This window comes from Gilvimarinus xylanilyticus (assembly GCF_024195295.1).
In the GTDB taxonomy this organism is placed as follows: Bacteria; Pseudomonadota; Gammaproteobacteria; order Pseudomonadales; family Cellvibrionaceae; genus Gilvimarinus; species Gilvimarinus xylanilyticus.
In genome coordinates, this window is the sequence record NZ_JAMFTH010000006.1 from 172,827 (window position 1) to 216,521 (window position 43,695).

The 43,695-nt window shown below is 54.6% G+C and carries 35 protein-coding genes (1 of these 35 cut by a window edge); 25 read left to right on the forward strand and 10 right to left on the reverse strand.

Features of this window, described 5'->3' with window-relative positions:
* Together M6D89_RS15580 and M6D89_RS15585 are read right to left on the reverse strand one after the other, a co-directional pair.
* Positions 1-515, reverse strand: partial view of an SPOR domain-containing protein gene (locus M6D89_RS15580; RefSeq protein WP_253969021.1) — the 5' portion only. The gene continues 76 nt to the left of window position 1, outside the view; only the first 515 of its 591 coding nucleotides appear in the window; it begins with the start codon at positions 513-515; the stop codon falls past the left edge of the window.
* A 64-nt stretch (positions 516-579) separates the two neighbouring features.
* Positions 580-2,784: a primosomal protein N' gene (locus M6D89_RS15585; protein WP_253969022.1), complete on the reverse strand. Its 2,205-nt coding sequence runs from the start codon at positions 2,782-2,784 to the stop codon at positions 580-582.
* 212 nt (positions 2,785-2,996) lie between these two features.
* Between M6D89_RS15585 and rpmE the strand changes: the two genes are divergently transcribed.
* Positions 2,997-3,215: a 50S ribosomal protein L31 gene (rpmE, locus tag M6D89_RS15590; protein WP_253969023.1), complete on the forward strand. Its 219-nt coding sequence runs from the start codon at positions 2,997-2,999 to the stop codon at positions 3,213-3,215.
* Between the two features lie 95 nt (positions 3,216-3,310).
* On the opposite strand, the gene M6D89_RS15595 is transcribed toward rpmE, so the two are convergent.
* Positions 3,311-5,755: a penicillin-binding protein 1A gene (locus tag M6D89_RS15595; RefSeq protein WP_253969024.1), complete on the reverse strand. Its 2,445-nt coding sequence runs from the start codon at positions 5,753-5,755 to the stop codon at positions 3,311-3,313.
* A 155-nt stretch (positions 5,756-5,910) separates the two neighbouring features.
* Here M6D89_RS15595 and M6D89_RS15600 point away from each other — a divergent pair, with 155 nt between their 5' ends.
* The 8 genes from M6D89_RS15600 to M6D89_RS15635 all read left to right on the forward strand — a co-directional run bounded on the left by M6D89_RS15600 (position 5,911) and on the right by M6D89_RS15635 (position 14,158).
* Positions 5,911-6,981 (forward strand): pilus assembly protein PilM, encoded by a 1,071-nt coding sequence (locus tag M6D89_RS15600; RefSeq protein ID WP_253969025.1) that lies wholly within the window; start codon positions 5,911-5,913, stop codon positions 6,979-6,981.
* Positions 6,981-7,562: a PilN domain-containing protein gene (locus tag M6D89_RS15605; protein ID WP_253969026.1), complete on the forward strand. Its 582-nt coding sequence runs from the start codon at positions 6,981-6,983 to the stop codon at positions 7,560-7,562. The genes M6D89_RS15600 and M6D89_RS15605 overlap by 1 nt, the downstream gene beginning before the upstream one ends.
* A 2-nt stretch (positions 7,563-7,564) precedes the next feature.
* Positions 7,565-8,179 carry a type IV pilus inner membrane component PilO gene (locus M6D89_RS15610; protein WP_253969027.1) on the forward strand — a complete coding sequence of 205 codons (615 nt, stop codon included), beginning with the start codon at positions 7,565-7,567 and terminating at the stop codon, positions 8,177-8,179.
* Entirely contained in the window at positions 8,169-8,696 is a 528-nt protein-coding gene (locus M6D89_RS15615; RefSeq protein WP_253969028.1) for a pilus assembly protein PilP, read from the forward strand. Before M6D89_RS15610 ends, M6D89_RS15615 begins: the two co-directional genes overlap by 11 nt.
* Before the next feature lie 36 nt (positions 8,697-8,732).
* Positions 8,733-10,835 carry a type IV pilus secretin PilQ gene (gene pilQ / locus M6D89_RS15620; protein WP_253969029.1) on the forward strand — a complete coding sequence of 701 codons (2,103 nt, stop codon included), beginning with the start codon at positions 8,733-8,735 and terminating at the stop codon, positions 10,833-10,835.
* A gap of 3 nt (positions 10,836-10,838) precedes the next feature.
* Complete coding sequence (locus tag M6D89_RS15625; RefSeq protein WP_253969030.1) at positions 10,839-11,351, forward strand: shikimate kinase; 513 nt, start codon at positions 10,839-10,841, stop codon at positions 11,349-11,351.
* A 65-nt stretch (positions 11,352-11,416) separates the two neighbouring features.
* Positions 11,417-12,505 (forward strand): 3-dehydroquinate synthase, encoded by a 1,089-nt coding sequence (gene aroB / locus M6D89_RS15630; RefSeq protein ID WP_253969031.1) that lies wholly within the window; start codon positions 11,417-11,419, stop codon positions 12,503-12,505.
* A 30-nt stretch (positions 12,506-12,535) separates the two neighbouring features.
* On the forward strand, positions 12,536-14,158 hold the full coding sequence (locus M6D89_RS15635) for an AAA family ATPase (protein ID WP_253969032.1): 1,623 nt from the start codon (positions 12,536-12,538) through the stop codon (positions 14,156-14,158).
* A 95-nt stretch (positions 14,159-14,253) separates the two neighbouring features.
* On the opposite strand, the gene M6D89_RS15640 is transcribed toward M6D89_RS15635, so the two are convergent.
* Positions 14,254-16,290 carry an Ig-like domain-containing protein gene (locus M6D89_RS15640; protein ID WP_253969033.1) on the reverse strand — a complete coding sequence of 679 codons (2,037 nt, stop codon included), beginning with the start codon at positions 16,288-16,290 and terminating at the stop codon, positions 14,254-14,256.
* A 536-nt stretch (positions 16,291-16,826) separates the two neighbouring features.
* Between M6D89_RS15640 and gltB the strand changes: the two genes are divergently transcribed.
* The 4 genes from gltB to M6D89_RS15660 all read left to right on the forward strand — a co-directional run bounded on the left by gltB (position 16,827) and on the right by M6D89_RS15660 (position 25,340).
* Positions 16,827-21,281 carry a glutamate synthase large subunit gene (gene gltB, locus M6D89_RS15645; protein ID WP_253969034.1) on the forward strand — a complete coding sequence of 1,485 codons (4,455 nt, stop codon included), beginning with the start codon at positions 16,827-16,829 and terminating at the stop codon, positions 21,279-21,281.
* A 33-nt stretch (positions 21,282-21,314) separates the two neighbouring features.
* Positions 21,315-22,733 (forward strand): FAD-dependent oxidoreductase, encoded by a 1,419-nt coding sequence (locus M6D89_RS15650; protein ID WP_253969035.1) that lies wholly within the window; start codon positions 21,315-21,317, stop codon positions 22,731-22,733.
* A gap of 64 nt (positions 22,734-22,797) precedes the next feature.
* The gene (gene hemE, locus M6D89_RS15655) at positions 22,798-23,862 is read left to right on the forward strand and encodes a uroporphyrinogen decarboxylase (protein ID WP_253969036.1); all 1,065 of its coding nucleotides are present in this window, start codon (positions 22,798-22,800) and stop codon (positions 23,860-23,862) included.
* Between the two features lie 101 nt (positions 23,863-23,963).
* Positions 23,964-25,340: a cyclic di-GMP phosphodiesterase gene (locus M6D89_RS15660; protein WP_253969037.1), complete on the forward strand. Its 1,377-nt coding sequence runs from the start codon at positions 23,964-23,966 to the stop codon at positions 25,338-25,340.
* 34 nt (positions 25,341-25,374) lie between these two features.
* Here the strand turns inward: M6D89_RS15660 and asd are convergent, their stop codons facing one another.
* Entirely contained in the window at positions 25,375-26,229 is an 855-nt protein-coding gene (gene asd / locus M6D89_RS15665; protein WP_253969038.1) for an archaetidylserine decarboxylase, read from the reverse strand.
* Positions 26,230-26,340: 111 nt separating this feature from the next.
* Here asd and M6D89_RS15670 point away from each other — a divergent pair, with 111 nt between their 5' ends.
* Genes M6D89_RS15670 through M6D89_RS15680 form a run of 3 tightly spaced genes read left to right on the forward strand, consistent with a single transcriptional unit; the run spans position 26,341 to position 28,061 of the window.
* On the forward strand, positions 26,341-26,988 hold the full coding sequence (locus M6D89_RS15670) for an MBL fold metallo-hydrolase (RefSeq protein ID WP_336297562.1): 648 nt from the start codon (positions 26,341-26,343) through the stop codon (positions 26,986-26,988).
* Complete coding sequence (locus M6D89_RS15675) at positions 26,981-27,694, forward strand: M48 family metallopeptidase (RefSeq protein ID WP_253969039.1); 714 nt, start codon at positions 26,981-26,983, stop codon at positions 27,692-27,694. The genes M6D89_RS15670 and M6D89_RS15675 overlap by 8 nt, the downstream gene beginning before the upstream one ends.
* Before the next feature lie 4 nt (positions 27,695-27,698).
* The gene (locus M6D89_RS15680; RefSeq protein WP_253969040.1) at positions 27,699-28,061 is read left to right on the forward strand and encodes a DUF2750 domain-containing protein; all 363 of its coding nucleotides are present in this window, start codon (positions 27,699-27,701) and stop codon (positions 28,059-28,061) included.
* Between the two features lie 19 nt (positions 28,062-28,080).
* Here M6D89_RS15680 and M6D89_RS15685 read toward each other — a convergent pair whose 3' ends face one another.
* Entirely contained in the window at positions 28,081-28,413 is a 333-nt protein-coding gene (locus M6D89_RS15685; protein WP_253969041.1) for a hypothetical protein, read from the reverse strand.
* Between the two features lie 199 nt (positions 28,414-28,612).
* On the opposite strand from M6D89_RS15685, the gene M6D89_RS15690 reads away from it, so the two are divergent.
* The 6 genes from M6D89_RS15690 to M6D89_RS15715 are packed head-to-tail and all read left to right on the forward strand — an operon-like array spanning position 28,613 to position 34,456.
* Positions 28,613-29,104, forward strand: a complete 492-nt coding sequence (locus M6D89_RS15690) for an LEA/WHy family protein (protein ID WP_253969042.1) — start codon at positions 28,613-28,615, stop codon at positions 29,102-29,104.
* Positions 29,105-29,127: 23 nt separating this feature from the next.
* Positions 29,128-31,386 carry a DNA topoisomerase IV subunit A gene (parC, locus tag M6D89_RS15695; RefSeq protein WP_253969043.1) on the forward strand — a complete coding sequence of 753 codons (2,259 nt, stop codon included), beginning with the start codon at positions 29,128-29,130 and terminating at the stop codon, positions 31,384-31,386.
* Positions 31,387-31,396: 10 nt separating this feature from the next.
* The gene (locus M6D89_RS15700) at positions 31,397-31,663 is read left to right on the forward strand and encodes a PilZ domain-containing protein (RefSeq protein ID WP_253969044.1); all 267 of its coding nucleotides are present in this window, start codon (positions 31,397-31,399) and stop codon (positions 31,661-31,663) included.
* An 8-nt stretch (positions 31,664-31,671) separates the two neighbouring features.
* Complete coding sequence (locus M6D89_RS15705) at positions 31,672-32,841, forward strand: DUF4124 domain-containing protein (RefSeq protein ID WP_253969045.1); 1,170 nt, start codon at positions 31,672-31,674, stop codon at positions 32,839-32,841.
* Positions 32,838-33,893: a polysaccharide deacetylase family protein gene (locus M6D89_RS15710; protein WP_253969046.1), complete on the forward strand. Its 1,056-nt coding sequence runs from the start codon at positions 32,838-32,840 to the stop codon at positions 33,891-33,893. Before M6D89_RS15705 ends, M6D89_RS15710 begins: the two co-directional genes overlap by 4 nt.
* Before the next feature lie 11 nt (positions 33,894-33,904).
* Positions 33,905-34,456: a DUF924 family protein gene (locus M6D89_RS15715; protein WP_253969047.1), complete on the forward strand. Its 552-nt coding sequence runs from the start codon at positions 33,905-33,907 to the stop codon at positions 34,454-34,456.
* Between the two features lie 42 nt (positions 34,457-34,498).
* Here the strand turns inward: M6D89_RS15715 and M6D89_RS15720 are convergent, their stop codons facing one another.
* The 4 genes from M6D89_RS15720 to M6D89_RS15735 form a co-directional block, all read right to left on the reverse strand.
* Positions 34,499-35,302 carry a glucosaminidase domain-containing protein gene (locus tag M6D89_RS15720; RefSeq protein WP_253969048.1) on the reverse strand — a complete coding sequence of 268 codons (804 nt, stop codon included), beginning with the start codon at positions 35,300-35,302 and terminating at the stop codon, positions 34,499-34,501.
* A gap of 39 nt (positions 35,303-35,341) precedes the next feature.
* Positions 35,342-35,965: a replication protein P gene (locus M6D89_RS15725; RefSeq protein ID WP_253969049.1), complete on the reverse strand. Its 624-nt coding sequence runs from the start codon at positions 35,963-35,965 to the stop codon at positions 35,342-35,344.
* Positions 35,928-37,028, reverse strand: coding sequence for a DnaT-like ssDNA-binding domain-containing protein (locus M6D89_RS15730; RefSeq protein ID WP_253969050.1), 1,101 nt, complete (start codon positions 37,026-37,028; stop codon positions 35,928-35,930). Before M6D89_RS15730 ends, M6D89_RS15725 begins: the two co-directional genes overlap by 38 nt.
* Before the next feature lie 88 nt (positions 37,029-37,116).
* Positions 37,117-39,441: a fatty acid cis/trans isomerase gene (locus M6D89_RS15735; protein WP_253969051.1), complete on the reverse strand. Its 2,325-nt coding sequence runs from the start codon at positions 39,439-39,441 to the stop codon at positions 37,117-37,119.
* Between the two features lie 90 nt (positions 39,442-39,531).
* Between M6D89_RS15735 and M6D89_RS15740 the strand changes: the two genes are divergently transcribed.
* From M6D89_RS15740 to M6D89_RS15750, 3 genes are all read left to right on the forward strand, one after another.
* Positions 39,532-41,130 carry a carbon-nitrogen hydrolase family protein gene (locus M6D89_RS15740; RefSeq protein ID WP_253969052.1) on the forward strand — a complete coding sequence of 533 codons (1,599 nt, stop codon included), beginning with the start codon at positions 39,532-39,534 and terminating at the stop codon, positions 41,128-41,130.
* Positions 41,131-41,193: 63 nt separating this feature from the next.
* Positions 41,194-42,357 (forward strand): glycoside hydrolase family 18 protein, encoded by a 1,164-nt coding sequence (locus M6D89_RS15745; RefSeq protein WP_253969053.1) that lies wholly within the window; start codon positions 41,194-41,196, stop codon positions 42,355-42,357.
* 87 nt (positions 42,358-42,444) lie between these two features.
* The gene (locus tag M6D89_RS15750; RefSeq protein ID WP_253969054.1) at positions 42,445-43,437 is read left to right on the forward strand and encodes an LLM class flavin-dependent oxidoreductase; all 993 of its coding nucleotides are present in this window, start codon (positions 42,445-42,447) and stop codon (positions 43,435-43,437) included.
* The last annotated feature ends 258 nt before the right edge of the window (positions 43,438-43,695 follow it).

Here is a 43,695-nt window from a genome sequence, read left to right on the forward strand (position 1 = left end):
CGCGATTGGTTATCGAAGGGGCCGATGACCACTCTGTGCCAGCGTTCGTTACCGCGAATGGTTACCTCTTCGGTGCGGGCATCCAGGTTGAGCAGAATCAGCTGCGCGCGCAAGCTTTCGGCGTCTTGGGCGCGGCGAAAAGAGCCCACTTGCAGCAGATATTCCATGGCGGGCTCGCGGGTTTTTTGCTCGGTGGTTTCTTTCGGCTCGGTGGCGGGAACAATCTCCTCGCTTTCTTCCAGCAGGGTGTAAAAGTCAAAGCGCGGCTTGGGCAGCTCCTGCTTTTTTTCGGGCTCGGGTTCCGGTTGCGGTTTCGCAGTGGTAGGTGCGTGCGACGCTTGTTGGGAGGACGTCTTAGATTGATTTGTAGGGGCAACCCCTGCCAAATAAATTAGAAACATGACAAATGCGCCGCCCACCGAACCAATAAACAGCCATACCCACCAGGGGACCTGGCTTTTGGGTGCCGCTTTTTTCGCGGCTGGGCGTTTTTTCTTGGCGTAGTCTCGGGTCATGCGGGGCGCTCAGGTTAAAAGCCGATATTCTAAGGGGTTGTCTTAGGGCCTGTCGACCGGTGTATCAATTCATTTCTTGTGGGTCGACATCAATAGACCAGCGGAGGGCGCGGTGGGTTTTCAATGTGCCGATATACTCAACTAAAAGCTGACACAGTTGGTTAATGGCCGCGCGTGAGTCGGATTTTACTTGCATTAAAAAGCGATACCGGTTGCCGCGTTTTTCCATTAACGCCGGCATCGGTCCCAGTAGCTCGGCGCCCAAGTTGGCCGTGTAAGCGTCGGCAAAGTGGCGCACCACCTGTAAAAATTGGGCGGCGGTATCGGCTACCGGGGCGTCGGCGCGAATCAGGGCGAGGTGCGAAAAAGGTGGCATCCGGGTGACTTCCCGCTCGGTAAGCAGAGCGCGGGAAAATGCCTGGTAGTCCCCGCTTACCAGCAGTTGCAGTAGCGGGTGATTTTGATTGCGGCTTTGCAGGATGACCTCGCCCGGCTTTTGCTCTCGCCCGGCGCGCCCGGCTACCTGCGTAATGAGTTGGCCCATGCGCTCGGGGCCGCGAAAGTCGGCACTCAACAAACCGCTGTCCACATCGAGTATGACCGCCAGGGTGAGGTTGCGAAAGTGGTGGCCCTTGGCAATCATTTGGGTGCCTACCAAAATACAGGGGGCACCCTGGTGAACCCGTTCCAGTTTATCGGATAGTGCGTTTTTGGTCCGAGTGGAGTCCCGGTCGATGCGAATAATATCGGTGTCGGGAAAGTACTGGGTTAGGAACTCCTCGCTGCGCTCGGTCCCCTGGCCGAGTGCCACCAGTCTGTGACTGTTGCAGATGGGGCAGTGAGACAGCACCGGTTGCTGCCAGTCGCAGTGGTGGCAGTGCAAGTGCCGCGGTTGGTGATGCAGGGTCAGGCGGGCGTCGCAGTGGCGACAGAGAATTTGGTTGCCGCAATCGTGGCACTGCAGGGTCGGGGCGTAACCGCGCCGATTGAGAAACACCAGCACCTGATTACCCGCTTTTAGGTGGTGATTGATGGCAGATAGGCTCTGCTCGCTTAGCCCCTGCTGGGCGCTGATGTCGCTGCTATCGACCAGCTGAATGCGAGGCGGTGGGTGGTTGCTGGCTCGGCGAGTTAGCTGTAAATGGGTAAATCGGTCGCGCAGGGCATTGTGCAGCGTCTCCAAGGCAGGCGTGGCGCTGCCCAGTATGACCGGAATATTCAGCGTTTTGCCCCGTAGGCAAGCTAGGTCGCGGGCGCAATAGCGAAAGCCCTCTTGCTGTTTAAAAGAGGCGTCGTGCTCTTCATCGACAATAATCAACCCGGCATGGGGCAGGGGGGTAAAAATCGCCGAGCGGGTGCCAATAATAATCTGTGCGCTGGCGTCGCACGCCCTCACCCAGGCGTTGAGTCGCTCGCGATCGCTCAGCCCAGAATGCAATGCCACCACCTTGGCGCTGCCAAAACGGCGTTGAAAGCGCTGGATAGTTTGGGGGGCAAGGCCGATCTCCGGCACCAATATAAGCGCCTGGGCGCGGCTATCACGGGTAAACAAGCGTGAGATCGCTTGCAGGTAAATCTCGGTTTTGCCGCTGCCGGTAGTGCCCTCCAGCAGATAAGTTTGAAACTGGTCCAGCGTTATTGCATCCAGAGCGACTTGTTGTTCTGGATTAAGAGCGAGAGCTTGCTCGCGAGAGGGCGCCTGCTTTGGACTTTGGCTCTGTTCGATAAGGCCGCGCTGGTGCAGCTTTTTAAGCGCGTCGCGGTTGAACCCCACCTCTTTGAGGTGGGGCCAGGTCTGTGGGCCGTAATCTCGTAGATACTTCAAGAGCTCGGCTTGGCGCGGCGCGCGGGGCAGAGCTGTATCGGGTAGGCCCTGTCCTTCGGGGGTTAGCTGCCAGGGCAAGATAGAGGAGTCGGCTTTGTAAGTTGGCATGTCTCCCTGGCGCAATAGGGTGGGCAGGGCTGCCTGCAGGGCTTCACCCAGCGGACATTGATAGTAATTGGCGCTCCAGCGAATGAGGCTAATGAGCTCGGATGGGATTACCGGGCTGCGGTCGAGAACGGCCTGCAGTGACTTAAGCTTGCCGGGCTCAAGGTTGCCATCGTCACTGTGCCCCAGAACCACGCCGATAAGTTCGCGCCCGGCAAAGGGCACACGGACTCGCGCACCTGTGGGCGGTGGCTGAGATATCTCGTCGCCCAGCAGATAATCAAAGGTTTCGCGCAGGGGGACGGGTAGGGCGACTTGTATTCGCGTGTGTTTGCTCATTGGGGGCAAATACTACTGTATTTACGGCCAAATCACATGCCTGGAAAGCCTGCCTACACAGGTGCTTAAAAAATGCTCGTTTTGCTTGCTTTAGGGTGGATTTATGGTAGTATCGCCGCCCCAAATATTGCGATAACCCCGTTATGCCGTGCCCGGCAAAGAGGCGTGGACCTTGTGTTCAGGTGGCGGTATACACAACATAGGTAATACTCATGCAAGCTGATATCCATCCTAAGTACACCAATGTTACGGCAACCTGTAGCTGCGGTAACAAAATCGAAACTCGCTCTACCCTGGGTGAAGATTTTCACATCGACGTATGTTCAGAGTGCCATCCTTTCTTCACCGGTAAGCAGAAAGTGGTAGACACTGGTGGTCGTATCGATCGTTTCAACAAGCGCTTCGCCAGCCGTATTGGTGGCAAAAAGTAAGTGCTTGTGTCGGGTGGTTATCCACCAACATAAAAAAACCCGCTGCGGCGGGTTTTTTTATGTCTGGCGTTTACAGGCTTTGTCAGTTGAGGGGGCTAGAACAACTCTTCGGGGAGCATCTGCCCGCTCTTGCCTTCGCCTGATTGGCTTCCCTCTTCCAGAGGCGGGATTTCGCTTTGGCGGAAGATTTCAAATATTGCATCTGGATCATTGGGCCCTGCGCGCTTGCCTGTTTCGGGGTCGATACGCACGGTTACGATGCCGTCGGGTCTTTTGCTGGGTTGTTCTGGTTTATCCGCAAGGGCTGCGCGCATATAGTTGATCCAGATGGGCAGTGCGGCCGAGCCGCCGTACTCGTTGTTGCCCAGGGGCGTATTTTTATCAAAGCCCAGCCAGGTCACCGTGACGACATCGGGGTTGTAGCCCGCGAACCAGGCATCGCGGGGACCGTTGGTGGTACCGGTTTTACCGGCAATATCGTCGCGCTCTAATACGCGGGCCCGGCGCCCGGTGCCTCGGGCGATAACATCCCTCAGCATGGAGTCCGCGATATAAGCGGTATCGGCATCTAGAATGCGCTCGGCTCGGTTTATCGCTTCGGGCGCATCCTTTGTTGTGTCTTGAGTGTCGTCTGCCAATAGTTCCTCCAAGGTGGCGGCTTCCTTTTTTTGTGATGCGCTTTGCTCCGGGCAGGAGCCGGTGCAGGCCGTTGCCGGGTTGGCTTGAAATGAAATCTCACCGTCGACCGTTTCAATGCGATCAATCAAATAGGCGTTGACCTTAAAGCCACCATTGGCAAAGGTGGCGTAGGCCTCGGCGAGCCTTAGAGGGGTTACCTCGTAGCTGCCCAAGGCCAGAGAGAGGTCGCGGGGGAGCTCGGCGGCGTTAAAGCCAAAGCGGGCCAGGCTTTGATGGGCGGTGTCCATGCCCAGGCTGCGCAGAATGCGAATGGATACCAAGTTGCGCGAGCGGTAGAGAGCGGTGCGCATACGCATGGGGCCCAAAAAGGTGCCACCGTCGTTTTCGGGGCGCCAGGTGCCTTCCAGGCTGGCGTCTTCAATCACAATGGGTGCGTCGTTAATGATGGTGGCAGGGGTGTAGCCGTTCTCTAAAGCCGTGGTGTAAATAAAGGGCTTAAACGAGGAGCCCGGCTGGCGGGCGGCCTGGAGCACCCGGTTGAAGTGGCTTTGGTTAAAATCAAACCCGCCCACCATAGAAATGATAGCCCCATTTTGGGGGTTGAGCGAAATCAAAGAGGCTTCTGCTTCAGGGAGTTGGCTCAGCTCCCATTGGCCTTCGGGGCCTCTTTTTATCCGAATTACGTCTCCCTCGGCTACCAAGTCAGCGGCACTGGTGGGCTTTTTGCCGCGGTAGTTTTCGTTGAGGTAGGGGCGCGCGTCTCCCAGGCCCTGCTCCCAGCCAAGGGTCTGGGTGCTGCCGTCGGCTAGCATAATCTCGATGGATTGCTCGTCCAATGCACCCACCACAGCGGGAACCAGCTCGCCGTATGTGGGGATGTCTTGCAAAAGCTCGGGCCATTGTTCGCGAGCGTCTGTGTTTAGGCGACTCTCGGGGCCGCGAAAACCGTGCCGCTGGTCGTAAGTGAGAATGCCGTTGCGGACTTCCGCTTGAGCGGTTTCCTGCAATTCGGCATTGACCGTGGTGTAAATATTGTAGCCGTCGGTATAGGCGGCTGTGCCAAAGCGGTCTATGGCCTCTTGGCGCGCCATTTCGGCGACATACGGGGCATACAGCTCGGGGGTTAAACCGTGGTAGCTGGCGCTGATGGGTTCATTGCTGGCATGGCGCCAGGTCGCTTCATCGATGTGGCCCAGTTCGAGCATGCGACTGAGAATCCAGTTGCGACGGATCAGAGCTCGCTCCGGATTGGCGAGCGGGTTGTACGCCGAGGGCGCCTTGGGGAGGCCGGCAATCATTGCCCACTGGGCTAGGCTCAGGTCACCAATGTCTTTGCCATAATAGACATGGGCGGCAGCCTGGATGCCATAGGCGCGATTGCCAAAGTAAATTTTATTGTTGTACAGCTCGAGAATCTCTGCTTTGCTTAATTCTTTCTCTATCTGAAGCGCGAGCAGGATTTCGTTGAATTTACGGGCGAAGGTCTGCTTAAAAGTTAAAAAGAAGTTTCGGGCGACCTGCATGGTGATGGTGCTGCCGCCGGATTGAATTTGACCTGTTTGCAATAATTGTGAAGCCGCTCGCAAAAGTCCTTTAATAGAGACGCCGTTATGGTCGTAGAATTGAGCATCTTCTGCCGATAATAGAGCTTTAGTGTATAAAGGTGGAATCTGGTTATAGCTAATCGGTGATCGACGTTGCTCGCCAAATTCGCCAATCAGCTTCTGGTCGCTGGAGTAAATGCGCAGAGGGGTCTGCAGCTTTACCTCGCGCAAAGTCTGTACGTCGGGTAACTTGGGGTCCAGGTACAGGTAAAGACCGGCAAATGTGATGGCTGTCACGCCGCAGCCCGCAACGAATAACCATAAAAGCGCTTTTAGAGCAGAGTAGAATTTAAGCATTTTTTGTATTGGAATTAGAGAGTTAGCAACATTTACCGTGTGAGCTCGGCATTATACGGGGTTTTTATCGGTTTACATACGTACGTATTTGTTGCAGGCTTAACTTAAAGTGCTATAACATAAACGACGGCTAAGTTACGGATATAGATAGAAAAATGGGCATTTTCGGATTCTTGGATAAAAAGACCAAGCCGGTGCTGGGGGTCGACATAAGCTCTACTTCGGTCAAGCTGCTGGAGTTGAGTCGTCACGGGGACCGCTTTCGGGTGGAAACCTACGCGGTGCGCGCACTGCCTCCCAACGCTGTGGTGGAAAAAAACATAAACGACCCAGCGGCCGTGGCCGAGGTCCTGCGCACCTTGGTTAAACAGTCCAAGTCGAAATTGCGCCAGGCGGCCGTCGCGGTGGCGGGCTCGGCGGTTATCACCAAGGCGATTGAACAGCCAGCGGGTCTCAGCGATGACGATATGGAAAATCGCATCTATCTTGAGGCCGATCAATATATTCCTTTCGATACTGACGAAGTTTCCATCGATTTCGAGGTGTTGGGTGAATCGCCCAATGATCCCGAGATGGTTGAAGTTCTGCTTGCCGCCTGTCGCACCGAAAATGTCGATTCGCGAGTAGAGACTTTGCAATTGGCCGGTCTTGAAGAAAAGATCGTCGATGTTGAGGCCTACGCAATGGAGCGCTCCTTTGAGTTGGTACTGGAGCAGCTTGAAGATCAGGACAATCAAGTCGTGGCGGTGCTCGATATCGGCGCTACCATGACCACTTTGAGTGTGCTGGTCGACGGTCGCACAATCTATACCCGCGAGCAGCTTTTTGGTGGTCGTCAGCTTACCGAAGAAATCCAGCGTCGCTATGGCCTATCAATGGAAGAGGCGGGATTGGCGAAAAAGCAGGGCGGCCTGCCCGATGATTACCAGTCCGAAGTTCTGGAGCCATTCAAAGAAGCTGTCATTCAGCAGGTGACGCGCTCATTGCAGTTTTTCTTTTCCGCCAGTGAATACAATGATGTTGATTACATTGTGTTGGCAGGTGGGGTTGCCTCCATGGAGGGGTTGGTTGAACTGATTGAGGAGAAGTTGGGCACTCAGACGCTGATCGCAAACCCGTTTGCCAATATGTCCGTTGCTTCGCGAGTGAACGCCGCAGCCCTGGCAAATGATGCCCCCTCTTTAATGGTGGCGACAGGCCTGGCAATGAGGAGGAGCTTTGACTGATGGCGAATATTAACCTTCTACCCTGGCGGGTCACCTACCGTGAGAACAAGAAAAAGCAATTTATTGCCATCATGCTTATCGTGCTGGCGCTGGCCGGCGCTGTTGCCTTTATGTGGATTTCGCAGGCTAATGGCCGGGTCGATCACCAGCGTGAGCGCAATCAGATGCTCGAGCGGGAAATTGCCGAACTGGACAAGAAAGTCGCCGAAATTAAGCAGTTGCAGCAAAAGCGCGAAGAGCTTTTAGAATTGATGGAGTTGATCCGCAATCTTGAGGGCACTCGCTCGGTTATTGTGCATCACTTTGATGATTTAGTGCGTGCGATTCCCGATGGTGTTTATCTGACGTCGCTCGAGCGCGAGGGCGAGCTGATGAGCATGCAGGGAATGGCCGAGTCTAATAACCGGGTTTCAAGCTTTATGCGGAACCTGGATGCGTCCCCCTGGTACAGCGAGCCTAACCTGTCATCGGTAGAGGTGGCCCCGGAAGCGGGCGGACAGGCCAATGCTTTTGCTATGACGGTTAAAACCGTGGTGGCCAAGGGTGCGGGCCCGGATGCTGACGAGCAGGAGGCGCAATAATAATGGCTTTTAAAGATACCATCGCCCAGATCAAAGATTTTGATTACGAAGACCCCAACAAGCTCGGGGTATGGCCTTTACCTACCAAGATTCTGGTGTGCTTGTTTATTGTCGCAGCCGTACTGGCCGGGACCTACTACTTCAAGATCAAAGCTATCAATGAGAGTTTGGTGCGTGAGCAGGCCGAGGAGCGCAGCTTGCGCAAAACCTTCGAAACGCGCAGTGCTCAGGCGGCTAACTTGGCGGCTTATCGGGCGCAAATGGAAGAAATGCAGCAGTCGTTTGAGTCGTTGCTGGCACGTTTGCCTTCAGATACCGAAGTGCCAGGACTGCTTGAGGATATCGACGCGCGCTCAGTGGAAAGTGGCTTGGGCGATTTGAGTCTAGAGCTGCAGCCTCAGCGCGACGCTGAATACTATGTCGAGTTACCTATTAATATTAGTGTCAGAGGTGGCTACCACGACTTTGGTGGCTTTGTGAGTGGCGTTGCCGGAATGCCGCGCATTGTAACCTTACACAACTTTTCCATTAATCAGGCGAAAGAAGGTGGCGACTTGTTAATGGAAATTCAAGCGAAAACCTATCACTATCAGGGAGGTGGGGAAAATGAAGAATAAACCCCTGCTTCTGTTGGCCGCAGTAGTGTTGAGTGGCTGTGGGGCTCAAGGTGATTTAACTGATCTGCGCGACTATATTGAAGAGACTAAGCGCCGACCCGCCAAGCAAATTGAGCCTTTACCGGTATTCAGTCCTCTGCCTCCGTTTAGTTACGCGGCATCGACGTTGCGCAGTCCGTTCGAGCGTCCCATTGAGGAGTTGGCCAGTGTAAAAGGTGGTAAGTCAGTAGAGCCGGATTTAACTCGGCCCAAAGAGTACTTGGAAAACTTCAGTATCACCAACATGATCATGGTGGGTACGGTGAACCAGGCTAATACTCAATGGGCTCTGATTGATACCGGGCCCGGCAGCCAGCGAAGTGTTGAGCCGGTTACCATCGGTAACTACATGGGACGCAATCACGGTAGAGTGATATCAGTGTCACCGACCCAGATTGAGGTGATGGAAATTGTTTCCGATGGCGATGACGGCTGGGTAGAACGTCCTCGTATTATCAAATTACAAGAAAAGGAATAGGCGGTCATGCGTGCTTTGTTCTTTATGGGGTGGAAAATGAAAAAGACACTCGTAGTGTTGTTGGTTTCCCTGTGGTCCTCTGCAGTGGCGGCGTCAAACATTGAGGACATCAGGTTTGCCGAGTTGCCAAATCAAAGCTTCGAGGTGCGCCTATCGTTTGACGATGCGCCTCCTGAGCCTCAGGGTTACACTATTGAGTCGCCCGCGCGTATTGTGCTCGATTTCCCTGATGTGGTTAGCGAGTTAGATGAAAAGCGCTATCCTCTCGCTTTTGATAATGGCAAAAGCGCCATGGTGTTGACCTCGGGCGATCGAACCCGTCTTATCTTAAACTTAGAACATTTAGCGACTTATAAAGCGTCGGTGGATGGTAACGCTTATGTGATAGAGGTTGGTTCAACTGATCCCGGTGCCGCGGGCAGTAAACAAGTTAGTGCCACCGCCAAAGCGGTGAGTACTCAGTCGAGCTCCGACGGGCGCGCTGTGACGGCGGTGGATTTTCGTCGTGGCGAGAGTGGCGAAGGTCGCATTATTGTGGATTTGTCCAACACCAGCATTGGCGCCAACATGCGCGACACGGCCGAAGGCTTGCAAGTGCGTTTCAGAAACACACACCTGCCCTCCGAGCTGCGCCGTCGTCTGGATGTCATTGATTTTGCGACTCCGGTTAGCATTATTTCCGCCGAAAACGACAATGGCGATGCCGTATTGGATGTGACGGCCAAGGGTAACTACGATTACTTAGCCTATCAAACCGACAATACCTATGTTATTAGCGTTAAGCCGTTAACCGAGGCGGAAAAAGCGCAGAAAGAGCGCGAATTTGAATACACGGGTTCGCGTCTGTCGTTTAACTTTCAGGACATTGAAGTTCGTGCGGTATTGCAAATTATCGCCGATTTTACCGAGCTCAACCTAGTGGCGTCTGACACTGTTCAAGGCCGTATTACCCTGCGCCTGGACAATGTGCCCTGGGATCAGGCTCTGGATATGGTCTTGAAAACCAAAGGTCTGGATAAGCGTCAGGTGGGCAATGTTTTAATGGTGGCGCCTGCCGCTGAAATTGCCGAGCGCGAGCGCCAGGAACTATCGACCAAGCGTCAGCTTGAAGAGCTTGCGCCGCTGCGTACCGAATATATCCGTATCAGCTACGCCAGCGCTGAAGAGGTCTTCAATATTGCTATGGGTGGTGAAAGTGCCAGCCGTGGCGACTCGCAGGGTGGAAGCTATTCGCTGTTGTCCGATCGCGGTCATGCGGTTGTCGATACTCGCACCAATTCGATTATTGTTACCGATACGGCCGACCGAGTGACCGAATTCAAACGCTTGCTGCAAGAAATCGATGTGCCGATCAAGCAGGTGATGATCGAAGCTCGTCTGGTAATTGCCAACAAAGACTTCCGTGAAGAGCTGGGTGTACGCTGGGGCGGTGTCGGTGCCAGCCTGGGCGATGATGCCATGTTTGAGGTGGGCGGTTCTACCGCGGCCCTTGATTCCAGTCCGGGTAGCCCGTTTGACTTTATCTATGGCGGCGGCAGCATGGATCTCAATGAGAACATGATGGTTGATATGGGCATTCAAAACCCTGTGGGCAGTATTGCTTTTGGTCTGTTGACCGACAACACCTATCTAGATTTAGAGTTGTCGGCGATGGAGTACAATGGCTACGCTGAAATTGTTTCTCAGCCCAAGGTTATTACCGGGGACAAGCAGCAAGCTACCATCTCTACCGGTAGTGAAATTCCCTACCAAGAGGCCTCCGCCAGTGGTGCTACCGCAGCATCGTTTAAAGAGGTGGTGCTGGAGCTGGACGTGACGCCGCAGATCACTCCAGATAACAATATTATTATGGACTTGGCTATTAAGAAGGACTTATTGGCCGAGTTTAACCAAGAGTTTGCGGTGCCCATTATCGATATCACCCGTGTTAATACGAAAGTTTTGGTCAGCGATGGTCAGACCATTGTTTTGGGCGGGATCTTCGAAATGCAGCAGTTGACCGGGGTGGATAAGGTGCCTTTCCTGGGGGATATTCCCTACTTGGGTCGCCTGTTCCGTCGCGATACCGTCAGCAGTGAGAAAAGTGAATTGCTGGTGTTTATTACACCGCGCATTATGGCTGACGAGTTGACAGAATAACGAATGAGTAACCAGCATGTCTTTCTTGTCGGCCCCATGGGGGTCGGCAAGTCCACTATAGGCCGTCTGCTGGCGGCCGAATTGAACCTCCCTTTCGTTGACACAGATCGATTAATTGAGGCCCGAACCGGAGCCGATATCCCCTGGATTTTTGATATGGAAGGCGAGCACGGCTTTCGTGATCGTGAATCCGCCGTGTTGCAGGAGCTTTGTGAAGGCGAGGTTGCCGTTATCGCCACCGGTGGCGGAATGGTCACTCGCGAGAAGAACTGCAAGCTTATGCGAGACTCGGGGTTTGTTTGTTTCCTTAGTGCGTCAGTCGATCAGTTGGTTGAGCGCACCTCGCGTGATCGCAAGCGGCCGCTTTTGCAAGTGGATGATCCACGTCAAAAAATCATTGATATTCTGACCGAGCGCGCCCCCCTGTACCGATCGGTCGCGAATGTCGAGGTTAATACCGATCGGTTTAATCCCAAGGCTGTGGTACAGGAGATTGTTGCTGCATTAGGGCCCTAGGGCACCTCAAGCGCCCAAATGACTGTGATAAACTGCGCGAGTGTTTTTATTACGGTGCAATTGATATGAAGACCCTTCAAGTTGATTTGGGTGAGCGCAGTTACCCGATTTACATTGGCGAGCAGTTGCTTACTGACGCCCAATGTTTTATTCCCCACATCAAAGGCAAACAGGTTTGCATCGTAACCAATGAGACGATTGCGCCCTTATATTTGCAACCTTTAAGCGACTTGCTCATTGATGCCGGCTTCACCTTAGAGACTGTGGTTCTACCCGATGGCGAAGCCCATAAAAACTTAGACACACTCAATCTGATTTTCGACAAGCTCTTGGGTTCCCGATTTAATCGCCAGGCGACACTCGTTGCCCTCGGTGGTGGCGTTGTGGGGGATATGACAGGGTTTGCAGCCGCCTCGTACCAGCGCGGTGTTAACTTTATTCAAGTCCCCACCACCTTATTGTCCATGGTTGATTCCTCCGTTGGCGGTAAGACCGGCGTAAACCATGCCTTGGGCAAAAATATGATAGGCGCCTTCTATCAGCCCCAAGCTGTGATTGCCGATGTCTCCGTACTTAGAAGTCTGCCGGTTCGCGAGCTTGCTGCGGGGGTCGCCGAAGTAATCAAATATGGTTTGATCTGCGACGCAGAGTTTTTTGAGTGGCTGGAGGATAATATCGCCGCCGTTATGAGTGGGGATGCCCGGGCGCAAATATACAGTGTAGTGCGCTCATGTGAAGATAAAGCTCGAGTTGTGGCCGCCGATGAGCGCGAAGGTGGTATTCGGGCGATCCTGAATTTGGGGCATACTTTTGGCCATGCCATTGAAACGGCCCAAGGGTATGGTAACTGGTTGCACGGTGAGGCGGTGGCGACCGGGATGTTGATGGCGATCGACTTATCCTGCCGTATGGGGAAGGTCGAACGCACGGTTTACGAGCGGGCCGAGCGTTTGCTAAAGGCTGCAGAGCTGCCCACACGCAGCCCTAAAGATATGAGTAATGACCAGTTCCTAGCATTGATGGCGGTGGATAAAAAGGCATTGGATGGTGGCCTGCGGCTGGTTTTAATGGAAGCGTTGGGGCAGGCTTATGTGACCGCGGACTTTGCTCATTCATTATTAGAGCAAACCCTAGATCACGCCCGCAATGGCTAATGCTTAAGCAACCAACAGGTGGATGCAGCAATGAATGATCCCAATTACTTTGATGCGCTAGGTTTGCATAAAGACCCTTTTGGTTCGGGCCCTGCGCCGGACTTATGGTCCGGTCTAGAGGCTCTGTCGCTCGAGGTGTTGCATACTGTTGAGTTTGTTGCTCCTGTCGCTGTGGTCGTTGGGCCGAGCGGAACGGGGAAAACCTCGCTCGCGACTGAATTGGCGGCTCGCCTGGAAAACTCCGGCGATACTCTGAGTTTAAGAGCTGCCAAGCTTAATAGCGAAAACCAGCTTTTGGGTGTGATTGCCGATTTCCTTGATTTGCCCGTGGATGCAGGGGCGCGCGCTGGAGAACTGTTGGTGCAAATTCGCTCGGCGATGACCGAAGGGCAGTTATACCTACTGATAGACGATGCCGATCTTTTGGGGGATGAGAGTCTTGCGCCTTTGATGAGTTTATTGCAGTCGTCGCGCGAGCTCCCGCCAATCCGGATTGTCTTGCTCTCCGCCAGGGACATTTCCTCCAGGTTGGATGGCTACGGGATGCCTGATATTGCCGTTCAGGATTTTTATATCCCGTTTATTGAGCTACCCGAGGCCGCCGGTTTACTCCAGTTACGCGTTGAGCAAGCGGGCTACACCGGCGCCGATCCGCTATTTGATGAGTCTTTAGTCGAGCCGTGGTGGGAAGAGGCTGAGGGTAACTTTAACCGCCTTTTTGGCCAGGCAAAAATGTGGCTGCTGGAAGAAGCATTGAGTGCTCAGGAGCCGGCTTCGCCGAGTGAAAAGTCAGCTCCACGCTTACCGGTGGTCCATGTGGTCGCTGTGGCAGCGCTGATTGCCGGTTTGGGAATGGTGTACCTTTACAGTGGTGATACTGAGGAAGAAGGTGCAAATACCGGTGTTGATAAGCCGGTAGAAGGCGGGGTGAGTTTGCAGATCCCGCCGCAGCGTAAGGAAGTTGTTGGACCTGGTGTGAAGCAATCGGAGCCTGCAGGTTCAGTTGGGCCGAAGACTTCAGGTGCCCGGAACACTCTTCCTCAAAGTGCAGAAGGGGGAGGTGAAGATTTTGTATCAACGCAGACTGGTGAGCCTTTGTCGCGAGAGGTGGAAACCGGGGACTCTTTCTCGGCTGACGCTGTTCGACACATCGATCAGAATGCGGAAAAAAGTTTAACGCGTACGGCAAAAGATGCCACTACAGAAGAAGGTAGTAACAGTTCGACTCAGTTGTCTTCGGTTCGCGCTGCTGACGAGCTTCAAAGCCTGTCACAACCGGTAGCCACCGTTGAAGACAGTGGATTGGGGGCGGGGGGCGAAGCTGAAGCAGGTGGCCAGGTTAGACCCGCGAGCGCAAGTTATGAGTTTGATGAGTTGGAAATATTGTCTTGGCCCGAGAGCGATTACACTCTTCAGGTGCTGGGGGTTAGTAGTGAGGCTTCGGCGCGTAATTATATCGATGTTCAGGCGAATAAATCGCAGTTAGTGCTCTACACTACGGAGCGCGATGGAAAACCCTGGTTTGTGGTTTTGGCGGGACGTTACGCCAGTCGTGCCGATGCGAAGTCGGCGATTTCGGGATTGCCGGATCGGCAGCAGAAGGCAAGCCCGTGGATTCGGTCGGTGGAGGCCATTCACGCCGCCATACGCTAGTAGATGGCTCTTTCGATAGGCTATTAAAGTATGAATATAAAAATCCCCGCTCCGGCGGGGATTTTTATATCTGAAGTGAAATTATTTAATGTGGATCAAGAATCGTCATCTTCGGGTTCGGGTATTTCCGAATGGACATCCACAGTGCGCGAGTATTTAGTTCCGTCTGGCATGGTGACTTCTACAATTACAATACCATCGGCTGCCTCTGAAGCATCAGCGCTAATCAATAGAAAGCCGCCGCCCGGCTCAGTGGACTTGGCCAGCTCGCCCTCGGGATTGACTACGGCTTCTACGCCTATGCTGGCGTCTGTATTGACGCTTACCTCAGTGCCGCCTGGGAGACCATTGCCGTTGCAGTCTGCCAGTAGAAAACGAATGCTTGTGCTGCTGCCAGGGTCTAGCTCAAGAGCGTTGGGGATGCCCCAGATAATTGGGTTGCGGTCGCAACTCATAATAAGCGTCAGCTCAGCCCGGGTCAGAACGGTATCGCGGCTGCATAGCCCCGCTGCGGCATCAGCTTCGCGGCACAGTGCGCCGTTATAGATGCCATCTCCGGGGATGTATTCATTGTCATCTCCAGCTGTAGTGGTGGCGATCTCTTCTCTGGCGCTATTGTATTTGCCGTCAAAGTTGCGATCGATATAAGGTGAGCCTAAATCGTCACAGCCATAGGCTGTAGAGCCTGTCTCGGAAGTTACGTGTGAGGCAGATCCGGAAACCGGTTCGGCGGCCAGGCAATTGATAGCCCTTCTGTTCGAGTCGCCACCGGGGCTGCTCGCGGTATAAAAGACGTCTTTATTAGGGTCATATAGCCCGTTGTTATTTACATCAATAAATGATTCGTTACCAATGGTGGTCGCAAGTATGCGTACGCGCCCGTCGCGGCAGTGGAACGCTGTGACAGGGCTTCCATTATCGCATATAAGTTTTGGCATCTCGCTGTGATCGCTAGGGTCTTCTCTGTAAGGAGTAAACCCCATATCGGCTTCCGGTTTAGGCTCTTGTGATTGCCAAGTAACGCTACAGGACCCGTTAATGCCACCTTCGTTTTCTTCATCGCTAGAAGAGGATTGGGTTAAGCACGCAGACTCTATCGCACCGCCATGGGCAGTAAAATAGATAGGGGTGCCGTCTGGCACAGGGTTGTTGAAAGCATCGGCGGCGTTTACCGTGATCTGCGAGGTCACATTGACATAGTGCCAAGCGTTAGGGGTTAGATCACTCGCGGCAATAGTCATGCTGTTCTGGTCTGGCAGGCCGGTCGATACAACCAGCTCGCTCGACTGCGACGCAATACCTCCGTCAGTGATGGCGGTTATGCGAACGCTTGTGGGGGTGGTGCCAGACTGAACGGTTGTGGTTACGTAGCCATTGGCGCCAGAGGTGGCTGTATCGTTTACTAGCTCCAAGCCGCCTGCGGTAGTGCTTAGGGTAAAGTTCACCTCAACCCCTTTTACGGGGGCGCCAGTACTGCCGCGAACCTGAAAGCGAACTTCTGAGGCTTCTGCCGAGCCAGTGCCTTTCAGGGTAATATAATTAGGGTTGGCGTCAACGTAAGAGATGCTGGTGACGGTGTCGGACTCAACTGTAATTGTGGTATTGGCGCTGATGACGCTGCCACCATAGGTGGTAGAAGCTTTGACCTGGTCTTCGCCAATACAGCCATTGGCGGTGTAACGAACGCTTGCTTGCCCATTGCTGGTCGAGATTACATTTGACGCACTGTCTTCGTTCTCATTACCTCCAGTAGCGCTTCCAATCGGAGCCAGCAAGGCTTCACCTGCTGCGATACATGGAGAGTTGAATGTAATTTGAGTGCTGTCCGTTATGAGTTGCCCGCCGTCGACCACATTGACAGTTAAGACCGTGTTGCCGCCTGCGGATAGTGCGTTGTCACCTATTTCGGTGCCAATTACTCCAGGCTCAAAGCTGTCGCCGCTACCTGAACCGATTTGGGCGATCTCATTGCCGGTGTCGCCACCGCCATTATCGCCGCCGCCATTTCCGTTTCCGTTGATGTCGTCCAGTGCGGTGCCGCTGCTGCCGCCGCCACAGGCCGCCAGGCCAGCGCACAGGGCAATAACCCCCGCAAGTTTTGAAGCTTGAGACCCGAGTGTAGTTATCCGCATATCTATGGTCCTGATTTATCGGAATTGTTGTTGTTTACCGAACGGCCGCGAGCGAGTGCTCCCCCATTCTGGCCTTGTTGGTCGGTAAGTGTCGTGTAACAGGCGCGCTCAGGCGCCTGTTACACTGCTCCTGTGCCTAAATTAGCGCACTTTTCAAGCAGGATAAAGGCCTTGCGGGCGGAAAAAGCGGAATAGTGGCACATTTTTACAAATTCTTTTAATTTCAGGCCTTTGTTGTGGGTTTTGATTGTAGTTTCTTAGCTTTGTGGGGCTCTATGGGTCGTGTTTGTTGCATTTTTGGGCGAACAGCCATAGTCTAGATGCTTCTATTTATACATGTCATACAACATCCATAACCCGCTGCGTTTAAGGCCCCTGGGCTCGCTTTTGCTTGCCTAAATGGGCGTCAGCGGGTAATATTCTGCGCCCATTTGCATAGCCCCTCTCGTCTAGGGGCTTTTTTGTCTGGCGTATTGCGTCGCTGAATACAGCGCGCTGTGCGAGAGTAAATCAGGTAATAAATTGAGAGACAGCCTATGACCACTGGTCTGTACAGTTTGGACGAGTTTAAAGACAATTGCGGCTTCGGTCTGATTGCCCATTTAAAGGGTAAGACCAGCCACCGTCTGCTCGAGACAGCCATTGAATCCCTGACGTGTATGACGCACCGGGGCGGTATTGCCGCCGATGGCAAAACCGGCGACGGCTGTGGTCTGCTGTTGCAAAAGCCAGATAGCTTCCTGCGTACCGTAGCGGCAGAAGCCGGCTGTAAGCCTTTGGGTGAGTCCTACGGTGTCGGCGCTGTGATGCTGAGCCGCAATGTGGAAAAAGCCGACCACGCGCGTCAGGTGCTAGAAGATTGCCTGCGCGGTGAGGGTTTGAAACCCGCCGGCTGGCGCGAGCTGCCCGTGGACTCCAGCTGCTTGGGGCCCATTGCGTTGGAATCGCTGCCACTGTTTAGCCATGTATTTGTCAACGCCGACGACGATATTAGCAATGAAGTATTCAGTGCCAAGCTGCTGATGGCCCGTCGCCGCGCCGAGCTGGTGTTAAAAGATGATCCTTCCTTTTACATCGCCAGCTTAAGCACCAGCATCCTCTCTTATAAAGGGTTGATGATGCCGGTGGACCTTCCCAAGTTTTTTGCCGATCTGGCCGATGAGCGTCTGGAAACCGCTATTTGCGTATTCCATCAGCGCTTCTCTACCAACACCACGCCCCAGTGGCCGCTGGCTCAGCCTTTCCGGATGTTGGCCCACAATGGCGAAATTAACACTGTTATGGGTAACCGCAACTGGTCTGTGGCCCGTACCGATAAGTTCTCTACTCCGCTGCTGCCGGATATCGCCGAAGTGGCGCCTTTAGTCAATCGTACGGGGTCGGACTCATCCAGCCTAGATAATATGCTGGAAGTGCTTTTGATTGGTGGCATGGAACTGCACCGCGCTGTGCGTATGTTGGTTCCGCCGGCATGGCAAAACGTCGAGCATATGGACTCCGATCTGCGCGCTTTTTACGAATACAACTCCATGCACGTTGAGCCCTGGGATGGCCCGGCGGGCTTGGTGATTACCGACGGCCGCTACGCGGTATGTACTCTGGATCGCAACGGTCTGCGCCCCTCGCGCTGGGTTATCACCAAAGACGATCTGATTACCGTGGCTTCAGAGGTGGGCGTATACGGCTACAAGCCCGAGGACGTTGTCGCCAAGGGCCGCTTGGGCCCCGGTCAGATCTTGTCCGTAGACACCGAAACCGGCGAGCTATTCCACACTGAAGATATCGATGCCCAGTTAAAGCAGGGCAAGCCTTATAAGCAGTGGCTGAAAGACAACGCCGTACGCATTGAGTCTACCCTCGAGACAGATGTGGCCGAGAACGGTTTGTCCGAGTCGGACATGAAAGCCTACATGAAGCAGTATCAGGTGACCTTTGAGGAGCGTGACCAGGTATTGCGTCCGCTGGCTGAAGGCGGTCAGGAGGCGGTGGGCTCCATGGGTGATGATACCCCCATGGCCGTTTTGTCGAGCAAGCAGCGCTCGCTCTACGATTATTTCCGTCAGCAATTTGCCCAGGTTACCAACCCGCCCATCGATCCTCTGCGCGAAGCGATTGTGATGTCACTGGAGACTTGCGTGGGCCGCGAGCTTTCGGTGTACGAAGAAACCGAAGCCCACGCTAACCGCGTGATCCTCAGCTCACCCGTACTGTCGCCTGCCAAGTTTCGCGCTCTGACCAATCTGGGGCGTGCCGACTACAAGGCCGAGACCTTCTCGCTGGCCTATGACCCGCAGAAAACCGACTTAAAGCAAGCGGTGCTGGATTTGCGTGAGCGTGTCGCCGAGGCGGTACGCGGCGGTACCGTGCAGGTGGTGCTGAGCGATATGGGGCTGCAAAAAGGTCAGCTGCCTATCCACGCATTGCTCGCTACCGGTTCTGTGCACCATTATCTGACCCAGAAAGGCCTGCGCTGCGACGCCAATATTGTGGTCGAGACAGGCACCGCGCGCGACTCGCATCAGGTGGCCACCTTGATCGGTTACGGTGCGACGGCGGTTTATCCGTACCTTAGTTACTATGTGATGAACGACCTGATCAACAAAGGCGAGCTGCTGATTGATGTGGATCAGGCGTACAAAAATTACCGCAAGGGCTTGGATAAAGGGCTGTTGAAAATCCTCTCGAAAATGGGGATTTCTACCATCACCTCCTACCGAGGTGCGCAACTGTTTGAAGCGGTCGGTTTGGCCGATGACGTGGTGGATATCTGCTTTACCGGTACCACTTCGCGCATCAAAGGCGCGCGTTTTGAAGATCTGGAAGCGGATCAAAAATCGCTGGCCAAAACCGCCTGGTTGGATCGCAAGCCCATTATTCAGGGCGGCTTGTTGAAATATGTCCACGGCCAGGAATACCACGCCTTTAACCCGGATGTGGTGCAAACTCTGCAGCAGGCGGTGCAAAGTGGCGACTGGAAAATCTGGCAGAAGTACTCGGATTTGGTGAATACTCGTCCGGTGGCGACACTGCGCGACTTGATTAAAGTGCGCGGCGGTGTCGGCGAGCCTATCTCGGTTGATGAGGTAGAGCCAGTCGAGGAAATTATTAAGCGCTTTGACTCGGCGGGTATGTCCCTGGGGGCGCTGTCGCCCGAGGCTCACGAAGCCCTGGCCGAGGCGATGAACACTCTGGGTGGTCGCTCTAACAGTGGTGAGGGCGGCGAAGACCCTGTGCGTTTTAACTCGCCCAAGGTCTCTAAAATTAAGCAGATCGCATCCGGTCGCTTTGGTGTGACTCCGCACTATTTGGTCAATGCCGAAGTACTGCAAATTAAAGTGGCCCAGGGCGCCAAGCCCGGTGAGGGTGGCCAGCTGCCCGGCGGTAAAGTGAATGAACTGATCGCCCGGTTGCGCTATTCGGTTCCCGGCGTGACCTTGATTTCGCCGCCGCCGCACCACGATATTTACTCCATCGAAGATTTGGCTCAGCTGATCTACGATTTAAAACAGGTTAACCCCAGTGCGCTGGTTTCGGTGAAGCTGGTATCGCGCCCAGGCGTTGGTACGATCGCCGCCGGTGTGGCAAAAGCCTATGCGGATCTGATTACTATCTCCGGGTACGATGGCGGCACCGCGGCCAGCCCGCTTACCTCGATTCGCTACGCGGGTTCGCCCTGGGAACTCGGCCTTTCCGAGACCCATCAAACCCTGCGCGCCAACGACCTGCGCGATAAAGTGCGGGTACAAACCGACGGCGGTTTAAAGACCGGCCTGGACGTGATCAAAGCGGCCATGCTGGGCGCCGAAAGCTTTGGCTTTGGTACCGCACCGATGGTGGCCCTGGGTTGCAAATACCTGCGTATTTGCCACTTGAATAACTGCGCCACCGGTGTTGCGACTCAGAATGATAAGCTGCGCCGCGATCACTACATCGGCACCGTGGAAATGGCGAAAAACTTTTTCCGCTTTGTCGCCGAAGAGGCCCGCCTGTTGATGGCCGACCTGGGTGTGCGCAGCCTGGCCGAGCTGGTAGGGCGCGTGGATTTGCTGGAGCTGACCGAAGGCAAGACCGACAAGCAGAAACAATTGGATCTGGCGCCCGTGGTGCATACCGATTCGTTCCTGGCAACCAAGCCGCAGTTGTGTGCAGTAGAGCGCAATGTGCCTTTCGATAAGGGTGAGCTGGCCGAGGCCATGGTGCGCGAAGTATTGCCCACCATTGAAGCCAAATCCGGCGGCGAATTCAGCTTCCACCTGACTAACTGCGATCGCTCTATTGGGGCGCGCATTAGCGGTGAAATTGCCAAGCGCTACGGCAACCAGGGTATGGCCGACAAACCCCTTAAACTGAACCTGACCGGTATTGCCGGACAGAGCTTTGGGGTTTGGAATGCGGGCGGTTTGGAGATGTACCTGGAAGGCGACGCCAACGACTATGTGGGCAAAGGCATGGCCGGCGGTAAGATTGTTATTCGTCCGCCCCAGGGTTCTGAGTTCGACTCCAACAAAACCAGCATTATGGGTAACACCTGCCTGTACGGCGCTACCGGCGGTAAATTATTTGCCGCTGGTACCGCGGGCGAGCGCTGCGGGGTGCGTAACTCCGGTGCTCATGTCGTGGTAGAAGGCGCAGGCGATCACTGTTGTGAATACATGACGGGCGGTGTGGTAACTGTGCTGGGTGATACCGGGGTAAACTTCGGTGCGGGCATGACCGGTGGTTTTGCCTATGTGCTGGACGAAAACAACGGTTTTGTGGATCGCTACAACCACGAGCTAGTGGAAATTCACCGCGTGGATACCGAAAGCCTGGAGGCGCATCGCAATCATCTGCGCAGCGTGATCGAAGAGTTTACCCGCGAGACTGAAAGCGCCTGGGGTAAACACTTATTGGCTAACTTCGATGATTACGTCGGTAAATTTTGGTTAGTCAAACCCAAGGCGGCGAGCATGAAAAGCTTGCTTGAAAGTATGAAAAACCGCGGCGAATAACCCCTTGGGTTGAACAGTTTAGAGGCATTGATTATGGCCGAGCGTTTACACAACAACTTCCAGTTTATCGATGTGGGTCGTCAAGATCCGCAGAAAAAGGATATTGAAACCCGCAAACACCAGTTTGTGGAAATTTACGAGCCCTACAGTAAAGATGAAGTGGCCGGCCAGGCGCACCGCTGTCTGGAGTGTGGTAACCCCTACTGTGAGTGGAAGTGCCCGGTACACAACTTTATTCCCAACTGGTTAAAGTTGATCTCTGAGGGCAATATTTTTGAAGCCGCCGAGCTCAGTCACCAAACCAACACCCTGCCTGAAGTCTGCGGTCGCGTGTGCCCACAGGATCGTCTGTGCGAAGGCGCTTGTACTTTGAACGACGGTTTTGGTGCGGTCACCATTGGTAACGCTGAGAAGTACATTACCGATACCGCCTTTGCCATGGGCTGGCGCCCGGATATGTCCAAAGTACAGTGGACTGACAAAAAAGTCGCGGTTATTGGTGCGGGCCCTGCAGGGCTGGGGTGTGCCGATGTGCTGGTGCGCAACGGGGTTAAACCTGTGGTGTTTGACCGCTACCCCGAAATTGGCGGCCTGCTGACCTTTGGTATTCCAGAGTTTAAACTGGAAAAAACCGTACTGACTCGGCGCCGTGAAATTTTTACCGAAATGGGTATGGAATTCCGCCTGAACACGGAAGTCGGCAAAGACATCAGCATTGACGAGCTTATGTCCGAATACGATGCCGTGTTTATGGGCATGGGTACCTACAACTACATGAAAGGCGGCTTCCCGGGCGAAGATTTACCGGGCGTTCACGATGCGCTGCCCTTCTTGGTGTCTAACGTTAATCGCAACCTGGGCTTTGAAAAAGACCCGGCCGATTTTATCAGCGTTGAGGGTAAACGCGTGGTGGTACTCGGTGGTGGCGACACGGCTATGGACTGTAACCGCACCTCTATCCGTCAGGGCGCCGAGTCGGTGGCCTGTGCTTATCGCCGCGACGAAGCCAATATGCCCGGCTCTAAACGCGAAGTGGCGAACGCTCGCGAAGAGGGTGTCGAGTTTCTGTTTAACCGTCAGCCGGTTGCGATTGTGGGTGAAGACAAGGTTGAAGGCGTCAAAGTGGTTACCACCCAGTTGGGTGAGCCCGACGAAAATGGCCGCCGTCGTCCCGAGCCGATTCCCGGCAGTGAAGAAATCTTGCCCGCCGATGTGGTTTTGATCGCCTTTGGTTTCCGTCCCAGCCCGCCCGAATGGCTGGCCGATCACAAAGTTGATATCAACAATTGGGGCGGTGTAGTCGCGCCGGAAGAGCAAGAGTACAAATTCCAGACCACCAACCCCAAGGTCTTTGCCGGTGGGGATATGGTGCGCGGCTCTGACTTGGTGGTGACCGCCATCTGGGAAGGCCGGGAAGCCGCCGAAGGCATACTGGACTACCTGGAAGTGTGATGACAAAGCCGGTCAATTGACCGGCTTTTTTATGCCGCCCCCGACGTTTAAATAAGACAGAGCTATGACTGAATTGAAAAACGACCGTTTCTTGCGCGCGCTGATGCGCCAGAGCGTGGATGTAACCCCCGTGTGGATGATGCGTCAGGCCGGACGCTATTTACCTGAATACCGTGCCAGCCGCGAAAAAGCGGGCAACTTTATGGGGTTGTGTGGCAACCCCGAGGCGGCGTGCGAAGTGACACTGCAGCCGCTGGAACGCTACCCTTTGGATGCGGCCATTTTATTCTCGGATATTCTGACTATTCCCGATGCTATGGGCTTAGGCTTGTATTTCGAGCCAGGAGAAGGACCCAAATTTAAGAAAACGGTGCGCACCGAAGCGGATGTAGACGCCTTGAAAGTTATTAACCCGCGTCAGGATTTACCCTATGTGCTGGATGCCGTGTCACTGATACGCCGCGAGCTGAATGGTCGCGTGCCGCTAATCGGTTTTTCTGGCAGTCCCTGGACTCTGGCGACTTATATGATTGAAGGTGGCTCCAGCCGGGATTTTCGCCGCGCCAAGCAAATGCTTTATAACACCCCCGAGGTGATGCACCGTTTACTGGATACCTTGGCCGACTCGGTGATTGCCTATCTCAACGGCCAGATAGAAGCCGGTGCTCAGGCGGTGCAAATTTTTGATACTTGGGGCGGTGCGCTGGCCCACGACGCCTATGCTGAGTTCTCACTGCGCTATATGAAAAAAATCGTCGCCGGGCTGATTCGTGAGCGCGAAGGTCGTCGGGTGCCGGTCATTTTGTTTACTAAAGGTGGCGGCCAATGGCTGGAAGCTTTGGCCGATACCGGCGCGGATGCTTTGGGGCTGGATTGGACCACGGACATGGCCGAAGCACGTCGCCGGGTGGGTGATAGGGTCGCGTTGCAGGGCAATATGGACCCGACCATTTTGTACGCCAGCCCCGAGCGCATCCGCGAAGAGGTAGCGCGTATACTCGACTCATACGGTTCGGGCCCCGGGCATGTGTTTAACCTGGGCCATGGTATTACCCCCGAGGTAGACCCCGAGCATGCCGGTGCGTTTATCCGCGCGGTGCACCAGTTATCGGGTGCTTATCATACCTAAGTTGGCACCCATATGGTTATTGTTTAAACTGCTTGCCTCACTCTAAGTAAGCGTACCTAACGAGGATTGGTGGGTGACACGCTCATTCACGGAGATAATACGTGGGCATTAAACAAGTCAAACTGAATGTAAATGAGTTGACCATCGGGATGTTCGTCTCGGGTCTGGACAGGCCCTGGACGCAAACGCCGTTTCCTCTTCAAGGTTTCTACATTCGCGAAATTGACGAAATCAGACAGCTGAAAAGCCTCTGTAATCATGTCTATATCGACGTGGTGAAAGGTCGTGCCCCCGTCTCTAGTAATTTAAAATCGGCAAGCTTCACGGGCGGCGGTGGTGGCAAGTCGTCCTCACCGAGGCGCGCCGAAGATATCCCCGTTTCGGTTCCGGTTAAACCCATTACTGTTCGTCGCGACCAATACACCGAAGTAAAACCCCTGGGCAAAGAAGTCAAAAAGGCCCGTCAGCTCCACCAAAAAGTCTATGCCGCCGTAGGGCAGGTGCTGCAGCAGTTGGATACGGAGCACTTTCACGATTTACCGGTAGCTGAAACTCGTAAGCTGGCCAGCGATATGGTCGATAGCGTGGTGCGCAACCCCGACGCCTTTACCTGGCTTTCGCGGGTACAAGAGGCCGATGAATATACCTACAGTCACGCCTTGCGGGCGGCGGTTTGGGCTATTTTGTTTGGCCGCCATCTGGGATTGGCCAAGCGCGACTTGGATATTCTGGCAATGGGGGTGTTGCTCAAAGATGTCGGTAAAACCAAGTTGCCCGCCGAGCTGATCAGTAAATCCGAGTTTAGTGAGCAAGAGCACGAGGAGTACGAGAGCTTTGTCGATTTAGGCGTGCAAATTCTGCGCGAGGGCGGGGGAGTCGAGCCCCGGGTTATCAGCGTGGTCCGCACCCACTGTGAACGGCTAAACGGCAGCGGCTTCCCCCAGCACCTTGTGGGGGACAAAATCCCTCTGCTGGGTAAGATTGCCGGTATTGTTACCTTTTACGATACTGTGGTTACCCCCCGCACTGCCAAGGTGCCTATTGCCCCTTCCCGCGCAGTGGCGCGCTTGTACGAGCTTCGCAACACCCTCTTTCAGGAAGATCTGGTGGTGGAGTTTATTCGCGCCATTGGCTTATACCCCACGGGCACGCTGGTAGAGTTAAGCACCGGTGAGGTAGGCGTGGTGGTGGAGCAAAATTTTGCCCGCCGCCTTAAGCCCCGGGTAATGGTGGTGATGGACACCCTCAAAGAAAAGCTGGATAAACCCTATTTGCTGGATTTGGCTGAGGACGACAAGCGCAAACAAGCTTTGATCGACGCCGGTAAGCAGAGCCTGGAAGAGGCGCAAAAAGTTGAGATCGTGCGGGACTTGGAACCGGGTCGCTACGATGTGGATATCAATCAGGTACGCGATGATTATCTTTTTAACAGCGAGCGCAAAGGCTTGTTAAGCATCCTTGACCGGTTGCGCACCTAATCGAGCGCAACTTTAGTCGATAATTCCCCGTCGGTTAAAGCATTCGCCCCATCGCTTCGCCCATTCGCGTCGGGGTTGTCGCTCCAAAGCTGGGCGACCATTCCACCCGATCTTTGCCAAACAACACGATGGCAGTGGAGCCCAGTTTAAAGCGACCCATCTCCGCGCCTTTATCCAGGTTAACTTCGGCGAGTGCCGAGCCGTAGTGGCTGGTGGTCACATGACGCCCGATAGGCGCTTGTTGGCCGCCCCAGACGGTCTCAATACCGGCGACAATCACGGCGCCTACCAACACGACCGCCATGGGCCCGGCCTGAGTGTCAAACACGCAGACTACCCGCTCATTGCGCGCAAATAAGCGCGGTACATGGCGCGCCGTCACTTCGTTTACGGAAAACAACTCGCCGGGCACCACCGTCATCTGCCGCAGCTGGCCGCCCAGGGGCATGTGCACCCGGTGGTAGTCCTTGGGCGACAAATACACAGTGGCGAAACTGCCGTCGTCGAACTGCCGAGCCAGGGCTTCGTCGCCGCCCAGCAATTCCAGGGCCGAGTACATTTGCCCTTTAGCCTGAAAAATCCGCCCTTCGTTAATGCGGCCCAGTTGGCTGATGGCGCCGTCAGCAGGGCACACAATGGAGTCTGCAGCGCTGTCGATAGGGCGAGCGCCGGGCTTAAGAGCGCGGGTAAAAAAGTCGTTAAAATTCGCGTAATCACTTAACTCAGGGCGTTCCGCTTCACTCATATCCACTCCGTAGCGCTTGGCAAACCAGCTGATAAACCGATTCTTAACCGCAGGCTTGGTGCAGCTGGCAAGCTTGCCCGCCAGGCGCGAGATGCCGTGCTGAGGAATAAGGTGTTGTGAGGCAATAAACAACTTGTCTTTCATGGTCTGGTGAGTACTCCGCGAATTGATAGGCGCTATGCTACCAGAGTTTGCAGACTCGCCGCCCTGCGCGCTGATAAAATACCGGCTTTTATGCGTCGGAGGTCTACTGTTGTGCTGGGCTGGCAAATTAATCCCGTTACCCACTTCCAACAAAATTGCAGCTTAATTTGGTGCCAGGCGACCGATCGCGCCGCATTGGTCGACCCCGGCGGTGATGCGGATAGGTTGCAGCGGGCTGTAGCCAACTCGGGTAAGCAGATTGAGAAAATCCTGCTCACTCACGGCCATATGGATCATGTGGGAGCCGCCACGGCTCTGGCAAAGATTTACGATGTGCCCATCATCGGTCCCCATCGCGAGGATCAGTTTTGGTTAGACGCTCTGGATCAACAGGCGCAGATGATGGGCTTTGCTCCCACCGATCCAGTCAAACCCGACCAGTGGCTGGAAGACGGTGACCGAATCACCCTGGGAGAGTGCGAGCTAAAAGTGCTGCACTGCCCAGGGCATACGCCTGGGCATGTGGTGCTGGTGGATACCGTCACCCGAATTGCCTTTGTCGGCGATGTGTTGTTTAAAGGCTCGGTGGGACGATCGGATTTTCCCCGCGGCGATCAAGCCGCCCTGGTGAACTCTATTGTCAGCAAACTCTGGCCGCTGGGCGATGACATCGCCTTTGTACCCGGTCACGGCCCTATGTCGACCTTTGCCGCCGAGCGCGCGACTAACCCCTTTGTGGCGGATAAGAACTTTGGCTGAGAATCTACCCAATTTGGATATTCGCTACTCGCGGCGCCGTCGCACCATTGGCATAGAGGTGCGGGAAGGTCGAGTGGTGGTGAGAGCCCCCAGTGGCTTTCCCGCCGCCCAATTGCACCGTTTAGTGGCTCGCAAGGCCCGTTGGATTGATACCAAGCTGCGCCAGCAGCAAGATCGAATGCGCGAGCGCCCGCAATACAGTTACCGCGAGGGTGAGCGTTTTCCGTACCTGGGGCAAACCTACCCGCTAACGGTGGTTCGTGGTCCTCGGGCCGATTGCGACCTAAAGGACGGCGAGCTGCGAGTGAGCCTGGGCCCGCGCAGTCGTCAGAGCCCGGAAATGCAAATCTATAACACCCTTAAAAGCTGGTATCGGCGCCAGGCCGGGGTTTTGTTAAGCCGGAAAACCCAAGAGTTATGCCGTCAACACGGTTTAAAAATGGGCAAAGTAACCGTGCGTGCAACCCGATCGAAGTGGGGGCATTGCACAAATCGCGGCGACATTCAGTACAACTGGCAAATTCTGCTGGCCCCCGAGCCGGTGGTGGATTATCTTGTAGCCCACGAGGTCAGCCACCTGGTGCATCACAACCATAGTCCGGCTTTCTGGCGGCATGTAGAACGTTTGTTTCCGGGGCATAAGCCCCACCGGCAGTGGCTAAAAGAGCAGGGTCATACTCTGATACTGCCCGGCAACGAGAGGTAATAACATGGAACCTGACAGCAGTGATTGGGAAGCCAATTTAGATCGGTTTGTAATCGAGGGCCTGAATACTGGCTGTGTCTGGGGGCTTGAGGGCCCGGACGGCTGGGCGCTATGCGATTCGGAAAAATACGATGAAACGGATGTGATGCCCCTGTGGTCGGCGCGTGAGCTGGCTATGCACCACTGCGTGGAAGAGTGGTCCGACTACCAGCCGGTGGCCATTGCAGTGGCCGAGCTGCTGGAGGACTGGCTGCCCGGCATGCACGACGACGTATTGTTAGTGGGCGTGAACTGGAACCACGAGCTCCAGGGCGAGGAATGGGAGCCGCTGGATTTGCTGGCCGAATTTGAAGCCGAGCTGCGTTAAGCACAGCGCGGCTTGATGCTTAACCGCGCCGCGCGGCGAGTTCATCCACGCCGAATAAATACTCGTGCAGAATATCCACCTGGTTGTCGGCGACGTAGCGCTCCAGCAGTTCCAGCTGGGAAAAAGCTGGCGTAATAACCGCCTCCGAGGCGTCAAGGTTTTCACCGCGGGCCATAACCACGACCTTGCGCGGGGCACCGTCGTCCTGAGGGGCTAACAACAGCTGCAGTACCTTGAATTTAAAATCAAGGCTGAAGCGCATTAGATTGGGGTAGATCGACTCCTGTCGGTTCGTAAAGCTTATTTCCCTGCTGCCTAAAAACTCCTGCGGAAATACTGGCTGGTCAGGCATACATCTCTCTGCCGGCAAATTAATTTGATATTTTTGCAGATTAGAGCACAGTGGCGCTTGGCTATATGTGAGGTGCATCACAAAACCGCTTGGGGTGTGTGACAGAGTTTACCTATTGGCACCGTTTTTTGCTTGGGTCGTGATCTCGGCTCGGGTATTCTCAAGGCGTAATCCATAGGATTCTGAATAGGAGTCTGATATGAGAACCATCCCCGCTGCGGCCTTAGGGTGTTTGTTTGTCGCTCTGTCACTGCTAACAGCTTGTGCGACTATGATGCCGGGGTTTACCCAGCCCCAGGTCAAAGTGGCAGGATTGCGGTTACTGCCTGCCAGCGAGGGCGAGCTGGCGCCGAGATTGGGGGTTAATGTTATTGTGAGTAACCCCAATGATGTGGATTTGTCTGTCACGGGGATGTCTTATAGCATAGCCCTCGATGGCTACAACCTTCTGTCGGGTGTTAAAGGCGACCTTCCAGCCTTTAAAGCGTTTAGTGAAACGCCGCTCGAGCTGACCTTGTCGGCGGACATGTTACAAATGCTTAAGCTTGTTCGCGCGCTCGCCGAGCGCCACCAGGGCAAACCGATAGAATACGAATTTAATGCGAAACTGAGTACGGGCCGGCTGCGCCCCGCGATTCATTTAAAAGAGTCGGGTCAGGTAACCTTTGATTCATTGAGTAAGGGCTCCTGACGCGGCAGATAACAGGATAAAACATGTCAGAACAGACGACCTTTTCCGAGGCCGAAGAATTTATCTCTTTAAAAGAGTACGCCGAGAAAGCCTACCTCGATTATTCCATGTACGTGATCCTCGATCGTGCTCTACCGCACATTGGGGACGGGTTAAAACCGGTGCAGCGGCGCATCGTCTACGCCATGAGCGAGCTGGGCTTAAAGTCCACCGCCAAATACAAAAAATCTGCCCGCACCGTGGGCGATGTGATTGGTAAGTTCCACCCGCACGGCGATTCGGCTGCCTACGAGGCCATGGTGATCATGGCGCAGCCGTTTTCCTACCGCTACCCCTTGGTAGACGGGCAGGGCAACTGGGGCTCGCCCGACGATCCCAAATCCTTTGCCGCCATGCGTTATACCGAATCCAAGCTGGCGCGCTACGCCGAAGTGTTGTTAGAAGAGCTGGGCCAGGGCACCGTAGACTGGCAGCCCAACTTTGATGGCACCATGGACGAGCCCGAGGTGTTCCCCGCCCGGGTTCCCAATGTACTGCTTAACGGCACCACGGGTATTGCCGTGGGTATGGCCACCGATATCCCGCCCCACAATCTGCGCGAAGTGGTCAGCGCCTGTATCCACTTACTGGATAATCCCAAAGCCGATGTCGACGAGCTGTGTGAGTTTGTCCAGGGCCCGGATATGCCCACCGAGGCAGAAATTATCACCCCTCGTAAAGACATAGTGCAGCTTTATAAAACCGGTCGCGGCAGCTTAAAAATGCGCGCCCTTTGGTCTCGGGAAAAAGAAACCGGTGACTTGGTGGTAAGCGCTCTACCTCATCAGGTCAGCGGCAATAAAATCCTCGAGCAAATCGCCGCGCAGATGCAAAATAAAAAACTGCCTATGGTGGCGGACTTGCGCGATGAGTCCGACCATGAAAATCCCACTCGCTTGGTTATCACCCCGCGCTCGAACCGCGTGGATGCCGAGCAGCTAATGCAGCATTTATTCGCCACCACCGATCTGGAAAAATCTTACCGTATCAATATGAATATGATCGGTATCGATGGTCGTCCAGCGGTAAAAAGTTTAAATGAAATTCTCAGCGAGTGGCTCAGCTTCCGCACGGTTACCACCCGTCGTCGTTTGCAGCATCGCCTGGAAAAAGTGGAAGAGCGCTTGCTGCGCTTGGCGGCATTGATGGTGGTGTACCTCAATGTGGATGAGGTGATTCGTATTATCCGCGAAGAAGATCACCCCAAGCCCATTTTGATGGAGCGTTTTAACCTGGTAGAGATGCAGGCCGAGTATATTCTCGAGACCAAGCTGCGTCAGTTGGCGCGCCTGGAAGAAATGAAGATTAACGAAGAGCGCGAGCGACTGGAAAAAGAGCGCGACAACCTGAATAAAACCCTGGGCTCGGCCGCTCGTTTGAAAACCCTGGTGCGCAAAGAGTTAAAACAAGTGGCCGAGGACTACGGCGACGACCGTCGCTCACCGATCGTCGAGCGCAGCGAAGCACAAGCCTTTAGCGAGGCGGAGCTCATCAGTGTCGATCCGGTGACTGTGGTGCTGTCGGAAAAAGGTTGGATACGCGCCGCCAAAGGTCACGATCTGGACCCCACCGCACTTAACTACAAAGCGGGCGATGCTTTTAAATTGGCTGTGCCGGGTAAATCCAATCAGTCGGTTATTTTGCTCGACTCCACCGGCCGCAGTTACGCTCTGGCGGCGCACACATTGCCCTCGGCGCGGGGGCAGGGCGAGCCTGTGAGCGGTCGTCTCAATCCACCCAATGGCGCCACCTTTGAAGGCTTGTTAATGGGGCAGGATCAAGAGCCCGTATTGCTTGCCAGTGACGCGGGCTATGGGTTTATTACCACTCTGGGCGACTTGTACAGTAAAAACAAAGCCGGGAAAAGTGCGCTGACCTTGCCCAAGGGCGCACAGGTTCTGCCACCCGCGAGTGTCACCGACGCCGAAACCGATTCGGTAGTGGCGGTCACCAACGAGGGGCGTTTGCTAGTATTTCCGGTGGCTGAATTGCCTAAACTCGCGCGGGGTAAGGGCAACAAAATCATTAATATTCCGGCCGCTCGGGTACAGGCGCGCGAAGAGTATGCTATCGCTGTTGTCACCCTGGCGCAGGGGCAATCCCTGACTGTTTACTCGGGCAAGCGACATTTAACCTTAAAGCCTTCCGATCTCGAGCACTATTTGGGCGAGCGCGGGCGGCGAGGTAATAAACTGCCCCGCGGATTTCAAAAGGTCGACAATTTGGCCGTGGATAAAAAATAGGGAGTGAACCTTGAGCAGCGAAAAGCGAGTCCACTTGCGAACCCCCATTACCTGTCAGATTAAACTCTGGCACGATCAGCTGGGTGAAATGCTGGTTAAGACCCGCGATATTTCCGACGGGGGGGTGTTTGTGGTGTTGGACCCCGATCAGGCGCCACCAATAGGTTCTATTGTTACCGGGCAAGTGCAGGGTTTAATGGATGATGCGCCGGTGCTAAAAATGGAAGTGGTTCGGGCAGAGACGGAAGGCGTAGGGCTACGTTTTGTGGACTCTTGAGGCCACGTATGGCATTTAAGTTTGGCCAGGTATGGCTGGTGTTTATTTGTTGTGTCCTTTCTGCACAGGCGCAGGTATATACCTGGAAAGATGAAAATGGCAAGTTGCACTTCTCCGATCAGCGCCGGGTAGAAACTGCTCGGGCGCAGGTCATCGATATCGGTGCTATGCCTCCGCCGCCTATGCTTGATACCGCTACGCCCTCGCGCTATAGCGAGCCGCGTCACGCCTTGGTTCTGGAACAGTTTTATTACGCTGACGATGTGAGCGATGACAATAAACGTCTTATTGGTTTATATGTGGGCGGCGACTGTGTCTCCCCCACATTTGCCAACTTCAATCAGTTAAGAGTACATTTTCCCGAGGTGCTAAAAACCGAGAAAATGTTGCAGACTCTGATATTTCGCTCTTTGAATCAGCTGCAGTATGACAATGTTTATCGCGCGGGGCACTATGCTCTCGATTCGATCAATAAGGCGGCTTTAAAGCATCTCAGCGCTTCTATCACCGATCTAAAAATAAATGCTTGCTGGTCGCAGCATTCGCACTTTAACGGTAACGATATTCTTAAAGTCGCCAAGGCTGAAAACTTTGATTTACTCAACGTTTGGGTTGAGGTGAGCTGGACCTTGCGGGCAAGCGCCGAGGGTGGACAGGATAAAGAATTTGTCACCCAGGGCGTCGCCGCCACGCGTCTCGATCGCGACTTAACATTGAACAGTACGCTGCAAAAGGCGTTTGTCCAGGCCGCCTCGCAGCTTCAAGCGCGAAGCGACTGGCGAGAGGCCGTGGCGCTGCCCGAGGGTGTCTCGGGTCTTAATGCTCCGAGCAATCAGCCCGCGCTTTATGTCGCCCGGCAGCACTTGTCGCAGGTGTTGGTGGCGCTTGCTCCCTGGCGGGTCAGGGTGGCCGAGTATTATCAGTTTCACGGCACCTTGCCTAAAACATTTGACGCCTTGGGCGGTGAAATAGAATCTTATAGCGGGCGTGCCTTTGATGATTTGTATTTGTCTGAGCCGGGTGTTTTGCACGCCGAACTGAGCACGGTGTTTGGCGATGCCGGACACTATGTGGCGCTGACACCGGTTATTAAGCCTGGCTTCACGCAAATACAATGGCAGTGCGACAGCAGTCTGCCCCAACAGTGGGTTGTGGGTTTATGCGAGGGGGAAAATTGAAGTTTCTGTTAGGTTTATTTGTACTTGGCGTGCTCAGCGCCGGCGCTCAAGCCGCGGCGATATTGCAATACCACCATATTAGCGACTCAACGCCGCTGGCGACCTCGACACGGGTTGAGTTATTTACTCAGCACTTGGAGTATTTGGCCCAAAATGATTTTCGGGTGTTGCCGTTGCCCGCGCTAATCGAACGCTTACAGGCTGGCGAAGATTTGGCCGAAAAAACCGTTGCCATTACCTTTGATGATGGCTATGACTCGGTTTATAACACGGCCCTGCCCGAATTAAAGAAACATCAATTTCCTTTTACGGTTTTTGTGAACGCCGATTTAGTAGGTTCCCCGGGCTATGCCAATTGGCAACAGCTAAAATCGATGATGGAGGCAGGCGCCACCGTGGCCAACCACACCACCACGCACCCGCATATGGTGCGTAAAAAGCCGGGTGAAACCGATGCCGGTTGGCGCGCGCGGATGACTCGAGAAATTCAAACCACGCAAAAGCGGATTGAAGAGGAACTGGGGCAAATTCACAAGCTGCTCGCCTACCCCTATGGTGAGTTTAACGCGCCGCTACTAAGCTTGGTGAAATCTTTGGGTTACATTGGTCTCGGGCAGTACTCCGGTGGTGTGGGCACCCAGAGTAATTGGTTGGCGCTGCCGCGCTTTGCGTTGGGCAGCTCGTACGGTGAAATGGATAGCTTTGTGAGCAAGGCCAGTGCCCGCGCAATGCCGGTGCACGATATCAAGCTGTTAAGCGACGCCGGAGATGTTTTGCCCGATCCCGTAGTGGCAGCGGGTGATCGGCCTAAACTGCAGTTTGAATTGGCCTCGCCCTCGCTGGCCGCCTCGGTAAACTGTTACTGGCAGGGTGGGAGCATGCCGATCACTCGTAAGGACGGTGTGATTATCGTGCAAAGCCCCGAGGGCTTAACCACCGGGCGCTCGCGCTATAACTGCACAGCCCCTGTGGCGGGCGCGGATGCATTTTACTGGTTCTCGCAGCCCTGGTTTATTACCGGTGCCAACGGCGAATGGCAGCATACTGACTAAGAGGCATAAAGGTGGCGAGCTTAGACGATGTTCTGATTTTCTGGTTTGAGGAGTGTTCAGAAAAAGACTGGTTTCGCAAAAGCGACCGTCTGGACGCCGAGATTACCCAGCGCTTTAGCGCACTGCACGCTCAGATTGTCGCCCAGCCCGAGCCCGGTCAGGCCGCTGCCAATGAAACACCCGAGTCGCTTTTGGCAAAAGTTATTTTACTGGATCAGTTGAGTCGCAATATGTTTCGCGATACAGCGCAAGCATTTGCCCATGACGGGCAGGCGTTGCAGTTGGCTCAGTGGGCAGTCGATAAAAAGTGGGATGAAGCACTAACGCCGGTGCAGCGTCGGTTTTTGTTTATGCCCTATATGCACAGCGAAAGTCCGCAGGTGCATGAAAAGGCCGTGGCTTTATTTACCCAACTGGGGGATAAGGCGAGTTTAGACTTTGAATACAAACATAAAGCGATTGTTGATCGTTTTGGCCGTTACCCACACCGCAATAAAATCTTGGGACGCAAAAGCACGGGGGAAGAGCGGGCATTTTTGACACAGCCTGGCTCATCGTTTTAATTCAAGCGGGCCGTTTGGGGCGGCCCGCTTTCGGGGGACTGTCTATTCGCTTGCGTCAAGCTTTTCGAAATCGTTGTAGCGAATCAGCTGCGCCAACTCTTGTACATAAACCGCGCCGCGGCTGGAATAGCCGTTTAAACCATTGATTAAATCCAGCCCGGATAAATCCGTATTCTTCTTGCGTGCCTGCGCGCGACGCGCCCGTACATCGCGATAAGTTTGGTGGGTGTTGATGTTGCGATAGTAAGCGTTTATGGCGTCTTCAATACCAGAGAATTTCTGCACTTCGTGACGGGCACCGCTGTTGCGATTTTTGGGCACCAGGCCGCAGCCTTGGGTGTAGCACCATTGGCCAAACAGGTTGTTTCCCTGGCGGGCGAAGCGCGAAGTACCCCAGCCGGATTCCTTGGCCGCCTGGGCCAGAACCATCGATGGCGGTAGAGCGTCCAGGCGGCGCAGCAGGGTGTCAATGTCTGTAGTCGTAATGGGCGGTTTGGCGTCTACTTTATAGCGGCGGCTTAAACGCTCAATACGCTTTTGTTGTACATGGGTTAAAGGCTGTTCGTTGGCTAATTGCGAACGCGCTTGGTTTAACTCTTGGCGCAGTTGTATCAACGCCTGGTTTTTTTGTTCAATCAGCGGGGCTAGTTGATTGACGAACGCCTGTTTGCGCTGGGCGGTGTTTTCGATCTTACGCAAATCCGGCAGACGGGTACTGCCACTGAGCTGGCCCAGCCCCGCGGGGCGGTAGCTTTGCAGGCTGAGGGTTAGAGTCAACACCAAGGTGCCCACAGCGTAAATGAGCAGGGCTAAAGCGACGGCAATAAATTTTTTATTAGGGTTCATGGCAAAATCGCGTTGTTGTTATTTGTGGCAAATGCCGTTTTATATATCCAGCTCTTTGCGCAGTGCATCCAGTCTTTTTTTGTTTTCTTCTTTGGAAAGTGGCACCTCTACGGTTTCGGGCAGTGCCGGGGTGTCCGGTGGTGTTAGAGTCTCACCGTTCATCACCTTTTCGCAGTAGCGACGATAGTGCTGGGCAAACACCGGGTAGGCCTGGCGTTCGCTGGAGCTGGCCAGAAAATACCAATCGGCGGCGCGACCGGCGTAGTAGACTGCCGGGTGGCTCCAGTTAAACCCCGCTTTGGGCGAGGGCGCGTGGCAGGCTTCCACGTAGGCGGCGTGAGTGTCTTTTAAGCCGTATTTTTGCGGGTCGCCCTGGCAGGCATCAATCATTTTGCTGAGGGTGGGTAAAAACTCGCTGGTTTCGATGACCTCGCGCGCCCCGCGGCGAATGGTGTCCGGCTCGAACCGCAACAGGGAATCCAGCCACAGCTTTTTAATTTGCCCCAGTACCGAGGCATCGCTGTAAGCCTTGTAGTACTGGTTGTGGTAGTTGATGCGAAACAGCGCAAACACTTCATTGAGTGCGTCAATGTGGGCGTCGGTCACCTTGCGCTGGGGCTCGGCATCAGCCTGCCCAGCTGCGGTCGGTGAGGTCTTCGACAAGGCTTCTATCTCGCGTTGTGCTTGTTCCAGTAGCCGATTGGTTTCGGACATTGGTATTACCCTGTTGTGGTACTTGGCTGAACGAATGCTGACGTGCCCAGTGGTATTTTACATGTTGCAGAAATTTGGTGTTCCACGAACTGTGAACCCGATTGCTCTCGCGCCAAAAGAGCACGAACTCGGGTATTTGCCGTCGGGCGAACGCCAGGTCAATATTGGCCAGGGCCAAAACGTCAAAAACGTCTTTGCCTGGCTGCCAGTTATCCGGCAGGCGCTTGGGCTCGGTGTCATGCTCTAGGGCGTTGGTGTATTTCGCCCACTGGCGTTTCACGTGCTGAATAAAACGGGTATTCCAGGTGCGCCCTACATCGCCCCGTTCACGCCAGTAGAGTACAAACTCGGCAATGGCGTCTTCCACAAACGCCTGGTTTATACCCGCGTGGCGCACCAGCAACACCATAGCGTCTTGCGAGGGGCGCCACTCGGGCGTCATGGGGGTGTCCTGTTCGCGCTTAAACTGCCCGGCCTCGTGCTCGCGCCAGCGCCGCACCACCTGCTTGAGAAACTTAGCGCCCCAGCTGTGATGGGCCTCGCCGCGCTCGCGCCAGTAGGTGACAAACTCGGGCACCTGTTGGCGAATAAAATAGTCGGGAATATTGTACTGCGCCAGCTGCATTTTAAGTTCGGCGTCCGGCTGCCAGCCCGGGCTAATCTGATTGCTCTGCGCTGGCGCGGCGGGTCTGGGCGCAACCGGTGCCTGGGGCTGTGCGGTCTCGGCGCCCGGCAACACGCCGGGGCTAAAGCGCCAGGCGAGCTCACCGCATTGGGTGTAGGGGGCGCTGGTCAGCTGAATCAGGCCCTTTTCCTGCAGATTTTTGGCGATGCGCTGAATATCCTCGGCGGGCCAAAAGGGTAAGCGCTCGCTTATTTGGCGCTGTAGCAGGCGGCCCGAGCTTTCGGCCTCGGCCATAACGCTGAGCAACAGCGCTTCCTCCAGGCCAATGGTGGCGGCCAGGGAGGGCGAAATCAGCAGAGGTTTTTCGGGCAGCAGTGATGCGGTCATAGGTGGCACTTTAACATTTTAGCGGGCGCGCATCGCCCCCTAGTAGCCCGCTATTAACCCGGCAATGATGCTTGCCGGGTTAATAGGCTCAGCGGTTCTCCAGGCGGTTGTAGTCCAACAGCCCCGCACTGGCGGGTTGTTGCTGGGCAAAGTCGCGATGAATTTGATCGCTGATTTCCCAGAACTGGGGGTGGTTGCGGCCTATGCCAAAACTTTCTTTGAGGCGGCGGTAGTCGGCCTCAGTTTCCAGCTTTTGCACTTGGGCAATAAACTGCGGCAATTGTCCTTTATCTACCCGCCAGAAGGTGTTGGGGTAGGCGGGGACAATACCGGCGGTGACCACCAATTGGTCCTCTTGCGGCCGGCGTCGGTCCTGCTCGCTAAACAGCGAGGCGACATTGCTGTGGGCGCTGGTGCGCATCAGGCTAAATACGCCCTCGTCGGGCATCAGTAATACGCTGGCTTCGGGCATTAGGCTGGCGGCTACCCCCTGGGTGGACTGCAGTTGCCCCAGCGCTTTGGCTAAGGGTTCGGGCCATTGCAGTGGTGCAATGTGCGGGCTGTCTGCTTGGCTGGGTGCCACGTGTTGAGCCAGGGCCTGTAATAGTTCGGCCTTGGGAGTATCGGTTTGGTAGTCCACAACCTGGGTGGGTGGCAATTGGTCCAGGTAGCGGTTCAAGTAGCTGTTAATATCGTCTTCGGCGCCCCGGTACCAGCTTTTTATGATCGCATTTTGCTCGGTTTCGGGTAGCAGGGCGACGAAGTTCATTTCCCCTTCAATGCGCAAAAAGTCCATATACAAACGGCTGAGCAATTGGTGCGAGACATTGCCATACACATCGAATCCCGCCACCAGCAGATAATGAATGCGCTCGAGTAAGGGGTAGTCAATTAGCCAGGCGGTTTTGGGGTTGGGGCCAATCATGCCGCGCACGACCGAGGCGCTGTCGTTATGGCGCAAAATAGTCAGTGCGCTGTTGTCATTATGGCCGCTGCCGTCCCATATCAGCTGCATATCGATACGCCCCAAGCGATCGGCGCGTTCGCGAATATACTCGGCTTTGGCTTTCAAGTAGCCTTCTTGCAGGCTGGCGTACTCCATCCAGCGGGACACAGGGCGGAAGGTGTTGCCCGCCTCAGCGGGCAGGCGCAAATGGTCGGCATTGCGCTCAAAAAACTCGCCATCGGTTACGGGGTTCATGGTGTTAGGCGAGACAAAAAATACCCAGAAGTGATCCTCAATCACGTTCAACGCAATCTGGCCGCGACAGACGGGGCCTTTAATGAAATTCATAATCGTGAATTCGGCCTCGTCCAACAAAAAGCGATAGCGCGAATCGATGGGCAGTTGAGCAAAGCTGGCAAAGGGGTTGGCGGCCACTTCGGCGCCGTAGCCGGGCAGCTTGGACACCATATAGTCGGCATCGTAAAACCAGCGCTGCCATTTATCCATGCGCTCGTGGTTAAGCGCGTAGGGCATAAAGGTTTTGGCCAGGCGGCTGGACGGGTCGTGCCACAGGCGGTAGTAAACCCGCTCGACCTTGGGGTCGTCAAAGGGGCGGCGAGTGGTAATACGCTTTATGGGCTGACCCGGTGGGGTGCTGGAGCGAACCAGTTTGAAGGTGACATCCGGTGCGTTTTCAAAGCGCAAACTGGCCAGAAACAGGTGCTCGTATAAGTAGCGGTTGACCAACTGGGCGCGCAGGCTAGGGCCGTTAAAAAAATCTTCCCAGCGTTCTAGGTGGGGCAATAGTTCGGCGGGTACGGCCGGTTGCGCGCCAAAGCTCGCGCCGGTGCGCACCCAGCTTAGCAGTTTATCTTGTTCTTGTTCGGGAAGCCCGGGCAAGCCATAGGGCATGCCCCACAAAGGGTAGTCTTGGGCGAAGTCTTCAAACTCTTCCACCGTGGGACAGTATTGCTCGCGATCGGTGGAAAAATCGAAGCTCTCGGGCAGTACCTCCCCCTCGGGCAGTGGGTGAGCTTGCTTCAGCTTGAGCATCCGTGCCATCACACTGCCTTCTAAATTGGCCTTGGGGGTGTTCTGGCGCTCGTTTAACACCGGGTAAAAGTCTTTCTCTCGCCACTGCCTAGTGGAATCGGCGTCGGTAAACAGGCGGGTCAGCTCGGCGCCAAACAGTCGAGTGCCGTCGTAAACTTTCTCTTTGCTGGCGCCGCGCAACAGGCCCAAGTCGGCGTCCATTTTTAACTGACAGGGGGCGTCGTAGCAGCCGTGGCATACGGTGCAGCGTGCCTCGATCAGCGGCTTTACCTCGCTTTGATAATGGCTGGCATCCTTGCCGCTACTCATCTCGCGGGGTTCGGGTTTGCCAAAGCGGGTATCCAGTGACGAGGCGCCAATGGCGACGCATCCGCTGAGCAGGAATAAAATCAGGGCAATACTACGGTTTTTCATGCGGTGTTCTCGAGCGGGTTACCGACGTAGCTTACCACAGGCCTTTTGCTTTAAAGTAAGCGCCTTGCAGATATTTAGAGGCCTCGCGCTATGGTTCAGACTACCGAAAACAAACTTGCCGATCCCAAATCTCACTTGGTGGTGCGCAACGCGACCTTAGCCGATGTGGATGCCATTGTGGCGCTGTCTGATCGGGTGTACACCCCGGTGGATATGGAGGCCTATGCGCGCTCGGCGATTGTGGGGCAAATTAATACCTTTCCCGCCGGACAGTTTGTGGTGTTGGTGGGCGATGTGGTGGTGGGCTACTGCGCCACCTTTCGCATTGGTGATGTCGCACTCAAGCCCCACACCTGGGTGGAGATTACCGGTAATGGTTTTGCCTCGCGCCACGATATTCGCGGCCAGTGGTTGTACGGCATGGAGGTGTGCATCGACGACGCCTATCGGGGCTACCGTATTGGTCAGCGTTTGTACAACGAACGCAAAAAGCTGTGCCAGTCGTTGGGGTTAAAGGGCGTGGTGTTTGCCGGGCGTATGCCCAGCTTGGCGCGGCGGATTAAAAAATTTAAAACCGTTGAGAATTACGTCGACCAGGTGGTGCACAAAAAGGCCAAAGATCCGGTTCTGTCGTTCCAATTGCGCAACGGCTTTGAAATTATTGGCATACTCAAAAACTACTTGGACGAAGACAAGCAATCTATGGGTTACGCCGCCCATATGAAATGGGAAAACCCCAAGGTGGTTAAGGCCGACGACAAGCCGCGCAAGCAAGTTGGTGTCCACGCTCCCGATGTGGTGCGTGTAGCCACCGTACAGTATATGCAGCGCCGGATTACCTCGTTTAGTGAATTTATTAAATATATCGAGTACTTTGTGGATGTGGTGGCCGACTACAAAAGCGACTTTGTGGTATTCCCCGAGCTGGTCACTTTGCAATTGCTATCCATTGAGGACCAAGAGCTGTCGCCCTATGAGTCCATCGAGGCGCTCACCAAATATACGCCGCGCTTAAAAGAAGCTTTTCGTACGATGGCGCTGCAGTACAATGTGAACATTATTGCGGGATCGCACCCCACGCGCATGGACAATGGTCGTATTGAAAATATTGCCTACATTTTCTTGCGCGACGGTCGCATGTTCGAGCAGCCCAAAATTCACCCTACACCCAACGAAGTTTACTGGTGGGATATTGAAGGCGGCAGCAAATTGCAGGCGATTGATACCGATTGCGGCCCCATTGGTGTGCTGATTTGCTACGACTCCGAGTTCCCTGAGCTTGCTCGCCACCTGGCAGACCAGGGTATTCACTTTTTGTTTGTGCCCTTTTGCACCGACGAGCGGCAAAGTTACTTGCGGGTGCGTTACTCCTGTCAGGCACGCGCGGTGGAGAATCAATTTTATGTGATTATGTCAGGCAATGTGGGCAACCTGCCCAATGTGGCCAATATGGACATTCAATACGCGCAAAGCTGTATTCTCACCCCCTGCGACTTTGCCTTTGCCCGCGATGGCATTGCCGCCGATACCACACCCAATGTGGAAACCGTGGCTTTTGCCGACCTGCGCCCCGAGTCGCTGATTATGGCGCGCAACAGTGGTACAGTGCAGAACTTAAAAGACCGGCGCCACGATTTATATCGAATGATATGGAAGGGCGATAGAGTCTCACCCATTAAAAACGATTGAGCCGATAGATGATCTCACCCCTTCGGGGCAAACCCCGAGGGAACACGGTTGTGGAGACATCTGATGAAACATATTTACACCCGGCTGGGTGGCGCGCTTTGCACGCTGCTACTGGCTTGTTATTGCCTGGCCCTAAATGCCGAAACACAAAACCAGGTAAGCTCTGACTCGGTCATTATTGGCTATGTGTTTAGCCCCGATAAACCGCTGGACCCGGACACTATTGCTGCTGAAAAACTTACCCATATTAACTACGCCTTTTCCAACATTGAAGACAATAAAATCGTTAATGGCTTTGATTTTGACGATCAAAACTACCGATCATTGCAAACGCTGAAAGAGCGCAACCCCACGCTCAAAATTCTCTCGTCGGTGGGTGGTTGGACCTGGTCGGGCGAGTTTTCCGATATGGCGTTAACCCAGCAATCGCGACAGGCCTTTATCGATAGCGCGGTGGCATTTGTGCGCCGCCACCAGTTGGACGGTATTGATATCGATTGGGAATATCCGGGACTCGCAGGTGCGGGCAATACCCACAGACCTGAAGATGGTGAAAACTTTACCTTGGTGTTAAAAGGTTTGCGCGAAGCATTTGATGCACTGGAGCAAGAGCTTGAGCGCCCACTGCTGATCACCATCGCCACCGGCGGCTTTGCCGATTATCTGGCAAAAAGCGATATTCAGAACTGGCATCCGTATCTGGATTACCTGAATATTATGGCCTACGACTTTAACTTTCCGCGCAATGGCGGGGTTACCGGGCACCACACAGCGCTCTATTCGCACCCGGATGATTCCGGCGGTCAGAGCGCCGACGCGGCGGTAAAAAACCACTTGGCACAAGGCGTTCCGCCCCAAAAACTAGTGCTGGGGCTGGCGTTTTACGGACGGGTGTGGACTGAGGTAGGCGAAGACAACGCGGGCTTTCGCCAGCCAGGTAATGCCGGTGAGGCCAGCTTTGGCGGCGCCAGTTACACCAATCTAAGTTCCAATGTCATCGGTCAGAAAGGCTTTGTTCGCCATTGGGATAACCTAGCCCAGGCCCCTTGGTTGTGGAACCCGCAAGAGCGAACCTTTGTCAGTTACGATGATCCGCAATCGGTAACGGCCAAGGTTCACTATGCGCGCGACAAAGGCTTGGCTGGGGTCATGTTCTGGCAATACACCTCGGATTATCAGCACGAACTGCTCAACGCGATCAATGCTGCCGCAGGGCGTCAGCCGTAGAAAGGCTTTACGATTCTTTTGCTCATCAGATAAACACAGGCGTTACCATGCTCGCCTGTGTTGACTGAAAGTCTAGAGGTGCCCGCTATGACTACCGCCTACTCCATTCTCGATCTTGCTCACGCTAAAGTGGACGCCAGTTACCGCGATGCCTATGCGCGAGTGGTTGAGGCCGCGCAAACGGCCGAGCGGCTGGGTTATAAGCGCTTTTGGTTGGCCGAACACCACAGCATGGAAGGCATTGGCAGCTCGGCCACCAGCGTGCTCATCGGACATATTGCGGGAGCGACTCAGTCTATTCGCGTGGGCGCTGGGGGCATTATGCTGCCCAATCACGCCCCCATTGTTGTCGCCGAACACTTTGGCACGCTCGAGGCCTTGTACCCTGGGCGCATCGATTTGGGGGTGGGGCGTGCGCCCGGCAGTGATGGGGCGACCATGCGCGCGTTAAGGCGCGATATGCACAGCGGGGTGGATGACTTCCCGGAGCAACTGGCCGAGTTGCAGTATTTTTTAGGCGACAAACAGCCGGGGCAAAAAGTCTTTGCTGCGCCGGGAATGAACAGCGATATTCCCATCTGGTTGTTGGGCTCCAGCCTTTACAGCGCTCAACTGGCCGCTAAACGAGGCCTGCCTTTTGCCTTTGCTTCGCATTTTGCCCCGCGTTTATTGATGGAGGCCTTGCATGTGTACCGCTCGGGCTTTCAGCCCTCGGCCGTGTTAGATAAACCCTATGCTGCGATTGGCGTGCCCGCCTGTGCCGCCGACACAGATGCCCGCGCCCGTTATTTACACACCACCGCGCAACAGAGCGTGCTGGCTCTGCTGCGCGGCGAACACCTGCGCCTGCGCCCCCCAGTAGAGGATATGAATGCCCTGTGGACACCCCAAGAGCAAATACATATTAACGATTTTAATGGCATCGCCGCCGTGGGAAGCCCAGCAACTATTAAAGATCATTTAGCGGACTTAAAGGCCGAAACCGGCGCCGATGAGTTTATTTTTGCCAGCAGTTTTTACGAGCAGAGTGACCGCTTACGGTCGCTGGAAATAGTTGCCGAGGCAATGAAGGGAATTTGATAGGGGGAATACGGGGAACAGAAAGAGAGTTTATTCTGTAGAGTGTTAGTGTAGGGCGAGCGGAACGCGGAACGCAAAAAAGAGAAAGACTTAGCGGCTTGCCCCTTTTTTACTCTGAGATTTATGCCATTGATGCGAACAATAAACTTGACAGCGGCTGTGCCAAAACCAAAATATTTCTGTTCAGCGTTCAGCGTTCAGCGTTCAGCGTTCAGCGTTCAGCGTTCAGCGTTCAGCGTTCAGCGTTCAGCGTTCAGC

Bases quoted from the DNA above. Each gene is read 5' to 3' on its own strand.
- asd (WP_253969038.1), bottom strand. From the start codon at position 26,229: ATGAAAGACAAGTTGTTTATTGCCTCACAACACCTTATTCCTCAGCAC.
- M6D89_RS15605 (WP_253969026.1), top strand. From the start codon at position 6,981: ATGGCGAATATTAACCTTCTACCCTGGCGGGTCACCTACCGTGAGAAC.
- M6D89_RS15600 (WP_253969025.1), top strand. From the start codon at position 5,911: ATGGGCATTTTCGGATTCTTGGATAAAAAGACCAAGCCGGTGCTGGGG.
- M6D89_RS15690 (WP_253969042.1), top strand. From the start codon at position 28,613: ATGAGAACCATCCCCGCTGCGGCCTTAGGGTGTTTGTTTGTCGCTCTG.
- M6D89_RS15650 (WP_253969035.1), top strand. From the start codon at position 21,315: ATGGCCGAGCGTTTACACAACAACTTCCAGTTTATCGATGTGGGTCGT.
- M6D89_RS15595 (WP_253969024.1), bottom strand. From the start codon at position 5,755: ATGCTTAAATTCTACTCTGCTCTAAAAGCGCTTTTATGGTTATTCGTT.
- M6D89_RS15625 (WP_253969030.1), top strand. From the start codon at position 10,839: ATGAGTAACCAGCATGTCTTTCTTGTCGGCCCCATGGGGGTCGGCAAG.
- M6D89_RS15720 (WP_253969048.1), bottom strand. From the start codon at position 35,302: ATGAACCCTAATAAAAAATTTATTGCCGTCGCTTTAGCCCTGCTCATT.
- M6D89_RS15750 (WP_253969054.1), top strand. From the start codon at position 42,445: ATGACTACCGCCTACTCCATTCTCGATCTTGCTCACGCTAAAGTGGAC.
- gltB (WP_253969034.1), top strand. From the start codon at position 16,827: ATGACCACTGGTCTGTACAGTTTGGACGAGTTTAAAGACAATTGCGGC.
- M6D89_RS15635 (WP_253969032.1), top strand. From the start codon at position 12,536: ATGAATGATCCCAATTACTTTGATGCGCTAGGTTTGCATAAAGACCCT.
- M6D89_RS15740 (WP_253969052.1), top strand. From the start codon at position 39,532: ATGGTTCAGACTACCGAAAACAAACTTGCCGATCCCAAATCTCACTTG.
- M6D89_RS15735 (WP_253969051.1), bottom strand. From the start codon at position 39,441: ATGAAAAACCGTAGTATTGCCCTGATTTTATTCCTGCTCAGCGGATGC.
- M6D89_RS15615 (WP_253969028.1), top strand. From the start codon at position 8,169: ATGAAGAATAAACCCCTGCTTCTGTTGGCCGCAGTAGTGTTGAGTGGC.
- M6D89_RS15680 (WP_253969040.1), top strand. From the start codon at position 27,699: ATGGAACCTGACAGCAGTGATTGGGAAGCCAATTTAGATCGGTTTGTA.
- M6D89_RS15685 (WP_253969041.1), bottom strand. From the start codon at position 28,413: ATGCCTGACCAGCCAGTATTTCCGCAGGAGTTTTTAGGCAGCAGGGAA.
- M6D89_RS15640 (WP_253969033.1), bottom strand. From the start codon at position 16,290: ATGCGGATAACTACACTCGGGTCTCAAGCTTCAAAACTTGCGGGGGTT.
- M6D89_RS15705 (WP_253969045.1), top strand. From the start codon at position 31,672: ATGGCATTTAAGTTTGGCCAGGTATGGCTGGTGTTTATTTGTTGTGTC.
- rpmE (WP_253969023.1), top strand. From the start codon at position 2,997: ATGCAAGCTGATATCCATCCTAAGTACACCAATGTTACGGCAACCTGT.
- hemE (WP_253969036.1), top strand. From the start codon at position 22,798: ATGACTGAATTGAAAAACGACCGTTTCTTGCGCGCGCTGATGCGCCAG.
- aroB (WP_253969031.1), top strand. From the start codon at position 11,417: ATGAAGACCCTTCAAGTTGATTTGGGTGAGCGCAGTTACCCGATTTAC.
- M6D89_RS15610 (WP_253969027.1), top strand. From the start codon at position 7,565: ATGGCTTTTAAAGATACCATCGCCCAGATCAAAGATTTTGATTACGAA.
- M6D89_RS15585 (WP_253969022.1), bottom strand. From the start codon at position 2,784: ATGAGCAAACACACGCGAATACAAGTCGCCCTACCCGTCCCCCTGCGC.
- M6D89_RS15730 (WP_253969050.1), bottom strand. From the start codon at position 37,028: ATGACCGCATCACTGCTGCCCGAAAAACCTCTGCTGATTTCGCCCTCC.
- pilQ (WP_253969029.1), top strand. From the start codon at position 8,733: ATGAAAAAGACACTCGTAGTGTTGTTGGTTTCCCTGTGGTCCTCTGCA.
- M6D89_RS15745 (WP_253969053.1), top strand. From the start codon at position 41,194: ATGAAACATATTTACACCCGGCTGGGTGGCGCGCTTTGCACGCTGCTA.
- parC (WP_253969043.1), top strand. From the start codon at position 29,128: ATGTCAGAACAGACGACCTTTTCCGAGGCCGAAGAATTTATCTCTTTA.